The organism is Aeromonas sp. QDB39 (genome assembly GCF_027707585.1).
Taxonomy (GTDB): Bacteria; Pseudomonadota; Gammaproteobacteria; order Enterobacterales; family Aeromonadaceae; genus Aeromonas; species Aeromonas hydrophila.
The window spans coordinates 1-56,928 of sequence record NZ_JAPCIV010000028.1 but is presented as its reverse complement, the minus strand read 5'-3'; the positions used below and the strand labels follow the sequence as shown (position 1 = coordinate 56,928).

The window sequence follows — 56,928 nt, the reverse complement described above, 5'->3', positions numbered from 1 at the left end:
GGTGCAGGGTCGGTGCACGGTTCAGCAGCACCGGGTGTTCGCGGATCACTTCGTCCAGGATGTCCCAAACGACAGCTTCTTCGCGCTCCACCATCTTCTTGGCGGCCTTGATGGTGGTCGCCAGACCGCGGGATTCCAGCTTGCCATAGATGAACGGCTTGAACAGCTCCAGCGCCATCTTCTTCGGCAGACCGCACTGATGCAGACGCAGCGTCGGACCTACGGTGATAACGGAACGACCGGAGTAGTCGACACGCTTACCGAGCAGGTTCTGACGGAAACGACCTTGCTTACCCTTGATCATGTCGGCCAAGGATTTCAGCGGGCGCTTGTTGGAGCCGGTGATGGCACGGCCACGACGGCCGTTGTCCAGCAGGGCATCGACGGACTCTTGCAGCATGCGCTTTTCGTTGCGCACGATGATGTCCGGAGCAGCCAGGTCCAGCAGGCGCTTCAAGCGGTTGTTACGGTTGATCACGCGACGGTACAGATCGTTCAGATCGGAGGTCGCGAAACGGCCGCCGTCCAGCGGTACCAGCGGACGCAGGTCCGGCGGCAGCACGGGCAGCACTGTCATGATCATCCACTCCGGCTTGTTGCCGGACTGCAGGAAGGCTTCCATCAGCTTCAGGCGCTTGGTGGTCTTCTTGCGCTTGGTCTCGGAGTTGGTCTGATCCAGCTCTTCGCGCATGGTGCGCACTTCGCCTTCCAGATCGATGGCGCGCAGCAATGCCAGGATTGCTTCGGCACCCATCTTGGCGTCGAATTCGTCGCCCCACTCTTCCAGTGCGTCCAGGTACTGCTCTTCGGACAGCATTTGGCTGCGCTCGAGGTTGGTCATGCCGGGTTCGATCACTACATAGGATTCGAAATACAGCACGCGCTCGATGTCACGCAGGGTCATGTCCAGCAGCAGACCGATACGGGACGGCAGGGACTTCAGGAACCAGATGTGGGCAGTCGGGCTGGCCAGCTCGATGTGGCCCATACGCTCACGACGGACCTTGGTCTGGGTCACTTCTACGCCGCACTTCTCACAGATCACACCACGGTGTTTCAGGCGCTTGTACTTGCCGCACAGACACTCGTAGTCCTTCACCGGTCCGAAGATACGGGCGCAGAACAGACCATCACGTTCCGGCTTGAAAGTCCGGTAGTTGATGGTCTCAGGCTTTTTGACCTCACCGAATGACCAGGAGCGGATCATGTCAGGAGAGGCCAGACCGATCTTGATACTGTCAAACTCTTCGGTCTTGGTCTGAGCCTTCAAAAACTTGAGTAAGTCTTTCACGTGTTTCCCCTGTCAGGAGTCTAACCTCGGCGCCCCTACTGCCGAAACAGCGGGGCGCCCACGTCAATTCTCGAACAATAAGAGCGAGCTCTTACTCTTCGTCCAGCTCGATGTTGATACCCAGAGAGCGGATTTCCTTCAGCAATACGTTGAAGGATTCGGGCATGCCCGGCTCCATACGGTGGTCGCCATCCACGATGTTCTTGTACATCTTGGTACGGCCGTTCACATCGTCAGACTTGACGGTCAGCATCTCCTGCAGGGTATATGCCGCACCGTAAGCCTCCAGGGCCCACACTTCCATCTCACCGAAACGCTGACCACCGAACTGTGCCTTACCACCCAGCGGCTGCTGGGTAACCAGGCTGTAAGAACCGGTAGAACGCGCGTGCATCTTGTCGTCTACCAGGTGGTTCAGCTTCAGCATGTACATGTAACCCACGGTGACCTTACGCTCGAAGGCGTTACCGGTACGACCGTCGAACAGGGCGATCTGACCGGATTCCGGCAGGTCGGCCAGCTTCAGCAGGGCCTTGATTTCACGCTCTTTGGCGCCATCAAAGACCGGCGTAGCGACCGGCAGACCCTTGCGCAGGTTACCGACCAGGGTACGTACGTCGTCGTCGGACAGCTCGGCCACGTTCACTTGCTGGGTGTCTTTCTCGCCCAGGTCATAGACCTGTTGCAGGAAGTCACGCATCTCGTGCAGTTCGCGCTGTTCCTTGACCATGCGGTCGATCTTCTCGCCGATACCCTTGGCCGCGAGGCCCAAGTGCACTTCGAGGATCTGACCGATGTTCATACGGGACGGTACGCCCAACGGGTTCAGAACGATGTCGACCGGACGGCCGTACTCGTCATGGGGCATATCCTCGACCGGACAGATCTTGGAGATAACACCCTTGTTACCGTGACGACCCGCCATCTTGTCACCCGGCTGGATGCGACGCTTGACGGCCAGATAGACCTTGACGATCTTCAGTACGCCCGGCGCCAGGTCATCGCCCTGGATGATCTTGCGACGCTTGTTCTCGAATTTCTTGTCGAACTCAGCCTTCAGCTCAACGTGCTGTTCAGCGATCTGTTCCAGCTCGATTTGCTTGGCTTCATCTTCGATGGCCAGTTCAAACCACTTGGAGCGATCGAGCTTGTTCAGACGGTCTTCGCTGTAGCCGGCGGCCAGCAGCAGGTTGCGGGAGCGGCCGAAAATGCCGTCTTCCAGGATCTTGAACTCTTCGGTCAAGTCCTTCTTCGCTTCCTTCAGCTGCATCTCTTCGATTTCTTTGGCGCGCTTGTCTTTTTCCACGCCATCGCGGGTAAAGACCTGCACGTCAACCACGGTACCGTAAACACCGTTCGGCACACGCAGGGAAGAGTCCTTCACGTCGGACGCCTTCTCACCGAAGATGGCGCGCAGCAGCTTCTCTTCCGGCGTCAGCTGGGTTTCACCTTTCGGCGTTACCTTACCGACCAGAATGTCGCCGCCCTTCACTTCGGCACCCACGTAGACGATACCGGACTCGTCCAGCTTGGACAGAGCGGCTTCACCCACGTTCGGGATGTCAGCAGTGATCTCTTCCGGACCCAGCTTGGTGTCACGGGAGATACAGGCCAGTTCCTGGATGTGAATGGTGGTCAGGCGATCTTCCTGAACAACACGCTCGTTCACCAGGATCGAGTCTTCGAAGTTGTAACCGTTCCACGGCATGAACGCGACGCGCAGGTTCTGACCCAGCGCCAGTTCACCCAGGTCGGTGGACGGGCCGTCAGCCAGCACGTCGCCCGCCATCACCGGCTCGCCCAACATCACGCACGGACGCTGGTTGATACAGGTGTTCTGGTTGGAACGGGTGTATTTGGTCAGGCTGTAGATGTCGATGCCGGCTTCGCCAGGCAGCAGCTCATCTTCGTTGACCTTGATAACGATACGGGAGGCATCGACGTAGTCGATCATGCCGCCACGCTTGGCCACTACGGTAACACCGGAGTCAACGGCCACAGCGCGTTCCATACCGGTACCAACCAGCGGCTTGTCGGCGCGCAGAGTCGGTACAGCCTGACGTTGCATGTTTGAACCCATCAATGCGCGGTTCGCGTCATCGTGTTCCAGGAACGGGATCAGGGCCGCTGCCACAGATACGATCTGCTGCGGGCTCACGTCCATATACTGGATCTGGTCGGCGTTCATAAAGGTGGATTCACCTTTGTGACGGCACGGGATCAATTCATCTTTCAGACGGCCATCTTCGGTGGTCGCGGCGTTAGCCTGTGCGATCACGTACTTGCCTTCTTCAATAGCAGACAGATAGTCCACTTCGTCGGTGATCACACCGTCAATGACCTTGCGGTACGGGGTCTCAAGGAAACCGTACTCGTTGGTACGAGAGTACACGGACAGCGAGTTGATCAGACCGATGTTCGGACCTTCAGGCGTTTCGATGGGGCACAGACGACCGTAGTGGGTCGGGTGTACGTCTCGAACTTCAAAGCCGGCACGCTCACGAGTCAAACCGCCCGGGCCCAGCGCGGAAATACGACGCTTGTGGGTCACTTCGGACAGCGGGTTGTTCTGGTCCATGAACTGGGACAGTTGGCTGGAACCAAAGAACTCTTTGACTGCGGCGGAGATCGGCTTGGCGTTGATCAGATCCTGCGGCATCAGGGTGTCCAGGTCGCCCAGGGAGAGACGCTCCTTGACCGCACGCTCGACACGCACCAGACCGACGCGGAACTGGTTTTCAGCCATTTCACCGACAGAACGGATACGACGGTTACCCAGGTGGTCGATATCATCCACCTCGTCATTGCCGTTACGGATGTCGATCAGGCGCTTCATCACATCGACGATGTCGTCTTTGGTCAAAGTACCCACGCCGGTCTCGTCTTCACGGGCCAGACGGCGGTTGAACTTCATCCGACCTACGGTAGACAGGTCGTAACGCTCGGAAGAGAAGAACAGGTTCTCGAACAGCTGTTCTGCGGCTTCGCGAGTCGGCGGCTCACCCGGACGCATCATGCGATAGATTTCGACCAGTGCTTCCAGGCGGCTGGAGCTGGAGTCGATACGCAGGGTCTCGGACATGTAGGCACCGTGATCCAGTTCATTGGTGAACAGAACCTCGAAGTGCTTGAAGCCGGCTTGGGAGAGGTTGGCTACCGCTTCCAGGCTCAGCGCCTGGTTGGCAGTCACTACCATCTCGCCAGTTTGCGGATGTGCGTAGTCCTTGGCAGCAACCTTGCCAACAACATACTCAACCGGTACCTCAATCTGGGTAACGGAATCTTTTTCCAACTGACGGATGTGACGCGCAGTCACTCGACGACCGGTCTCAACCACCACGGCGCCATTGGCCACGATGTCAAAGGTCGCAGTTTCACCACGCAGGCGCTCCGGCACCAGATCCATCATCAACTTGCCATCTTTGACTTCGAAACCGATGGTTTCGAAGAAGGTGGCCAGAATCTGTTCGGAACTGAAATCCAGGGCACGCAGAATAATGGATGCCGGCAGTTTACGACGACGGTCGATACGGACAAACAGGTTGTCTTTCGCATCGAACTCGAAGTCCAGCCAGGAGCCACGGTAGGGAATAACGCGCGCGTTATACAGCACCTTACCGGATGAATGTGTTTTGCCTTTATCGTGGTCGAAGAAGACGCCCGGGCTACGATGCAGCTGGGAGACGATTACCCGCTCGGTACCGTTGATAACAAAGGTGCCGTTCTCGGTCATGAGCGGAATTTCGCCCATGTATACTTCTTGTTCCTTGATGTCTTTGACGGTGCCGGCAGCTGCTTCACGGTCGTACAGAACCATACGAAGCTTGACACGCAGCGGCGCGGAGTAGGTCACTCCACGGATCTGGCATTCTTTTACGTCAAATACCGGCTCACCCAGGCGATAGCTGACATACTGAAGCTCAGCACTACCGGAGTAACTGGTGATCGGGAAAACGCTACGGAAAGCGGCCTCTAGGCCATATTCACCTTCCGGGTCAGCCTCGATGAACTGCTTGAAGGAGTCCAGCTGAATGGACAACAGATAAGGCGTGTCCAGTACCTGGTCTCGCTTACCGAAGTCCTTACGAATGCGTTTTTTTTCGGTATAAGAGTAAACCATAGGGTTCCTCAGCTCGCTGATAAGTGACCCACTCTGTCCCACGGGACAGCTCTGTCTCAACACCGTTTTGTGTTGGCCCGGACGAATGAAAACAGTCCGGATTGCTGGTGCACCGAGAGTCGTAAACGGTGTGAAATGCTCTCAGTCTACAGCGCAAAAAGGCTGGTGAACAAAAATTCACCAGCCCTAGCCTGTTTTATCAGGCTAATCTACATAAATGCAGATTATTTGATCTCAACAGAAGCACCGGCAGCTTCCAGCTCTTTCTTCAGAGCTTCAGCTTCGTCTTTGGAGACGGCTTCTTTCAGGTTAGCCGGAGCAGCTTCTACCAGGTCTTTGGCTTCTTTCAGGCCCAGACCGGTGGCGCCACGAACGGCTTTGATGACAGCAACTTTGTTGGCACCGGCAGCAGTCAGAACTACGTCGAACTCGGTCTTCTCTTCTACTGCTTCAGCGGCCGGACCGGCAGCAACAGCAACAGCGGCAGAAACACCGAACTTCTCTTCCATAGCTTCGATCAGCTCAACAACTTCCATTACGGACATGGAAGCAACGGCTTCGATAATTTGGTCTTTAGTGATAGACATGACAAAAATTCCTGATGTTGAATAAACTCAAACAGCCTAAATAGGCGAGAATCAAGCAGCAGCTTGCTTCTGATCACGCACAGCAGCGATGGTACGAACCAGCTTGCCAGCAGAGGCTTCCTTCATGGTAGCCATCAACTTCGCAATTGCTTCGTCGTAGGTCGGCAGCGTGGCCAGACGATCAATTTGTGCTGCGGCGATAAACTCACCGTTAAAAGCGCCAGCCTTGATTTCGAACTTTTGGTTCGCTTTGGCAAACTCTTTGAACAGACGAGCGGCAGCGCCCGGGTGTTCGTTAGAGAAAGCAATCAAGGTAGGACCAGACAATACGTCGTTCAGGCAACCGAATTCGGTACCTTCAACTGCGCGACGCAGCAGGGTGTTACGCACAACGCGCATGTACACACCGGCTTCACGAGCAGATTTACGCAGGCTGGTCATCTTCTCTACAGTCACGCCGCGAGAATCGGCTACAACTGCAGAAAGAGCGCCTTTGGCAGCTTCGTTGACTTCAGCAACAATTGCCTTTTTGTCTTCGAGTCCCAATGCCATTGGCTTAACTCCTGGATTGAATCCGGGTCTAGTTTGACCCAGTACTGACACATCCCCCCTACCTTTACAACAGAGGGGAACGATGCGGTAGCAGGATTCCAGAAGAGAAAGAAATCTTTCTCGCTGGGTTTCCGGTACCGTCTACGCAGGAAGGATTAAGGCCTTGCAGCCACCTGCGGTCTTGGACGGAGGTCGAAACCCCCAACCAATCAAGGCGCAAAATTATAGATTAAATTTTGCGCCTTGTAAAATCCATCAATTAGGCCTGAGCTTCCAGAGAAGCTTGGTCTACGGCAACACCGGCACCCATGGTGGTGGAGATGCTGACTTTCTTGATGAATACACCCTTGGCGGAAGACGGCTTGGCCTTTTTCAGGGCAACCAGCAGAGCTTCCAAGTTTTCTTTCAGCTGAACTTCGTTGAAAGAAACCTTGCCCAGAGTGGTGTGAATGATACCGTTCTTGTCATTACGGTAACGAACCTGACCAGCCTTGGCGTTCTTGACGGCTTCGGCAACGTTAGGAGTTACAGTACCAACTTTCGGGTTCGGCATCAGACCGCGCGGACCCAGGATTTGACCCAGCTGACCAACAACGCGCATGGCATCCGGGGATGCGATAACTACGTCGAAGTTCATCTCGCCTTTCTTGACCAGATCGGCCAGCTCGTCCATACCAACCAGTTCAGCACCGGCAGCTTTGGCAGCTTCGGCGTTGGCACCTTGGGTGAATACGGCTACGCGTACTTCACGACCGGTACCGTGCGGCAGTACAGTTGCACCACGTACGTTTTGGTCGGATTTACGAGCATCGATACCCAGGTTAACGGCAACGTCAACGCTTTCAACGAACTTGGCAGTAGCCAGTTCTTTCAGCAGGGCAATGGCTTCGTTGATGGAGTACTCTTTGGTACCGTCAACTTTTTCGCGAATAACGCGCATACGCTTGGAAAGTTTTGCCATTGTCTTAATCCTCCACTACCAGGCCCATGGAACGAGCGGAGCCGGCGATGCAACGTACTTTTGCATCCAGATCGGCACCGGTCATATCCGGCTCTTTGGTCTTGGCGATTTCTTGCAGCTGAGCCACAGTCACCTTACCAACCTTGTCTTTGTTCGGCTTGGCAGAACCAGACTGGATACCAGCAGCTTTCTTCAGCAGGAAGGAAGCGGGCGGAGTCTTGGTTTCGAAGGTGAAGGAACGGTCACTGTAAACGGTGATCACGACCGGAGTCGGTGAGCCTTTTTCCAGCTTTTCTGTACGGGCGTTGAACGCCTTACAGAATTCCATGATGTTCACACCGTGCTGACCCAGAGCAGGACCAACGGGAGGGCTGGGGTTAGCACTGCCAGCCTTAACTTGCAGCTTGATATAAGCTGTGACTTTCTTAGCCATTACAAAAATACCTCAGAAATGGGTTCTAACGCCTCGGAGACATGCTCCTGCAAACGGCTCCCCAACTAATAAAGGGGCAGCGAATTATAATGACATTCGCAGCCCCTGACAACCGTTAACGAACAGAGTTTAATCAGCCCTTTTCGACCTGACCAAAATCCAGCTCTACCGGCGTAGAACGACCGAAGATCAAAACGGAGACCTTCACGCGGCTCTTTTCGTAGTCCACCTCTTCAACGGTACCGTTGAAGTCGGCGAACGGACCATCGGCAACCCGCACCATTTCACCCGGTTCAAACAGGGTTTTCGGACGCGGCTTGTCGTGGGCATCTTGCAGACGATTGAGGATGGCATCCGCTTCTTTATCAGAGATAGGAGCAGGACGATCAGAGGTGCCACCAATGAAGCCCATGACGCGCGGTACGTTGCGTACCAGGTGCCATGTGGTCTCATCCATGATCATCTGAACCAGGACGTAGCCCGGGAAAAACTTGCGCTCACTCTTGCGCTTCTGGCCAGCGCGCATCTCGACCACTTCTTCGGTCGGGACCAGCACTTCACCGAACATGTCTTCCATGCCATGCATCTTGATATGTTCACGCAGGGATTTGGCAACACGGCCTTCATAGCCGGAAAACGCCTGCACCACATACCATCTCATACGTTGTTCACGTTGTTCAGTCATGGCTTATCCTTACACACCGGTAATCAGGTTGACCAACCAGACCAAGGCACCGTCCAGAATGAACAGCAACAGCCCCATCACGGCAGTCACCGCCAGCACAATCAGGGTTGTCTGAATGGCTTCCTGGCGGGTCGGCCATACGACCTTGCGGACTTCCAGGCGAGACTCACGGGCAAATGCCAGTGTCGCCTTTCCCTTGGTGGTTTGCAGGGCTACTGCACCGGCAGCAGCAATGACAACGACCACACCCAGGGCGCGGACGGCAGCGACGACATCGTTGAGCAGGTAATTACCCACTACAGCGGCCGCCAGGATAATGAAAACCAGGCCCCAAAGCAGGGTATCCTTGCTTCCGCCCTGGCTCTCAGAACTAACACTCATACAACCCACCTGTATCTGACGTAACCAAAGACACAAAAGCCCCGTACGAGACGAGGTATATGGCAGGGGCGGCAGGACTCGAACCCGCAACCATCGGTTTTGGAGACCGCTGTTCTACCAATTCGAACTACGCCCCTGCATAAGAAAGCCCCTATTATAGGGGCTTTGCTTTATTTATGTAAGCCAAAGATTAAGCGATAACTTTAGCTACAACACCAGCACCTACGGTACGGCCACCTTCACGGATGGCGAAACGCAGGCCGTCGTCCATCGCGATCGGCGCAATCAGGGTAACAACCATCTTGATGTTGTCGCCCGGCATTACCATCTCTACGCCTTCCGGCAGTTCGATGGTACCGGTCACGTCGGTTGTACGGAAGTAGAACTGCGGACGGTAGCCTTTGAAGAACGGGGTATGACGACCACCTTCTTCTTTGGACAGTACGTACACTTCAGATTCAAACTTGGTGTGCGGCTTGATGGTGCCCGGCTTGGCCAGTACCTGACCACGCTCTACGTCTTCACGCTTCACGCCACGCAGCAGTGCACCGATGTTCTCGCCTGCACGACCTTCGTCCAGCAGTTTGCGGAACATTTCAACGCCGGTACAGGTGGTCTTGGTGGTATCTTTGATACCCACGATTTCCACTTCTTCACCAACTTTGACGATACCGCGCTCTACACGACCGGTTACTACGGTACCACGGCCAGCGATGGAGAATACGTCTTCGATAGGCATCAGGAACGGCAGGTCGATGGCACGCTCCGGCTCCGGAATGTAGGTGTCCAGGTGGCCAGCCAGTTCCAGGATCTTCTCTTCCCACTGAGCTTCGCCTTCCAGCGCTTTCAGTGCGGAACCACGGACTACCGGCAGGTCATCACCCGGGAAGTCGTACTCGGACAGCAGTTCGCGAACTTCCATCTCGACCAGTTCCAGCAGCTCTTCGTCATCTACCATGTCACACTTGTTCATGAACACGATGATGTACGGAACGCCTACCTGACGACCCAGCAGGATGTGCTCACGAGTCTGCGGCATCGGGCCGTCAGTCGCTGCTACTACCAGGATCGCGCCGTCCATCTGGGCAGCACCGGTGATCATGTTTTTAACGTAGTCGGCGTGACCCGGGCAGTCTACGTGTGCGTAGTGGCGGGTAGCGGTGTCGTATTCTACGTGGGAGGTGTTGATGGTGATACCACGCTCACGCTCTTCCGGTGCCTTGTCGATCTGGTCGAAGGCGAAAGCCTTACCACCGAAGTGCTTGGCCAGCACGTTGGTGATAGCGGCAGTCAGGGTGGTTTTACCGTGGTCAACGTGGCCGATGGTACCCACGTTAACGTGCGGTTTATTACGCTCAAATTTTTCTTTAGACATGATCGTCCCTCTAAACTAACGCTGAGTACGCGGTGGCAAGCTAACCACAGAACAGTTTATATGATGGATTTGAATCTGGTGGGGAAGAGAGGCTGGTGCTGACAGGCAGGTTCGATTGCCGAACTCACCCTAAGGTGTGGCTCTGCTATCGCCTGAGCCGTATCAGCATCTTGGAGCGGGCAGCGGGAATCGAACCCGCATCATCAGCTTGGAAGGCTGAGGTAATAGCCATTATACGATGCCCGCATTTCTCTAACCCAAAGAACTCAAACCGCAGAGAAATATGGTGGAGGGAGAAGGATTCGAACCTTCGAAGGCAGAGCCGTCAGATTTACAGTCTGATCCCTTTGGCCGCTCGGGAACCCCTCCAGTTGCATAAATGCCACAACGGTAATTCTGCTTGCACCCGTTGTTTTATCGCTTTTGCCGAGCAAATAGACGACAGACATCTAAGCGTCGCGCATTTTATGGTAAGCATTTTGGGGATGCAACCATTGCGCCTTGCAAAATGTGCATTATTGCCGGGAACCAGGCAAAAAAGGACTCACTCTCCGCTCGAAACCGTCGCTTCTCTTGTCGCTCCCCACCCCTTGGTGTATGGTCGCCCTGCCCAAGAAACAGTGATGACACCATGACGACAGAGCATAACCCCTATCTGCAATTCACCCGCGAACAATGGGCGTTATTGCGCGACTCGGTCCCTTTGACCCTGACCGAGCACGATCTGCAGACCCTGCGCGGGATCAATGAAAAGGTGTCATTGCAGGAGGTGGAAGAGATCTACCTGCCCCTCTCCCGCCTGCTCAACCTCTACGTCAAGGCCAAGCAGCGCCGCAGCCGGGTACTGGAACAGTTTCTCGGTCAGTCCCGCGGCAAGGGTACCTACATCATCAGCATCGCCGGCAGCGTGGCGGGGGGCAAGAGCACCACGGCGCGCATCATGCAGGCATTGCTGGAGCGCTGGCCGGAACACCCGCGGGTGGAGCTGGTCACCACCGACGGCTTTCTCTATCCCAACAAGGTGCTGGAAGAGCGCGGCTTGATGCGCCGCAAGGGCTTCCCGGAATCCTACGACATCCGTCATCTGGTGGAATTTGTCGCCAACATCCGCGCCGGCCACGAAAAGGTCGAAGCGCCTGTCTACTCCCACCTTATCTACGACATCATCCCTGACGAGAAGAAGGTGGTGGAGCAGCCGGACATCCTGATCCTCGAAGGGCTCAATGTACTGCAGAGCGGCATGGATTACCCGCAGGAGCCTCACCGGGTCTTCGTCTCCGATTTCGTCGACTTCTCCATCTATGTGGATGCCGAGGCCGAACTGCTACGCACCTGGTATATCGAGCGCTTCCTCAAGTTTCGCAGCGGTGCCTTCTCGGATCCGGACTCCTATTTCCACCACTACGCCAAACTGGCGGAGAGCGAAGCGACCAAGATCGCCAACAACATCTGGCAAGATATCAACTATCTGAATTTGAAAGAGAACATACTGCCGACCCGGGAACGGGCCAACCTGATCCTGACCAAGGGCAACGAGCACGCCATCGAGCAGATCAAACTGCGCAAGTAGCGGCTACCAACACGAATCACAATGAAGAGGGGGCCCGCAGGCCCCCTCTTCTATTCATGACGATCGCCACTGCCTTCAGTCGCCCCGGCGCAGGGAGATCTCGCCGCCCAGGTAGAACTTGATCCCCTCTGCGGTCTCCAGCCGCAGGGCGCCGCGATCATCGATGCCGCGCGCCACGCCGCGGATCTCCTGCTCGCCCATCAGCAGCCGCACCGGCCGGCCGGCGAAGTGATCGAGCCGGTTCCAGTCCGCCACGAAACTGGCGAGACCACTCTGTTCGAAGGTGAGCATGGCCTGCTGCAGGTGATCGAGCACCCGGCCGGCCAGCAGATTGCGGTCTACCAGTTCCGGCTGGATGTGGCGCAGTTCGGACCAGGCCTGATCGATCCGCTCTCCCTCCCGGCTCGGCATCGCCAGATTGAGGCCGACCCCGATCACCAGATGGCAGCTGGCTCCGGCACTGCCGCTCATCTCCACCAGAATGCCCGCCAGTTTGCGGCCCTGATAGTAGAGGTCATTCGGCCATTTCAGCTCCACCCCCGGATAACCGAGGGATTCCAGCGCCTGCACCACGGCCACGCCGACCGCCAGACTCAGTCCCATGGCAGCGGCCATACCCTGCTCGAGCCGCCAGTACATGCTGAGGATCAGCTGGCACCCGAAGGGGGAGACCCAGGGCTTGCCGCGCCGGCCACGACCGGCGGTCTGGCACTCGGCCAGACAGCTCTCGCCGGAGCTCAGCTGGTTGACCCGCTCCAGCAGGTACTGGTTGGTGGAGTCGATGACCGGAAAGCAGTGTACCGGCGCCATGGGTGCCAACGCCTGCAACTGCGCCTCGTCATAGAGCGCCATCGGCACCGCCAGCCGATAACCCTTGCCGGTCAGGCTGAACAAGTCCAGCCCCAGCTCCTTGAGCGCGGCCATGTGCTTGCTGACCGCCGCCCGGCTGATGCCGAGCTGCTCACCCAGCTGTTCACCGGAGTGAAACTGGCCGTCGCTGAGCAGGGTGATCAGGGTCTGTCTGATGGGGGTCAGGGTCATGAGAGCACCTCGTCGAGCCAAGTTTCACCGCTGCGCCCCATGAAACGCACCTCGTGTTCCAGCAGCACGCCGAACTTCTGCTCCACGCTGTCGCGTACGTGAGCCGCCAGGGCGATCAGCTCCATGGCGCTGGCACCGCCCAGGTTGACCAGCACCAGGGCCTGCTCCTGATGCACGGCAGCGCGGCCGATGGCAAACCCCTTGAGGCCGCACTGATCGATGAGCCAGCCCGCGGCCAGCTTGGCCTGCCCGTCAGCGGTCGGGTAACAGGGCATGTGAGGATATTGCTGCTTGAGCCGGTCGGCCTGCGCCGCCGTCACCACGGGGTTCTTGAAGAAGCTGCCGGCATTGCCGAGCACGGCCGGATCCGGCAGCTTGGCCATGCGGGTGGCGCAGACGGTATCGAAGATGGCCTGCGCCGTGGGCTGCTCACCGAGCGCGGCCAGTGGGCCATAACCCGCCACCGGCTGCCAGGCCTTGGCGAGGCGCAGCCCGACGGCGGTGATGAAGTGGCTGTCCTGACAGGCGTGCTTGAAGATGCTGTCGCGATAGCCAAATCCGCAGGCGGCCGCCTCGATGCGCTCCAGCTGGCCGCTCTGCCAGTTGAACGCCTCCACATAGGCGCAGACGCTGGCCAGCTCGACCCCGTAGGCGCCGATATTCTGCACCGGGGCGGCCCCGACCGTGCCCGGGATCAGCGCCAGGTTCTCGAGCCCGAACCAGCCCTGCTGCAGGCTATGGCACACCAGCTCATGCCAGTTCTCGCCGGCCGCCACGTGCAGCAACCAGTGATCCCCCTCGTCGTGCAGCGTTATCCCCTTGAGCCGGTTGAGCACTACGACACCGGCGAAGTCATCGCAAAACAGCACGTTGCTGCCACCGCCCAGCACCAGCCGCGGCTGGCCGGCCAGCTCGGGGTTGGCTACCAGTTGCAGCAGATCGTCGATCCGTTCCACTTCGGCCAGCCAGCGGCAGCGGGCATCGAGGGCGAGGGTGTTGAGCGTCAACAAGGAGGCGTAAGGGGTGAGTTTCATCTGCGTGTCCCGACAATGGCAAGCGGGCAGTCTACCTTATATTGCCGCCGGACGAAAAATCCGCCCCCCTTTTCGGACTCATGCCGCAGGAGTAGAGTATCCGGCTCCGACGCTTGAGGAAGTACTCATGAACAACCAATTTGCCGTGATCGGCCTGGGACTGTTTGGCAGCGCCCTGTGTGAAGAGCTGCAACGGCAGGATGCCGAGGTGCTGGCGATAGACATCGACGAGAGCAAGACCCGTCAGATAGCCACCCTCTGCAACCACGTGATCGTCGCCGATGCCACCGACGAGGCCACGGTGGCCGAGCTGGGGCTGGCCGACTTCGACATCGTCTTCGTTGCCATCGGTGACAACCTCGAGACCAGCATCCTCACCACCCTCGTCCTCAAGGAAGCCGGCGTGAAGAAGGTGTGGGTCAAGGCGCGCGACAAGTTCCACGCCAAGATCCTGCAGAAGGTGGGGGCCGACAAGGTGATCAACCCGGAGTGGGACATGGGCCGCCGGGTCGCCCAGAGCATGCTGGACAACCGGCTGTTCGACTATCTGGAGCTGGGCCACGACATGGTGCTGACCGAGTTCGTCATCGGTTTGCCGCAAAATGGCCGCACCCTCGCCGATCTGCATCTGCTGCAACAGACCGAACTGCAACTGCTGGCCATCAAGCGCGGCCAGGTGCTGCACAACGTGCTGACCGGCAAGATGGAGCTGCAACTGGGTGACATCCTGATCCTGGCGGGCAACAAGCACGCCATCGACCACTGGCTGGAAACCCTATGACCCGCTGGCGTAGCAACTACGCCTTCGCCCTGCACCGGGACGACGAGTCGCGCTGGAGCGAAGCCAAGCTGATCCTCGGCAGCTTCCTGATCATCCTGCTGGTCGGCACCCTGTTTCTGGTGCAGCCCTCCAGCCACAACGGCGAAGTGAGCTTCATCAACGCCCTGTTCACCGCAACCTCGGCCATCAGCGTGACCGGGCTCGGAGTGGTGGATACCGGCACCGCCTTCACCCTGCAGGGGCAGATCTTTCTGTTGATGCTGATGGAGATTGGCGGCCTCGGCCAGATGACCATGACCCTGCTGCTGATCGCCATGTTCAGCAAGCGGGTCGGTCTGCGCCAGCAGGTGCTGGCCAAGGAGGCACTGGGTCAGGAGGGGTCGGTCAACATCATCCAGCTGGTGAAGCGGATCGTGCTGTTCGCCTTCATCGCCCAGCTCATCGGCACCGGCCTGATGGCCATCCGCTGGGTACCCGAGCTCGGCTGGGAGCGCGGCCTCTACGTCAGCTTCTTCCACGCGGTCTCGGCCTTCAACAACGCCGGCTTCTCGCTGTTCGCCAACAATCTCATCGACTATAGAGACGACCCCATCATCAGCCTGACCATAGCCGCGCTGATCATTCTGGGGGGGATCGGCTTCACCGTCATCGTCGACCTGGTACGCAACCGCCGCTGGCGCAAGCTCAAGCTGCACAGCAAGCTGATGCTGATCATGACACCGGCCCTGCTGCTGCTGGGTACCCTGATGTTCTGGCTGCTGGAGCACAACAACCCGGGCACCCTCGGCAAGGCCTCCTTCGGCGGTCAGTGGCTGGCGGCCTTTTTCCAGTCCACCAGCGCCCGTACCGCCGGCTTCAACTCCATCGACATCGGCCAGATGGTGCCCGCCTCCCTGCTGTTCATGATGATGCTGATGTTTGTCGGGGCCGGCGCCACCTCCACCGGTGGTGGTATCAAGGTGACCACCTTCGCGGTAGTGCTGCTGGCGACCAAGGCGTTTCTGACCAAGCGCCCCCATGTCACCGCCTTCGGCCGCACCCTGTCACCCCAGATAGTGACCCGATCGCTGGCCATCATCATCGTCAGCACCATGGTGCTGATGCTGGCCATGTTCCTGCTGATGCTCACCGAGCAGCAATCCTTCGACAAGATCATGTTCGAGACCATTTCGGCGTTTGCCACCGTGGGGCTCTCCACCGGCATCACCGCCGGTCTGAGTGAACCGGGCAAGCTGATCCTGGTGCTGGTGATGATCTGCGGCCGTCTCGGTCCTCTGACCCTGGCCTTCATGCTGGCCCGCCCGAGCGAGACCCGCATCAAGTATCCGGAAGAAGCCGTCTACACCGGCTGATGACCGTTGGTCGTTACGCCGACAAGCCGACAAAAAGAGAGGGGCCATCATGCCCCTCTCTTTTTTTCTTGCCGACACCCAATGGTCAGGCCGCCTGGCCTTTGGTCGTTCGCTTGCCCGTGCTCCTGCCTGCACTTCTGCCTGAACTCTTGCGAGGCGCAGCGCCACCAGCAGCCGGACTCTTGCGCTTGGTGAAGCGGCGCTTGTCGGCTCCGGGCGCCGCCTTGGGCAGGGCGCTGAAGCCGGCCCCCGAATCCTGTCTGGCGCCGTCGATCAGGCCGTTCAACTGCTCGGTCAGCGGCCCCATGAATTGCTGATAGCTCGTCTGCCGCTCGGCAATCCGGCCGAGATGCTGCTCCCACAGCGCCGTCATGTCAGGGGTGGTCGCCGTGGCAGGCAGCGCCTGAATGAGAGCCCGCCCGGTCGGAGTCGCCTTGATGCTCTTGCCCTGGCGCACCAGAAAGCGGCGCTTGAACAGCAGATCGATGATGCCCGCCCGGGTCGCCTCGGTGCCGAGGCCGTCAGTCTCGCGCAGGGTCTTGCGGATCTCGGGATCCTGCACGTAGCGGGCGATGCCGGTCATGGCCGCCAGCAGGGTGGCATCGGTGAATGACTTGGGCGGCTGGGTCATCTTCTCCTGCAGCTCCCCCCGCTCGCACAGCAGTTGCTCGCCCTTGCGCAGGGCCGGCAGGGTCCCCGCCTCCTCTTCATCATCTTCCTCCACCCCGAGCAGCGCCTTCCAGCCCGCCTTGAGGATCCGCCGCGCCTTGGCCTGGAACAGGCCGCCGGCGATGCGCAGCAGCACCTTGCTGTCGTTGTACTCGAACGGCGGGTAGAACTGCAGCAGGTACTGACGGGCAATCAGGCCGTAAAGCCTCGCCTCGTCAGCCCCCAGCGTGGCCGGGTTGCCCTGCTTCTCGGTGGGGATGATGGCGTGGTGGGCATCCACCTTGCTGTCGTTCCACGCCTTGCTGCGGATCTTGCCGTCCGCCTCGCTCACCGCCTTGGCCAGCGCCGGCGCCGTGCTGGCGATGGCCTCCCGCACCTGGCCGGCCCGGTTGAAGTGATCGCTCGGCAGATGACGGCTGTCGGATCGCGGGTAGGTAATCAGCTTGTGGCGCTCGTAGAGCCCCTGGCAGATGTCCAGCACCCGCTTGGCGTCCATGCCGAACCGCTTGGCGGCATCGATCTGCAGACTGGAGAGGTTGTAGGGCAGCGGCGCCGCCTGCTTGCGGGCCTGCTCCTCCACCTCTTCCACCAGTGCGGGCTGGCCCTGGATCCGCTCCACCACCTTGGCGGCCAGCGCCCGGTTGAGCACTCGCCCCTCCTCGTCCTGCCAGGGCAGACAGGCCTCGGAGGGCAACCACTTGGCGCTGAAACGCTCGTTACCTTCGGTCTGTAGATGGGCCAGCACCTCAAAGAAGGGCTTGGGCACGAAGGCTTCTATCTCGAGATCCCGCCGTACCACCAGCCCCAGCAGCGGCGTCTGCACCCGGCCGACCGACAGCAGCTCGCTGCAACCCCCCTTGCGGCCAAGCAGGGTATAGGCCCGGGTCATGTTGATGCCGTAGAGCCAGTCGGCCCGGCTGCGGGCCAGCGCCGACACCGCCAGCGGCACGAACTCCTTGTTGTCTCTGAGCTTGTCGAGGGCACGGCGCACCGCCGGCGGGTTGAGATCGCTGATGAGACAACGCAGCACCGGCCTGGTTTTGCCGTAGCCGAGGAAATCGATCACCTCGTCCACCAGCAGCTGCCCCTCCCGGTCCGGGTCACCGGCGTTGACCACGCAGTCGGCCTGTTTGATCAGCCGCTTGATGACGGTGAGCTGGGTCTTGGTCTTCGGCTTGGCCACCAGCTGCCACTGGGCCGGGACGATGGGCAGCGACTCCATGCGCCACTGCTTGTAGGCGGCGTCATAGGCATCGGGCTCGGCCTGCTCCAGCAGATGGCCGATGCACCAGGTCACCACATCCCCCTGTGCGGTTTCGATAAAACCGTCCCCCTTCTTGTGGGGCTTGGGCAGCACGTCGGCAATGGCACGTCCCAAACTGGGCTTCTCGGCGATGAAGAGTCGCATGGCAAACACCTGAATACTGTATATGTGAACAGTATATAACGGGCCCCGGGCAAAGCCCAAGCCCTCCGCAGGCGCGAGGCGACAGGCCCTTGCCGAGGCAGGAGCGATGAGAGGGAGTGGCGGGCGGGTGCACAGCACCGCCGGGTGGTGGATGGCAGGCCCAAGCTGACCATGATTCAAACGAGGACAAAAAAGACGGTAAAATCGCAGGAAGTTAAATTAAATTCAATTAAATGATAAATTACAAAATAATAAATGCATTTAAAATAACAATACAAAATATAAATCATGATAGAGGTCAATCAACTACCTCTCCGTGGATACTACTATATTGGTAATATTTGATCGTAGGAAAACGCCGTCATGCTTGGAAAATTGTTGAGAAAAACCTGGTTCTGGCTACTGCTGCTCGGAGCCCTCCTAGGCGTTGCAGCGCTGGGGGTCACGGTGACCGTCATGCACAAGACCAGCTCCACCGAGTTCTGCGTCTCCTGTCACTCCATGCAGACCCCGCTGGCCGAGTATCAGGGCAGCGTCCACTTCCAGAACGTGAAGGGCATCCGTGCCGAGTGCGCCGACTGCCACATTCCGGGTGATCCCACCTCCTATCTGTGGACCAAGATCCGCGCCGTGAAAGATATCTATCACGAGGCGATCGGCACCCTCGACACGCCTGAGAAATACGAGGCTCACAAGCTGCGCATGGCACAGTCGGTGTGGGACGAGCTGAAGGCCAACGACTCCGCCACCTGCCGCAGCTGCCACAGCTACGCAGCCATGGACATCCTGGCCCAGCGCCCCAACGCCCGTGCCGAGCACCCGGTCGCCATCAAGGAGGGCCAGACCTGCATCGACTGCCACCGCGGCGTCGCCCACATCATGCCCGACATGAGCGGCCTGGCCGCCGCCGGTGCCAGCGAGCTGGCGCAAGCCGCCGCCCAGACCCCGGCCAGCGTCACCACCCGTTACGCCATCGCCACCACCCCGCTCTATCTGGATGCCGGCGCCAAGACCGACGAAGGCACCCTGATGCCCTCCACCCAGGTGGAAGTGCTGGCCAACGACAACGGCCGCGCCCAGGTGCGCATCGACGGCTGGCAGCAGGACGGGGTGAGCGAGGTGTTCTACGCCGCCCCCGGCAAGCGCATCCTGAGCACCCTGCTCGGCGACAAGGCCAAGGCGCAGCTCACCACCGGCAAGAGCGAAACCGACAGCGCCACCAACCTCACCTGGCATCAGGTCAGCCTGACCGCCTGGGTGGATCAGAGCCAGCTCATCGGCGATCAGGGCAAGCTGTGGCAGTACGCCTCCACCCTGATGTCCAACAACTGTACCGGCTGCCACGGCCTCACCGCACTGGATCACTTCAACGCCAACCAGTGGATCGGCGTCATCAAGGGGATGGAATCACGCACCTCCCTGACCCCGGAACAGGCACGCATGTTGACCCAATACGTCCAGAAACATGCCAGTGACATGAACGCGGCGCACTAAGGCTGGCACAGAGGAAATCGTCATGACTTTTTTTACCGATAAGCAAACCAATCTCTCCCGCCGCAGCCTGCTCAAGGGGCTGGGCGCCTGCGCCGCCCTGCCGCTGCTGGCCGGCGTCTTCCCGAAAAGCGCGCTGGCCCAGGCCATCAGCACGGCGCTTGAACAGTTCCCGACCCTGGTGCCCGCCCAGAAAGGCATCCTGACCGGCGCCCACTGGGGGGCTTTCGAGGCCATCGTCGAAGAGGGCCGCATGGTACGGGTCCAGCCGGTGGCCGATGATCCGGCCCCCAACGATCTCATCGACATGGCGCCGTTCCAGGTCCACGCCAAGAACCGCATCAAGTACCCCATGGTGCGCAAGAGCTGGCTGGAACAGGGCCCGGGGGCCAAGCCCGAACTGCGCGGTGCCGACGAGTGGGTGCGAGTGAGCTGGGAGAAGGCCATCGCCCTGGTGGCTGGCGAGATAGGCCGGGTACAGAGCGACTTCGGCCCGCAGGCGATCCACGCCGGTTCCTACGGCTGGAAGAGCGTCGGCATGTTCCACAACAGCCGCACCCTGCTGCACCGCCTGATGAACCTGGCGGGCGGCTTCACCGGTTATGCCGGCGACTACTCCGCCGGTGCCGCCCAGGTGATCATGTCCCACGTGATGGGCTCCATCGAGGTGTATGAGCAGCAGACTGCCTGGCCCAACGTCATCGAGCACGCCGAACTGGTGGTGCTGTGGGGGGTCAACGCCCAGGTCACCCTGAAGAACAGCTGGAACATGCCGGATCACGAGGGTCAGGCCGGTTTCAAGGCGCTCAAGGAGAAGGGCACCCGCATCATCAGCATCGACCCGGTCTACAACGAAACCGCCAAGCTAGCGGGGGCCGAGTGGATTGCGCCGAACGCCTACACCGACGTGGCCATGATGCTGGGGGTAGCCCACACCCTCTACAGCGAGCAGAAGCACGATCAGGCCTTCCTCGACCGCTACACCACCGGCTTCGACAAGTTCCTCGCTTATCTGCTCGGCCAGGAAGACGGCCAGCCGAAGAGCGCCGAGTGGGCGAGCACCATCTGCGGCGTCGATGCCAAGGTGATCCGCCAGCTGGCCCTCGACATGGCGTCCAAGCGCACCATGATCATGGCGGGCTGGGGCATGCAGCGGCAGCAACACGGCGAACAGCCCAACTGGATGCTGGTCACCCTGGCCGCCATGCTGGGCCAGATCGGCCTGCCGGGCGGCGGTTACGGCTTCAGCTACCACTACTCTTCCGGTGGCAGCCCCACCGCCAAGGGCGGCATCCTGGCGGGCATCTCCGCCGGCAATGCGCCAAAGAACGGGCCGGCGCCGATCCCGGTGGCCCGCATCGCAGACTGTCTGGCCAACCCCGGCAAGACCATCGACTTCAACGGCCGCAAGGTGACCTACCCGGACATCAAGCTGGTCTACGTGGCGGGCGGCAACCCCTTCCACCACCACCAGGACACCAACAACCTGGTCAAGGCCTGGCGCAAGCCGCAGACCGTGATCGTGCACGAGCCCTACTGGACCGCCACCGCCAAGCACGCCGACATCGTGCTGCCGGCCACCACCAGCTACGAGCGCAACGATCTGGAGATGGGCGGCGACTACTCCCAGCGCTACGTGTTCCCGATGCACCAGTGCGTGCCGCCCCAGTTCGAGGCGCGCAACGACTTCGACATCTTCCGCGACGTGGCCGCCAAGCTGGGCCTGCAGGAGCAGTACACCGAAGGCAAGGACGAGATGCTGTGGCTCAAGCAGATGTACGACGGCATGGCCGCCCAGGCCCGCGGCGCCCGGGTGGCGCTGCCGCCGTTCAACATGTTCTGGGAGTCCAACAACTACATCCGCTTCCCGGTGCCCGAGGCGAACCGCCAGTGGATCCGTCACGCCGATTTTCGCGAGAACCCGCTGCTCAACCCGCTCGGGACCCCGTCCGGCAAGATCGAGATCTTCTCCAGCACGGTGGCCGGCATGGGTTATGCCGACTGCGCCGGCCATCCCAAGTGGTATGAGCCCAAGGAGTGGATCAAGAGCAAGGAGGCGACCCGCTATCCGCTGTCGCTCAACACCTCCCACCCGACCCAGCGGCTGCACTCCCAGCTCGACAACACCCCGCTGCGGGACAAGTTCGCCGTCGCCGATCGCGAGGCGATCCTGATCCACCCGGACGACGCCAAGGTACGCGGCATCCAGGATGGCGATCTGGTGCGGGCCTTCAACGACCGCGGCCAGATCCTGGTGGGAGCCCTGCTCTCGACCGACATCCGCCCCGGGGTGGTGCGGGTGTGCGAAGGGGCCTGGTTCGATCCGGCCAAACCGGGCGAGGCGGGGAGCCTGTGCAAGAACGGCAACGTCAACTGCCTCACCTTCGACGAGGGCACCTCCAGCCTGGCGCAGGGCAACTGCGGCCACATGGCCCAGCTGCAGATCGAGAAGTACCAGGGCCCGGCCCCGGTCAACACCGCCCACGCGGTGCCGGCCAACGCCTGAGCAGAGGACTGAGCAACAAAAACGGCGCCATCAAGGCGCCGTTTTCTTATCTCGGTTTGTGGTGTGACTCAGAAGTCACCCTCAACCATCTACTCTTCCGGATACTCCACCCGCTTTGCAGCCAGAGCGCGGACAAGGACTCTGAATCAGAAGTCACCTTCCACCATGTACTCTTCCGCACACTCCACCAGCTGAGGCCAGAGTTCTTCCGGCACCCAGGCATCCGGGTCATCTTCATCCCCGTCGTACTGGCTCCAGAAGTAGCGGCGCAGGCCGGAGGCGAAGTCATCGCTCAGCTCGGCCAGCTCGGAGAGCGGCCCCAGCCAGGCGATGCGGCGCAGGCCGGAGGCGAGATCGTTGATGGCGTCCATCAGGCCGCGATCGTCGAAGCTCTGCTCCACCAGCAGGGTGAAGCGCTCACGCGCCCGCTCGGTCTGATCCTCATCCAGCTCGCCCACGTCGGCCAGCAGGTCGACGAAATCTTCCAGCAGGAAGGCAATCAGGCTGTCGCGATCCTCAAACCACTGGATCTGGGCCCCCTTGGTGCCCAGCACGGAGGCATCGAACGAATCGTCGAGGTGACACAGTGCCCATGGATCATCGGTCATGGTTCTCTTCCTCAGGCTAAAACAGGTGCCATATCTTATGCCTAGCTCTCCACTCTTGCCACCTTGGGCAGCGAGAGAGAAGCTGCCAGCCCGCCGAGCTCGGCGCGCCCCATGATGAGGCTGCCGCGGTAGGCTTCCGCCAGATCGGAGACGATGTTGAGACCCAGCCCAGAACCCGGCACCTTCTCGTCGAGGCGCACCCCGCGCAGCACCGCCTTGGCGATCTGATCCTCGCTCATGCCGGGGCCGTCATCCTCGATGCGCAGGGTGATCCAGCCCCCCAGCTCGGCGCTGGAGATGCGCAGCCGGCCGGCCGACCACTTGAAGGCATTTTCCAGCAGGTTGCCCACCATCTCGTCGAAGTCCTGCTCCTCCACCCCGACCGCCAGGGTGGCCGGCACCTGCAGGTCCACTTCCCGGCCCGGATAGAGGCGGGAGAAGGCGCGGCAGATGTACTCCACCCGCGCCCGCACCGGGGTCGACACCCCAAGGATCTTGGCGGCACCGGTCACTCGCGCCTTGCCGAGGTGGTAGTCGATGTGGCGCTGGATCTGATCGAGCTGCTCGCCGAGGGCGGCCTGATCCTCCGGCGGCAGCTGGGCCACCTGGTTGCGCATGATGCTGAGCGGCGTCTTGAGGGCGTGGGCCAGGTTGCCGGTGTGGGAGCGGGCCCGCTGCAGCAGCTCGCCATAGTGGTGCAGCAGCCGGTTGATGTCCTCCACCAGCGGCTGGATCTCCAGCGGATAGCGCAGCCTGAACCCCTCCTGATGTCCCTGATGGACCCGGCTCAATTCGCGGCGCAACAGGTGCAGCGGCCGCAGGCCGTAGACGATCTGGAACATGAAGCCGAGCACCAGCCCGGTCGCGGCAAAGCCGAGGCCGAGGAACAGGCTGATGCGGGTCTTCTTCAGGGTCTGAGTCAGGGCGCTGCTGTCCTTGGCCATCACCAGGGTGAACACCCGATCCGAACCGGGCAGCAGCACGGTGCGGGTCATGATCAACAGCGGCTCCTTGTTGGGCCCCTTGCCGACGAAGAGATCCGGATCGCCGAAGGCCGACTTCAGGCCGTGCACGTCGAGGTGCACATCCCACAGGGAGCGGGAGCGGCTGACCACGCTCTCCCCCAACTCCAGCTGCCAGTAGTAACCGGAGTAGGGCTGGCGAAAGCGGGGGTCGGCCATGGGTTCGGTGACCACCGGCAGACCATCCGGCTGGATCTCGAGGCGGGAGAGCAGATCGTAGAGCTGCAGGCGCAAGCCGTCGGCCTCAGCCTCCTGCCAGTAGTTGCGCATCATGGTCTGCAGGCTGAAGCCGGTGGCGAACAGGAACAGGCCGCACCAGACCATGGCGATGACCACCAACCGCCCCCGCAGGGTACGCACCAGCCTCATTCAGCCGCTCCGGTACAAGAGGGCATCAAGAGCCGGCTCATTCGTTGATCCGGTAGCCGAGACCGCGCACCGTCTCGATGAGATCGGAGTGGGTCTTCTTGCGGATCCGGCCGATGAACACTTCCACCGTGTTGGAGTCGCGGTCGAAATCCTGGGCGTAGATGTGGTCGATCAGCTCGCTGCGCGACACCACCTTGCCCCTGTGCTGCATCAGATAACCGAGCACCCGGAACTCGTGGGCGGTCAGCTTGATGGGGGTGCCTTCGTACCACACCTGGGACGCCGCCATGTCGAGCCGCACCCCGCCGATCTCCAGGATCGAGCTGGCGTTGCCCGCCGCCCGCCGCACCAGGGCATGGACCCGGGCCACCAGCTCGGCCACCTGGAACGGCTTGGTGAGGTAGTCGTCGGCCCCGGCGTTGAGCCCCTCGATCTTCTCGTGCAGCTGGCCACGGGCGGTCAGCACCAGTACCGGGGTGTCGATCCCCTTGCTGCGCCACTCCTTCAGCACGCTCAGGCCGTCGCGGCCCGGCAGACCGAGATCCAGAATGATGGCATCGTAGGGCTCGGTCTCGCCGAGAAAACCGGCCTCGTTGCCGTCGTGGCAGAGGTCGGTCACGAAACCGGACAGGCGCAGCTGCTCCGCCAGCTGGCCCGCCAGGGTCTTCTCATCTTCAACTATCAGAATTCGCATAAATGGGTATCCAAAGCAGGGTTGTGCCGGTACCGGCGGCGGTTGGGGAACGAACCGGATGGCGGTGCGTTCGCGGACTCACTCCATCACTCCTCTTCCGGGGGCGGACGCGGTTCGAACAGCCGCTCCAGATGATGACCCTTGAGCCACACCATCTCCAGGTTGTCGGCCCGATAGCCCACCTTGATGACGCTGTTCTCGCTGTCGATCAGCTTGAGTTCGTACAGCCAGATGCCGTCCTCCTCCCCCAGATCGACCCGCAGCACCCGTACCGGCAGGCGGGAAGCCACCTCCATCACCTCATGAAAGGGGCGCACCCGTCCCTCGCTGACCGCCTGCTGCAGCAAGGCCTCGTTCGGCGTGGCCGCCTGTGCCAGTGCCGGCAGCAGCAACCCAAGCAGAGACAGGGCTCTATTCATGGATGATTCATCTCCCAAAACCTAACATAATGCCGTTTATAGTCTGCCAGCCATGAATCCGGAATGAATATGATCCGACGCAGTTTCCTGCTGATCCTTTGCCTCTTCTCCACCCTCGGCTGGGCGGCCGAGAGCCGTCTCGACATGGCCGGGCTGGTCAAACTGCTGGTGGCCCAAGGGTATCACGACATTCGGGAAGTGGAGCTGGAAGGGGACAAATTCGAGGTGGAAACCCTGGATGCCCAGGGACAACGGGTACGACTCCAGGTGGACGCCCATACGGGTGACATCAAAAAAGAGGCCGACTAGGCCTCTTTTTTATTGCGGGTTGTCGGGACGGCGCACAGCCGGCCTCATGCCTCCCTCAGTTTCTGCGGCCGAAGCCGGCGCCAGGGACGCAGCAGCTTGTCGCGGCGCGGCACCAGCAGGGCGCAGGCCAGCAGCAGATAGATTAGCGGCTCCTGCCAGCCGCTCTTGAGCGACCACCAGTAGTGCACCGGCACCAGCAGGGCCACCGCGTAGATCCAGTTGTGCAGCTTCTGCCAGGCCGGCCCCATGCGCCGCAGCAGGGCCGGGATCGAGGTGAGGCTGAGCGCCAGCAGCAACAGCAGCGCCACCATCCCCACCACTATATAGCTGCGTTTGACCAGCTCGCCGCCAATCAGCCCCCAGTCGAACTGCAGATCCAGCCCCAGCCAGACCATGAAATGCAGACCGGCCCACGCGGCGCACCAGAGCCCGAGCGGGCGGCGCAGCTTGATGAGCTGCCCCTGCCGCCAGCGTTTGGCCAGCGGCGACACCAGCAGGGTGAGCAGCAGCAGGTTGAGCGCCCCCTTGCCCAGATAGTGGGTCAGCCCCTGCACCGGATCCCCTCCCAGCAGGCCGCCGGGCACGGCCACCAGCAGCCAGAGCAGAAACCCCAGCGAGGCGAGGTGTACCAGCGCCCGCAGCAGGGTGATGTGACGCGCCGTCAGTCGCAGAGTCATGGTGTCAGCTCCTCTCGTCTCAATACCACTTGCGCAGATCCATGCCCTGATAGAGGGACGCCACCTCATCGGCATAGCCATTGAATGGCAGGGTCGGCTGACGCTTGGCCCCGAAGATGCCCCCCTCACCGATGAAGCGCTCGCTGGCCTGACTCCAGCGCGGGTGATCCACCGCCGGATTGACGTTGGCGTAGAAGCCGTATTCGTTGGGGGCCAGCAGGTTCCAGGTGGTGGGCGGCATCTCCTCCACCAGCCGGATGGCGACGATGCTCTTGATGCTCTTGAAGCCGTACTTCCAAGGCACCACCAGCCGGATCGGCGCACCGTTCTGGGCCGGCAGCGCCTTGCCGTAGAGCCCCATCGCCAGGAAGGAGAGCGGGTGCATCGCCTCGTCGATGCGCAGCCCCTCGACATAGGGGTAGTCGATGCCGCCACCGAGGGAGCGCGACGCCTGTCCCGGCAGTTGCTCCGGATCATAGAGAGTCTCGAACGCCACGAACTTGGCGCGGCTGGTAGGCTCGGCCCGGTGGATCAGATCCGCCAGCGCGATGCCGCTCCAGGGCAGCACCATGGACCAGGCCTCCACGCAGCGCAGCCGGTAGATGCGCTCCTCCAGCGTGCTCTTGTTGATGAGATCCCACACGTCCAGGGTAAACGGCTTGGCCACCTCCCCTTCCACCTTCAGGGTCCAGGGCTCGGGCTTGAGGTAGTGGCCGTTGCGGGCCGGATCCCCCTTGTCGGTGCCGAGCTCGTAGAAGTTGTTGTGGGTGGTGGCCTTCTCCTCCGGCGTGAGGATCACCCCCTCCGGCCGGGTAGCGGCGTGGATGTTGAGCGCCCGGGTAGCGACCGGCGCCGGCTTGTCGCCAGAGAAGAGATCGAGCACTCCGGCCTGGGTCGGAAACGCCAGGGTGGCGGCGCCGAGCCCCAGCCCTTTCAGGATCAGACGGCGATCCTGATAGACGGCTTCCGGCGTGACATCCTGTTCGGTGAGGTGGTGGGCAGAGCGGCGCTTGAGCAACATGGAAAAACTCCCGGGGCGATGAGGGTAACAATCATAAGACCCGCCCCGGCCGAGTTTTATTTCACGGAAAATTACATGAATTGATAGAGGGGCAGTGCCTTGGCCATGGTTCCGACCAGAAACAGCACTACGAACACCAGCAGGGGAACGATCACATTTGGCACCATCAGACTCACTCCATGAGCAGGACAGGGCCTCTAACTATGGAGCAGGGGCCAGCGCCTCACCATGAAATATTTTCGCGAGCGCAAGCGTATTCCTGAGTTGAAATGAGTGATGGAGATCACACACAATCCCGCCCCTGCTTGCCGCCCCTCTTGTGCGGGGTAGGCTCCCTTTTTTCCGAATTTCACTACTGAAGAGTCACGCCATGAGCCCATTGATCGCCATCGCCATCACGACCGGGATCCTCTCCGCCGTCTGGGGCTGGGTCGCCGTTACCCTCGGCCTCATCTCCTGGGTCGGCTTCCTCGGCTGCACCAGCTATTTTGCCTCCAGCGGCGGCTACAAGGCGCTGCTGCAGACCCTGCTGTGCAATGCCAGCGGCATGCTGTGGGCCCTGCTGCTGATCCATGGCGACGCCTGGTGGGGCGCCGGCGTGGCGGGCTACCTGATGACCGGGGTGGTGGCCACCCTGATGTGCGTGCAGGCCAAGCAGCAGTGGCTCGGCTACATTCCCGGCACCTTCGCCGGTTGCTGCGCCACCTTCGGTGCGGCGGGGGAGTGGCGGCTGATCCTGCCGTCGCTGGTAATTGGTGCGCTGTTTGGCTACCTGATGAAGGCGAGCGGCCTCTGGCTCTCCCATAAAACCCAGAAAACCCAGGCCACCGCGGGCGTCACCGACCCGGCCTGATCCTGGCGATGTGACCGATCCGGTCTGAAACCAGAGGGGCGGTCCGTCATCGACGGGCCGCCCCTCTGTCATTTATCCCTTCGACTTGAAGTTCGCGGCTTCGATGCCGTGCCGATTCAACAGCTTGTAGAAATCGGTGCGGTTTCTGCCCGCCATGTTGGCCGCCAGGGTCACATTGCCCTCGGTGGTGCGCAGCAGCCGGATCAGATACTCCTTTTCGAACTCGGCCCGCGCCTCGTTGAAGGAGGGGATGCCGCCACTCAGGGCAGACTCCACCATGGCGGCACCGATCACCGGACTGCAGCAGAGGCTGGCCAGCTGCTCCACCACGCTGCAGAGCTGGCGCACGTTGCCGGGCCAACCCGCCGCCGCCAGCAGGGCCAGCGCCTCCGGCGAGAAGCCGAGGGCAGCGCAGTCGCCGTGGCGGCTGCGATAATCATCCAGCGCCTGCCTGGCCAGCAGCGGAATGTCTTCACTGCGGGCGCTCAAGGGGGGCAAGGTGATGTTGGCCACGTTGAGCCGATAGAAGAGATCTTCCCGAAAGCGCCCCTCCTCCATCGCCGCCACCAGGTCCTGATGGCTGGAGCTGATGACCCGCACCTCGGGCGTGCCCTGGCCGTACTCCTGCAACACCTGCAGCAGCTTGGCCTGCAGCGATTCCGACAGGTCCCCTATCTCGTCGAGAAACAGGGTCGCTCCCTTGGCCTGTTCAAACAGGCCGGACTGGCCATCCTCACCGAACAGCTGCAGATCCAGCGCCGCCCACGGCAGGGCGGCACAGTTGATGACATGCAGCGGCTTGTCACGCCGGCTGCTGGCCTGGTGCAGCGCCTGGGTCATGACGCCCTTGCCGGAACCGGAAGGGCCCATGATCAGCACGGGCACTTCCATGGCGGCGATGCTGCCAGCCTGGATCAGCAACTGCTCCATCTGCGGGTTGCGGGTCAGGATCAGCGACTGCCAATCCTGTCGCTGCTTTGGGCGCGTCAGGCTCAACGCGTGTTCTATGGTGGCGAACAGCTCATCCTTGTCGATGGGCTTGGTGAGAAAACTGAACACCCCGGAGCGGGTGGCCTGAATGGCATCGGGAATGGTGCCATGGGCGGTCATGATGATGACCGGCAGCCCCAGCCACTGGGACTGGATCCGCTCGAACAGCGCCAGCCCGTCCATGCCGGCCATGCGCAGATCGCTCAGCACCAGATCGGCCCGTTGCTGGCGCAGCCGGTCCAGCGCCCCTTCGGCGCTGTCGGCGGTATCCACCTCATAGCCCTGGCTGCGCAGGCGCATGCTCATCAGCTTGAGCAGGCTGGCATCGTCATCGACCAGCAGGATGCGACTCATTTCAGCGCCTCGCCATTGCCGTTCAGCTTGCGCTGATTGAGTTGATCATCGATGGCGGAGAGTTGCTCGATCTGGCGGCGCAGACGCTGCACCTCCTGACTCTGATCGTCGCGCCGGCTGTCGCGGGCCAGCAGCTCCTCGCCGAGGGCGATCCAGCTGCGCAAGAAGGCCTGGGCATCCAGCCCGAGCTCCGGCAGCAGGCTCTTGAGCTTGTCCAGACCGGCCCGCCGGCTGGCCACCGACTCGGAGGGGTGGGTGTTGACCATGGCCAGACTGACCCGGCTCTCGATATCGGTCGCCCCCTTGAGACGCTGGCGCTCCTGGGCCCGCTGCTGGGCATGGCTGGCCAGCAGCCAGTCCGAGTATTGCAGGCGCACCTGCATCTCCTTGTTGGCAAACTCCATCCGTTTGGCGAGGGCGAGATCCGGCGACGCCGCCGGGTCACGCGCTGGCAGCAGGGAACAGCCTGTGAGCAGGCTCATCATCAATACCGGAACAACACATTGTTTCATCTTGGGCTTCACTTCAACGTCAACCGGAAACAGACATCCGCCTGTTCATCTTCAACCAATACCAACTCGCCGCCAAGGCTCATCGCCGATTCCCGGGCGATGGAGAGCCCCATGCCTGAGCCTTTCAGCAGCCCCTGGCGCACAATACTGCCCTGCTCGAAGGGCTCGAAGATCCGCTCCCGCTCAGCCAGCGGAATCGCGGGCCCTTCGTTGGCCACCTCCAGCCAGCTGCCGTTGCCATCCTGCCCAGCGCGGATCCAGATCTGCCCGCCGCTGGCGCCGTAGCTGACCGCATTGGAGAACAGATTATCGAGGATCAGCCGCAAGCGATATGGCTCGGCCTGCAGGGTGATCGGATCGGTCGGCAAGTGTACACTGATTTGTTTGGATTCCAGCGCCAGCCGGTACTCTGCAGACAATTCTGACAGCAGGGGCGCCAGCGCCACCGGGGTCAGGGTGAACACCTCCTGCTGGCTGAGCCGGTTGAAGTCGAGCAGCCGTTCGATCAGGGTCTGCAGCCGGCGGCTGTTCTCCTCCAGCATCTGGCAAATCTCCTGCTGATCCGGGGTGAGCGGCCCTACAAGCTGCTCGGAGAGCAGATCCGCCCCTTCCCGCAGCACCGCCAGCGGGGTCTTCAGCTCGTGGGAAACGTGGCGCAGGAACTGGTATTTCTGCTGCTCCAGCTCCTTCAATTTATCGTGCAACCAGACGATCCGCTCCCCCAGCAATACCAGTTCGGCCGGCCCGTCCACCGGGCGTTTGTCCGGTTCCACGCCGGCCCCCAGACTCAAGATCCGCGACTCAATCTGACGCACCGGGTGGATGATCAGATAGGTAAACAGCAGCACCAGCAGCAGGCTGAGCACCGCCACGAAACCGCTGACCCACCAGATCTCCGTCATCAGGGCGGCGATGGTCGCCCGCACCCGGCTGACATGCTCGTCTACCTGGCTGCGGGTGATAATCTCAAGCTGCTGATTAACCTGATTAAATTCATCAAATTTGGGGCTGTTTGACTCGGCCTTGGCGCGGGCGAGATCCTGCAGGCTGTCGAGCCAGGCGAGCGCCTGCTCGAGACCCGTGTAAGCCTCGGCATCCGGGATGGAACTCTGGTGAGCGGCCAGCAGGCTGCGATAACTCGCCAGCTGCTGCTGATAACTGGCCAGGATGCGCTCATCTCCCAGCACCGCATAGCGACGAAGAGTACGTTCAAGATCAATGGCTTGGGTGGTCAGCAGCGTCGCTCGACGGGTGTCGCGCACTGCCCGTTCCAGCTCGTCGCTGGTCAACTGGCTGAGGTGTTCGAGGGACTGGCTGTCGTGCCAGATCATGCCGCCCAAAGGCATCAACACCAGAACAAACCCCATCAATACCACTTGCAGCAGGGAGCGTGGGCGTACCTTGGTCATCTTGGACTATCTCAATTCAGCAGGGGTGGGTCAGCATATCTGCACTCCCCCAAAAAGCAAAACCGGCCAGAGGGCCGGTTCATGCTGCAGCTTGGGCATTACGCCAGACCGACGGATGCCACACAGATAGTCAGGATCATGGCCAATGCGCCAGATGCGGTCAGCAGTGCCCATTTCAGTTCCACGCTCATGCAAACCTCCTTTCTTGCCAAGATGATAGAGCCTGATCACAACAGACAAACCGATGTTAATGCATAGTTAACCCGATAACCGTGAGCTGTGTATGAATTTCAGATGAGCCCCATCCAAGGACCGGTGACATGTTCTATCTGTGTAGCATTGGATCGAATCTTGACCCCCATCAGCACGTCAGTCAGGCGGTCGGCGAGCTGCTCGTGCACTTTGGCCGCCTGCAGCTGAGCTCGGTGATCCAGACCAAGCCGGTCGGGATGCACTCCAGCCATGATTTCCTCAACTGCCTGTTCGTCGCCGAGAGCGAGCTGGCTCCGCACCAGCTCAAGGCACACTTCGTCGCCATGGAGCTGGCCCACGGCCGGGATCGCAGCGATCCGCGCTGCAAGGTGCTGGACCGGCCGCTGGACATCGACATCCTGGCCAGCAGCCAGAGCGATGACTTCTCCACCGCCCGGGTCGATGCCTATCTCGACGAGCTGCTGGCGGAGCTCTATGGCCGTGGCCAGGTGCATGATCGCAAGGTGACCCTGCCGCTGCATACCCGCTTGATGGCAGGCAAGGTGATCGAGGAGCGCCAGGTCGGTCTCGCCCCCATCGCCCTGCAACAGGAGATAGCGACCCCCGCCGCACTCCTGCGCTGACCCTAGATGACGGCCAGACCGCGGCCGCCATCCACCCGGATGCTGGCCCCGGTCATGTAGTCGTTCTGCATCAACAGCTGAACCGCCTGCCAGATGGGCGCCAGCCCCCCTTCCCGCGCCAGCGGCGTCTTCGCCAGCACCTGCTGGCGCCACGCATCGCCATGCTCGTCGAGAAACAGAATGGGGCCCGGCTCTATGGTATTGACCCGGACGGCGGGTGCCAGCTCGCGGGCAAAGCTCATGGCCAGCGAGTGGGCCCCCGCCTTGGTGGCCACATAGCTGGCGAACTGGGGTGCCGGCGCGTGGATGTAGATGTCGGTGATGTGAATGATGCCGGCATTGGCGTTGCGCGCCAGCTGGGGCGCCAGCGCCCGGTTCAGCTGGAAGGGGGCCGCCATGTGCACCCGGTAGAACTGATCAAACTGGGCCAGCTGCGCCGCCGGATCCGCCGCCTGCGGCTCAAACGCCGAGGCGTTGTGGATCACCAGCGCCAGATCCTGATGGACCGCCAGCGCCTCGATCAGCTTGCCGACCTCCTCCTCGCGCGCGAAATCCGCCTGCACCAGCTCGACCCCCAGCGCCCGCAGCCGCGCCAGCTCGGGTCGTTCGCTGCGATAGCTGCCCGTCACCTGCCAACCCGCCGCCACCAGCTGTTCGCACAGATAGAAACCAAGCCGGCGGCCACACCCCGTCACCAATGCACGCATACCCTCTCCTTGATTGTCCGGCCGGGGGATACCTATCGATCCCCACGGCACAAGCCATTGGCCGTGGCCGCCACCCGGCGGGCATAGTGGCGCCATTACCACCTTAACGGAGCCACTTCCATGTTACAGATCCGCGATCACATGAGCCGTTCGACCCACTCCCTCACCCCGCAGCTCGGCCTGGCCGAGGCGCTGGATCGGCTGCATGACTCAGGCCTCAGCGGCCTGCCGGTGCTGGACCCGCAGCAGCGGTTGATCGGTTTTCTCTCCGAGCAGGATTGCATCCCGAGCCTGCTCACCGGCAGCTATCACTGCGATACCCGCACCCGGGTCGAGGATCTGATGAGCCGGACACCGCTCTCGGTCAGCCCGGATGACAGCATACTGGATCTGGCCCGCCAGATGACCGAGGCCAGACCCAAGGTCTATCCGGTGCTGGAGGGGAACCGGGTCGTCGGCATCATCAGCCGCCGGCAGGTCATGCAGGCCCTCAACACCCAGATGAAGGGCTGCCTGCCCACCTAGATCTGGTAGCGCCCCTTGTCGCCGATATCGAAGTGCAGCGGCATGCGCCACTTGGCCAAGGAGAGCAGGCAGAGCAGCAACCCGCACACCAGCGCCACCAGGGCGGCGGCCCAGCCGATGCCGGCCAGCTCCAGCAGCCACAACAGGGGCAGCAACAGAGGGACCGCCCTGATCCCCGGAATGGCGAAGCAGAACTGCTCCTTGAAGGCCAGCCCCGCCAGGGTGGCCAACGCCGCTCCCAGCACCAGCACATCCGGCGCCCCGCTCGCACTGAGCAGCAGGGCGCCCCAGCCCAGCCCCTGCAGCACAAAGCGAATGCGCTTGTCATAGACATGCAAGCATAACCCGCATACCCCGCTGGCCACGGCCAGCGCCACCAGCCAGCTCGCCGGCGCCAAAAAATCCTGCCCGAGCAGCAGACTTGCCCCTCGACACAGCAGCAGCAAGGCTGCCAGACTCAAGCCAAGGCGATAGAGGCAGACCGACACTCTGTCGATGCCGTCCAGCTCGCTTTCTATTTCAGGGTTTGCCATCGGCGGTCGCCTCTGTTGCAGGTAGGGGCCAATATACTTGAATTATGCCCGCGAGCGATTCCCTATTCCGTGCAGGAGATGTGGTTTGCGAAGATTCATTCTGCTCTGCCTGTTGTTCCCCCTCTGGCTGCAGGCCAAAGAGTTGATCATCGGTGGCACCCTGGAGCCGCCGCTGAAGTTTCTGGATGCGCAGGGCGTTCCCCATGGTCTGGACGTGGACGTGGTCAGCACCATCTTCGGCAAGCTGCGCATTCCCATCCGCATCGAGCTGACCGACTCCGGCGCCCGGCTGACCCGCAACGCCGAAACCGGGGTCTACGACCTGGTGATGACCCACTCCTACAAGCCGGAGCGGGAGCGCTATCTGCTCTACCCCCAGCAGGCCCACCTGCGCCACAGCTGGCACTTTTTCGTGCGCAAGGCCGACCTGCTGAAGATCCGCTACGACACGCTGGCGGACCTCAAACCCTGGCGCATCGGCATCACCAAGGATTTCTCCTATACCCCGGAGCTGACCGCCGCCCTCGCCGACCCGGCCTATCACTTCCAGGAGATCCCCATCAACCAGCTGCAACTGCGCAAGCTGATCGCCGGGCGCATCGACGTGGTGCCCATGCCGCTGGTCACCGCCTTCGCCCAGATCAAGGAGGAGGGGCTGGAGGGCAAGCTCGATTACCTGCCCAAGCCGCTCAAGGCCAGCCCTTACTACACCGTCTGGACCAAGGCCAGGGCCGATGCCACCACCCCGGCCCTGATGGCGGCCTACGACGCCGAGCTGCTGCGCATGAAGCGCGACGGCCGGCTCAAGGCCATCTACGACCAGTACGGCATCCCCTATATCGAGCCCTGATCCCGACCGTCAGGGCTGCACGCCTCGCAAGATCGGCTATGCAGTGAGATCAGGGTTTCGCCTGTGACATGGATCTCCTGCGTCCCTCAGTCCTTAAGGTTTCACATCCCGCAAGATCGGGTTTTGCAGCGAGATTAACGTCTCGGTGGACTGGATCTCGTCGATGGTCTGGATCTTGTGGATCAGCACCGTCTGCAACTCGTCGATGGAGCGGGTCATCACCTTCATGAAGATGCTGTAGTGGCCGGTGGTGTAGTAGGCCTCCACCACCTCGTCCAGCGCCTGCAGCTTGGCCAGCGCCGAGGGGTAATCCTTGGCGCTCTTCAGATTGATGCCGATGAAGCAGCAAACGTCGTAGCCCAGCTTCTTGGGGTTCACCTGCACCCGCGTTCCCTCGATGATGCCCGCCTGCTTCATCTTCTCCACCCGCACATGGATGGTGCCCGGGCTGACCAGCAGTTGTTTGGCAAGCTCGGCATAGGGAATGCGCGCATTCTCCATCAGGGCGGTGAGGATGGCCTGATCGAGATTATCGATCCGATAATTTTCCGGCACTTTTTTGCACTCCCTTTGATGATTCATCATTAATTACCGGTGCATTTTGAAGAAAAAAATACACAAAGCCTATTTCTATTATCGAATATTGAATTTAGTTGGCAATCTGTTGAAGAATCCTCACATCCAACGGGTTCAAGACAGGTATTCAGCATGAAACAGCACTACATTCGCAGCCAGCAACAGATCAGCTTCGTCAAAGAGATGTTCTCCCGCCAACTCGCCCAACAACTGGGCCTGATGGAGGTGCAAGCCCCCATCCTGAGCCGGGTCGGTGATGGCACTCAAGACAACCTCTCTGGCCACGAGAATGCAGTGCAGGTCAAGGTGAAGACCCTGCCGGAGCACAGCTACGAAGTGGTCCATTCACTGGCCAAATGGAAGCGCCAGACCCTGGGTCGCTTCGGTTTCGGCCCGGGCGAAGGCATCTACACCCACATGAAGGCACTGCGTCCGGACGAGGATCGCCTCACCCCCATCCACTCCGTCTACGTGGATCAGTGGGACTGGGAGAAAGTGATGCCGAGTGAGCGCCGTGACCTGGCCTACCTGCAGGAGACCGTGCGCGGCATCTGGGCCGCCATCAAGGCCACCGAGCGCGCGGTCTGCGCCGAGCACGAGCTGACCCCCTTCCTGCCGGCCGAGATCCAGTTCCTGCACAGCGAAGAGCTGCTGACCCGCTACCCGGACCTCGATGCCAAGGGGCGTGAGCGTGCCATCGCCAAGGAGCTGGGTGCCGTGTTCCTGATCGGTATCGGCGGTGCCCTCTCCCACGGCGAGCGCCACGACGTGCGTGCCCCGGACTACGACGACTGGAGCAGCCACAGCGAGCTGGGTCTGGCCGGTCTGAACGGTGACATCCTGGTGTGGAACCCGGTGCTGCAAGACAGTTTCGAGATCTCCTCCATGGGGATCCGGGTCGACGCCGAGGCGCTGCGTCGCCAGCTGGCCATCACTGGCGATGAGGATCGCCTGCAGTACGACTGGCACCAGGATCTGCTGGCCGCACGGATGCCGCAGACCATCGGCGGCGGCATCGGCCAATCCCGTCTGGCCATGCTGCTGCTGCAAAAAGAGCACATAGGTCAGGTCCAGGTCGGCGTCTGGCCGGCCGAGATGAAAGCCGCCGTGCAAGGCATGTTGTAACGAATGAAAGCCATGCCGGCGCGATTGCCGCCGGTATGGCAACAGGCAGGTGGCCGTCGGGGTTGAGCGAGCGCATCCCCGGCAGGCTGTAAGAAGCGAGGCCAGCAGTGGCCGCGCTTCGCAATCGGGGGCTTGCCCCTGCGACCCGCTCAACCCACGTCAGGTCGCTTCACTACATTCCTCCCGGCAATCTTCGGATTGCCGTTTTTTTTACGCCGAAAAACTGTGCTCAAAACCCGCCCCGATCTGGTGCTGGCGCGGCAACCCCGCCTTTCTGCTGCCGGTGCAGTGGCACGCAAACAACCGCTCCACCGCCTCTTCCTGCAGATAGGCACCGAGCGCCACCGCCCGCTCTGGGCCGGAAAACTTCAGGTGCAGGCCGCCGATGACGGCGTGGATCCGCTCGTCGCCACACACCTCCTTGGCCCACTCGATGATGTTCTCGACCCCGGCGTGACCGCAGCCGATAAAGACGATGAGCCCCTGCTCGCTCTTGTAGGCCAGCGCCGAGTCGTCGCTGATGAGGTCTTTCTCCACCCGCCCACCCCGCACTATGTAGCCGAGCAGCGAAGGCGCTGCCCGGTCGCGCCGCACAATGCTGCCGAGGAATACCAGACGATCCGAGAGCCACACCGGCTCGGACGAGCAGTGGGGAAGCAAGCCTCTGGCCGGCAGCGACTCCCGAGCCAGCGCCCCCGACAGGCGATAGAGGTTGCGCCGCCAGAAGGGCAGCGACAGGAAGTAGCCCCGCTCGCAGAACACGTCCGGACAGGCGATGAGCGGGATGGGTCTTGGATAGGCGGGCAGCGAGCCGACCCCGCCCACATGGTCGTAATGACCGTGAGAGAGCACCACATGGGTGAGAGAGGCGAGATCGATCCCCATCACGGCGGCGTTGTGGCGCAGCGCCCGGCCACGGCCGCTGTCAAACAGCACCCTGAGGCCGTCACACTCCAGCAGCAGTGCCAACCCTCGCTCGGGCAGACAGCCTGGCAGATGAACGTCGTCATCCACCAGCACGGAAAACTTCAGCATCTCGCTCCCTCTGAAAACAAAACGCAGGCACGAGGCCTGCGTTTTTCATCGACACACCCGTTACTGGCTCATGGTGAGGCCATTGCTGTCGGCCCCCAGCACCAGCTTTTTGCCCGGCACAATACGGCCGGAGAGCAGCGCTTGCGCCAGCGGGTTCTCCACCTTGTGCTGGATCGCCCGCTTGAGGGGACGCGCCCCGTAGACGGGATCGAACCCGGCGTGCACCAGCTTCTCGAGCAGCGCCTCGCTCACTTCCACCTCGTAACCCTGGGCCTCGAGACGACCCATCAGGCTCTTGAGCTGGATGCGGGCGATGGACTTGATGTGCTCCTCGCCGAGCGGGTGGAACACCACGGTCTCGTCGATCCGGTTGATGAACTCCGGCCGGAAGCTGCGAGTCAGCACCTCCATCAGCATGCCCTTCATCTCGTCGTAGTCCTTCTCGGAGTGGTGCTCCTGAATGAGATCCGACCCGAGGTTGGAGGTCATGATCACCACCGAGTTGCGAAAATCGACGGTACGGCCCTGACCATCGGTCAGGCGGCCATCGTCCAGCACCTGCAGCAGGATGTTGAACACGTCCGGGTGTGCCTTCTCCACTTCATCCAGCAGGATCACCGAATAGGGGCGACGGCGTACCGCCTCGGTCAGATAACCGCCCTCCTCGTAACCCACGTATCCCGGAGGCGCCCCCACCAGACGGGCCACGCTGTGTTTCTCCATGAACTCCGACATGTCGATCCGCACCATGGCGTCCTGGGTATCGAACAGGAACTCGGCCAGCGCCTTGCACAGCTCGGTCTTGCCCACCCCGGTGGGCCCCAGGAACAAGAAGGAGCCGATGGGGCGGTTCGGATCGGACAGCCCGGCACGGGAGCGGCGAATGGCGTTGGAAACCGCCTCGACCGCCTCTTCCTGACCGATCACCCGGCTGTGCAGCTGATCTTCCATCCGCAGCAGCTTGTCGCGCTCCCCTTCCAGCATGCGGGCCACCGGAATGCCGGTCCAGCGAGCCAAGACGTCGGCAATCTCCACGTCGGTGACCCGGTTGCGCAGCAGGCTGGTCTCCTGCATCTCGGCCTGGGTGGCGAGATCCAGCTGTTTCTCCAGCTCCGGAATGCGGCCGTACTGCAGCTCGGACATGCGACCCAGGTCACCTGCGCGGCGCGCCACGTCGAGATCCTGGCGGGCCTGCTCGAGGGCCGCCTTGATGTGCTGGGTGCCGGCGAGGGCGGCCTTCTCGGCCTTCCACACCTCATCCAGCTCGTTGTATTCGCGATCTTTTTCGCTGATTTCCTGATTGATCAGCTCGAGACGCTTGCGGCTGGCGTCATCGTCCTCCTTCATCAGCGCCTGCTGCTCCAGCTTGAGCTGGATGATGCGCCGCTCGAGCCGGTCGAGGGACTCGGGCTTGGAGTCGATCTGCAGCCGGATGCTGGCCGCCGCCTCGTCGATGAGGTCGATGGCCTTGTCCGGCAGCTGGCGATCCGCGATATAGCGGTGCGACAGCTGGGCCGCCGCCACGATGGCGGGATCAGTGATCTGCACGTGGTGATGCAGTTCATAACGCTCCTTCAGGCCACGCAGGATGGCGATGGTGTCCTCCACGCTCGGCTCCTCCACCAGCACCTTCTGGAAGCGGCGCTCCAGCGCGGCATCCTTCTCGATGTACTGGCGGTACTCATCCAGCGTGGTGGCACCGACACAGTGCAGGTCGCCACGGGCCAGCGCCGGTTTGAGCATGTTGCCCGCATCCATGGCACCTTCACCCTTGCCGGCGCCGACCATGGTGTGCAGCTCGTCGATGAAGAGGATGACGTTGCCCTCCTCCTTGGCCAGATCGTTGAGCACGGCCTTGAGCCGCTCCTCGAACTCGCCACGATACTTGGCACCGGCCACCAGCGCCCCCATGTCGAGCGACAGCACCCGCTTGTTCTTGAGCCCCTCCGGCACCTCGCCATTGATGATGCGCTGGGCCAGCCCTTCGACGATGGCGGTCTTGCCGACGCCGGGGGCACCGATCAGCACCGGGTTGTTCTTGGTACGGCGTTGCAGCACCTGGATGGTGCGGCGGATCTCGTCATCACGGCCGATCACCGGGTCGAGTTTGCCGATCTCGGCCCGCTCGGTCAGATCGATGGTGTATTTCTCCAGCGCCTGGCGATTCTCCTCGGCGTTGGCATCTTCCACCTTCTTGCCGCCACGCACCTTGTCGATGGCCGCTTCGAGCTTCTCTTTGGTCAGCCCCTGAGCGCGCAGCAGCTCGCCCAGCGTGCCCTTCTCGTCGAGGGCAGCCAGCACGAACAGCTCGGATGAGATGAACTGATCCTTGCGCTGCTGAGCCAGCTTGTCGCAGACGTTGAGCAGCCGGCCGAGGCCGTTGGAGAGCTGCACGTCCCCTTCCACGCCGCTGACGCGCGGCAGGCGATCCAGCTCCTCGCCGAGGCGCGAGCGCAGAGAATTGATGTCCATCCCGGTCAGGGTGAGCAGCGGACGGATGGAGCCGCCATCCTGATTGACCAGGGCGGTCATCAGGTGAACGGGTTCGATGAATTGGTGGTCACGACCCAGTGCCAAAGACTGGGCATCGGAAATAGCAATCTGGAATTTGCTGGTCAGGCGATCGAGGCGCATTGCACTCCCCCTTCAAACAGGCAGACGCCGCTTGCGCGGCAAACAACATAACTTTCTGAAATGAAAGATGAGGCCCGTACGGACTATTTCAAGGGGCAGGGCTGGTTATTTTTTCTGCAAAGCGGGAAGCAGGCAGGATCCCCGCCCTTGCCAGATGCAGGGCGGGGAGCGTCGTCAGGGCGCCAGCCAGATTATCGAAGCCATGCGACCGGTCTGGCCGTTGCGACGATAAGAGTAGAACTGCTCACTGTCGCTGAAGGTGCAGTATTCGCCGCCATATACGGCGGTGATGCCGGCGCGAGCGAGGCGCAGCAAGGCCAGCTGATAGATATCCGCCAGCCATTTCCCTTCGCTGGGCGAAGGGACGAACGCAGCCGCCGCCTCGGCCTGCTCGGCCATAAAGGCCTCGCGCACCTCGCCACCCACTTCAAACGCAGTGGGGCCGATGGCCGGACCCAGCCAGGCCAGGATCTCGTCCGGCTCGCAGCCCATGGCGGCGATGCTCGCCTCCAGTACGCCACCCAGCAGCCCGCGCCAACCGGCGTGAGCGGCGGCCACTACGGTGCCGGCCCGATTGCAGAACAGCACCGGCAGACAGTCGGCGGTCATCACGATGCAGGCCTGACCCGCCTCACGTGCACAGGCGGCATCCGCATCCGGCGCACAGTCATAGTCGCGGCTGACGGGATGCACCGCAGTGCCGTGCACCTGATTGAGCCAGTTGAGAGTGCCCGGGATCCCAGCCGCCTGCTGCAGCCGGGTCCGGTTGGCCTCGACCCGTGCCGGCTCGTCCCCCACGTGGGCCCCCAGGTTGAGGCCGGCAAAAACCCCCTCGCTGATACCGCCGTCACGGGTGGTCGACAGGGCGCGGACCTTGGCCGGTGCCGGCCAGTCGGGTGCGATCCATTTCATCTGTGGCTCCTTTCCTTCATATAAAATGGGGCCCCTTGGCTGCAACCAGTCAAGGGGCCCCATATCAGGTCATGCAGGGCGGGTTACGGCAGGAATCGTCGCAGAGCCGCCCTCTTCATCAGTTCCAGACCAGATCGTCTGGATTGGCCAGGGTGATCTTGGTATGCAGCACTTCCATCAGCTCATCAATTCCAGACTAAATCGTCCGGATTGGCCAGGGTATCGGCTCGCAGCACTTCCATCAGGTCCAGCATGTCTTGCGGTGTGGGGGAGTGCCATTCCATCACTTCACCCGTGATGGGGTGCGCCAGCCTCAGCATGGTGGCATGCAGTGCCTGACGATGGAAGCCACGCAGGGCCTCGGTCAGCTCGGGGGTGGCGTTGCGCAGCAGACGCAGACGGCCACCGTAAGCAGGATCCCCCACCAGCGGGTGCTTGATGTGGGCCATGTGGACGCGGATCTGGTGGGTACGACCGGTTTCCAGTCGCAGTCGCAGACGGGTGTGCCCACGGAACTTCTCGTGCACCCGGTAGTGGGTGACGGACTCGCGCCCATTCGGCACCACGGCCATGTGGGTGCGCTGGGTCGGGTGACGGCCGATGGGGGCATCGACGGTGCCACCTGCGGTCATGTGACCGATGGCGATGGCTTCGTACTCACGGGTGATCTGGCGCGCCTGCAGCGCTTCCACCAGATGGGTCTGGGCCGGAATGGTCTTGGCGACCACCATCAGACCCGTGGTGTCTTTATCCAGACGATGCACTATACCGGCGCGAGGCACCTCGGCGATGGTGGGGTAGCGGTGCAACAGGGCGTTGAGAATGGTGCCATCCGGCGTGCCGGCACCCGGGTGAACCACCAGACCGGCCGGCTTGTCGATCACCAGAATGTGTTCATCTTCATAGACGATGTTGAGCTCGATGTTCTGGGCATCCCAACGGGTATCATCCGCCAGCTCGACATCCACATGTACCTTCTGCCCGGCCAGCACTTTCTCGCGCGGGGTATTGGCAACCTGACCATCCAGGGTCACTCTGTCCTGTAAAATCCACTCCTTGATGCGGGTGCGGGAGTAGTCTGGAAACAATTCGGCCAGGGCCTGGTCGAGTCTCTGCCCGAATTGGTGATCCTGGAATTCGCCTGTCAGTTCAATATGCTGGCTCATGTATGGTCTCTTGAGCGGGGGGTATCAATTCGAAATAATCCGGGTATTCTAGCTTTTCTTTTAGCCAAGCATAACGGATACTTTGCCAATTTCGTGGAAATGGACCGGATGTTGTTGATGGGAAAGAAGTCTCACCTGCTGATGTCGCTCGCCTTGGTCGCTACCTTGATCACAGGCTGTTCCAGCACCAAACCCAAGGTACCGGACGAACCGCCGGAGACCCTGTACCAGAAAGCACGCCTCAAGCTGGATGCCGGTAACTACCTGAATGCTATCGAGTTACTGGAAGCTTTGGACTCACGCTATCCTTTCGGCGCCTACTCCAACCAGGTTCAGCTCGACCTCATTTACGCCTACTACAAGCAGGATGATACTGCCCAGGCGATCGCCAATATCGACCGTTTTATCCGCCTCAATCCGGCGCATAAAAATATCGACTACGTATTCTATATGCGCGGTCTGACCAACATGGCCGGCGATTACAACTTCTTCCAGGACTTCCTGGGCATCAATCGGGACGACAAAGACCCCTCCTATGCCCGTCAGGCCTTCCAGGACTTCAAGACCCTGTTGCAGAACTATCCCAACAGCGTCTATGCCGCCGACGCCCGTGCCCGCATGATCGGTCTGAAGAACCGGCTTGCCCGTTACGACCTGAGCGTGGCCGAGTACTACGTGAAGCGCGATGCGCTGATCGCCGCCGCCAACCGCGCCAAGCTGATCGTCGAGACCTATCCCGACACGGCCGAAACCGAGAAAGCGCTGGAGATCATGGTTGAATCCTACGACAGCCTGAAGATGCCGACCCTGGCCCAGCATGCCCGCGAAGTGCTGGCCAAGAACTACCCGGACAATCGTCTCGGCCGCGGCTGACGCGCAGCAACGCAATGAAAAACCGGAGCCCCTGGCTCCGGTTTTTTTATGGGCGCCGTTCATGAACGACATACCCCTTTACCACCCCCGTGCCGGCGGCATGGGGAAAGACGGCGCACATCAGTCACGCCTTCATGCCGTGCGTTACTTGGCGACGTTGCCCGCCACGTTGAGCACATCCCAGGTGCGGGAGAAGGGCGGCGCGTAGGCAAAGTCCAGCATGCCGAGCTGCTCGGTGGTCACCCCCATGGTGATGGCCACCGCCAACGCGTCGATGCGGTGTACCGCCCCCTTGCGACCGAGGATCTGGCCGCCCAGCAGCCGCTTGCTGCCTGCCTCATAGACCAGCTTGACGTGAATGTCGGACTGACCCGGGCAGTAGTTGGTGTGGCACTTGTCCTTGATCACCACGGTGCGATAGTCGATCCCCATCACCTTGGCTTCCTGCTCGGAAAGACCGGTACGGCCCGCCTCCAGCCCCAGCACCTTGAGCGCGGCAGAACCCAGAGTGCCCGGGAATGCCTGCTCGGCACCGGCCAGGTTCTCACCCACCATGCGGCCCAACTTGTTGGCGATGGTGGCGAGCGGCACATAGACCTGCTGCTGCTTGACGCTGTGCCAGACGCTGGCACAGTCGCCGGCCGACCAGACGTTGGTCAGCGAGCTGCGCCCCTGCCGGTCCACCTTGATGGCGCCGTTGCCGAGCCGCTCGATGCCGGTATCGGCCAGGAACTCGGTATTGGGTTTGACCCCGGTGCAGACCACCACGATGTCGGCCTCGTACTCGCCATGGCTGGTACGCACGCCGGTCACCCGGCCCTCTCCCAGCAGCGCTTCAACTCGCTCGCCAAGATGAAGAGAGACTCCCTGCTCACGCAGCTCGGTCTCGATATGCTGGGTGATCTCCTCGTCAAACGCCTCTGGAATGACCCGGTCCGCCAGCTCGATCAGGCGCACTTCTTTGCCCTGATGCACCAGCGCCTCCACCACTTCCAGCCCAATAAAGCCGGAACCGATCACCACGGCGCGACGACTGTTCTTGTCTTGTACCGCCGCCTTCAGCGCCAGCCCGTCGGCCATCCGGCGCAGGCCGAATACCCCCTCCTGCTGCAGGCCGGGGATGGGGGGCATCACTTCGCGGGCGCCGGTGGCGATCATCAGCCGATCGTAACGATCGGTGAAGGTGTCGCCCTTGTGCTCCACTGTCAGCGTCTGCGCGGCAGCATCCAGGCCCAGCACCCGGTGGCCGGTCTTGACCTCGATCCCCTTGGCGGCGAACTGCTCCGGGGTGAACTCGGCCATGTAGCCGGGCTCCTGAAACTCGTCGCCAACGAAGTAGGGCAGACCACAGGCGCCGAAGGAGATCACCTCGGATGCCTCATACACCACGATCTCGGCCTCTTTGGCCAACCGGCGCGCCTTGGCCGCCGCACTCATGCCGGCGGCTTCGCCACCGATGATCACGATTCTCATACTCGCTCCTTTCCATGCAACGGGGAGGGCATGCCCTCCCCGCTCTCTTCATTGGTTGCTCGCCGGGGCAGAGTCGACTCCCCCGGACAGACGGATCAGATGGTGGACTCTTCGCCGTCCAGACACACCTCATGCTCATTGTTGAACACCGCCATGTCGGTCTCCCCCAGCAGACGGCTGGTGACGGTACCGGCGGTGATGGAGCCGGAGACGTTCAGCGCAGTACGACCCATGTCGATCAGCGGCTCGATGGAGATCAGCAGACCGGCCAGCGCCACCGGGAAGTCCAGCGCGGAGAGCACGATCAAGGCGGCGAAGGTGGCACCGCCGCCAATGCCGGCTACCCCGAAGGAGCTGACGGTGATGATGGCGATCAGGGTCATGATGAAGCCCGGATCCATGGGGTTGACCCCCACGGTAGGCGCAATCATGACCGCCAGCATGGCCGGATAGATGCCGGCGCAGCCGTTCTGGCCGATGGTGGAACCGAACGAGGCGGCGAAGTTGGCGATCCCCTCAGGAATGCCGAGCGCCTTGGTCTGGGTCTGCACGTTCATCGGGATCGAACCCGCACTGGTCCGGGAGGTGAAGGCAAAGGCCAGCACCGGCATGATCTTCTTGAGGAAGCGGGCCGGGTTGATGCCCACCAGCGCCACCAGCAGCAGGTGCACGGCGAACATGATGGCGATGGCGCCGTAGGAGGCCAGTACGAAGTTGAGCAGATTGAGGATGTCGGCGTAGTTGGAGCCGGACACCACCTTGGTCATCAGCGCCAGTACACCGTAGGGGGTGAGGCGCAGCACCAGGGTCACCATCCGCATCACGATGACGTGGGCGACCTGCATGAAGTGACCGAAGCTCGCGAAGATCTCCGGCTTCTTGCGGGCGATACCGGTGGCTGACAAACCGATGAAGATGGAGAAGATCACCACGGCGATGGTGGAAGTCTTGCGCGCGCCCGTCATGTCGAGGAAGGGGTTGGCCGGGATGAACTCCAGCACCATCTTGGCAAAGGACATGCTCTCGACACTGCCGAGGGTGGTCTGCAGGGCCGCGCCACGGGCGGTCTCGGCAGCGCCAGCGGTGAGCCCCTCGGCAGTCAGGCCGAACAGGTTGGACATCAGGATGCCCGCCCCGGCGGCAATCATGGTGGTGAAGATCAGCACGCCTATGGTCATGGCGCTGATCTTGCCGAGTGCGGTGCCGCCGTTGAGCTTGAGGATGGCCCCGATGATGGAGACCATGATGAGCGGCGTGATGATCATCTGCAGCAGCTTCACGTAGCCGCTGCCGACGATATCCAGGTAGTCGCCGGTCTGTACCAGCACGTCGGAACCGGCGCCGTAGAGCAGCTGCAGGGCGGCGCCAAACAGGATGCCCAGCCCCAGCCCCGAGAAGACCCGGCGGGTGAAGCTGACGTGGGTTTGCTGCAACCGATAGAGAAACAGCAGCAACATGACCAGGATGGCCAGATTACCTATAACGCTAAGAGTCATGACGATATTCCCCAAATGATCGGGCCGGGCCCGAGGTGTACGAGCGAGTGCCCAGTGCGCACTCTCCCCTGAAACGTGCCGCATCGTGGCGGCCCGCCCCCCGGTGTCGCCGGGGTGGCGTCAACAGGCAGAAAAACGGAGGGTGGCCTGCGCCACCCTCTTGCATCACTCGGCCTTGCCTTGTTGCTTGGCCCGCATGATGTTGATGATCTCGATATCGGTATCCAGCATCCCCTGTTTGGAGAGGCGACCCAGGTTGGCGATGGTCTGATCCACATCGTCGGAGACGATGCCTTCGCTCTGGGGCACATGCAGGTTGTTGATGGCCATCAGCGACGATTTGACTGCCGCAGAGGTGGAGGTAGAGACCTTCATGGAACAGGCGCTGCCCGCGCCGTCGCAGATGATACCGGAAACGTCGCCGATCATGTTGTTGATGCAGTGACTAATTTGCTCGAACTGGCCGCCCAGCAGCCAGGTGATGGCGGCCCCCGCCCCCATGGCAGCGGTGCTGGCGGCACAGAGGGCCGACAGCTTGTTCTGGTAGGTCTTGATGTAGATGGCCACCAGGTGGCTCATCACCAGCGCCCGGGTCAGCTGCTCGTCGCTCGCCTGGAGGAAGCGGGCAGCCGCCACCACCGGCATGGTGGCGGCAATGCCCTGGTTGCCGGAGCCCGAATTGGACATGGCGGGCAGCATGGCGCCATCCATCCGCGCATCGGAGGCGGCAGACGACAAACGCATGGCCAGGGTCATCAGATCATCGGAGAGCAGCTTGCGCTCCACCTGCTCGGTGAGGATCTTGCCGATGCGCAGGCCATAGCCCTGCAGCCCTTCATCCGCCAGCGCCTGGTTCATGGTGGCCGCCGCGCGGATAAAGTCGATCTCCGCCAGCGGCACCTGCAGGGCGAACTCGACAATCTCGCGCAGGGTCATGGTTGGCTTGCTGGAAGGCGCAGCCTGGATCTGCACGCCGGGGGCGCTGTCTTGCGCCATCAGCACCTCGCCGTCACGCTCCATCAGGATGATGCGAGTATGGTCGGTACAGATCACCACCCGGGCGCTGTGCCCCTCCACCTGTGCCAGCACCTCGGCGTAGAGCACGTCCGGCACGTCCTTCACATCCACCTTGATGGCGGGCAACAAGCTTTTGGCCTCTTCCACTTGGGCCGGGGTCAGGGCTTTGAGCACCTCCAGCCCGGCATCCGGGTTACCGCCGGTGATGCCGACGGCGGCCGCCACCGGCAGACCTATCATGCCGGTGCCCGGCACGCCGACCCCCATGCCGTTCTTGAACAGGTTGCCGCTGACCCAGACGCTGACGCGGGTCGGCACCTGCCCCAGCAGCTTGCGGCAGTTGGCCGCCGCCAGCGCCACCGACATGGGTTCGGTGCAGCCAAGGGCCGGCACCACTTCACGCTTGAGCAGGGTAATAAAGTCGGTCCATTGTGCTTTCATTGCGATGTGTCTCATGTTCACGGTGCCCGATGCGGGCTTGTCATTGTGCTGTCCACCGCGCAGTGGCGGAGCGACATATAACCAGTATGGCGGGAGATGCCGGGTCGGCTGCAGCCGGTCGAGGGCCGAGCCGATGATCGGGGCCGCCTGAGTCGTTGGGCCATCCGATCAACTTGTGGTAACTCTAAAGCAATGGGACTCAAATAAATTTGAGCCGCTTCGCTTTTTGCGCAGGCATTATGCCCAACTGGCGGTGAAGTGCCACAAAATGTGAACAAGCGCACGACAGGTCGCTGCCGACCTGGTTCAGCCGGCAGCAGGAGGCGTCAGAGCCCGTAACGGGTCAGCAGGGATTGATATTCGGGGGTCTGTTTGAACGCCTTGAGGGCGAGGGAGAACTGATAGGCCAGCCGTTCATTGCCGGGCCTGTGAGTGAAGGCGAGGAAATTGCGGTTGCTCTCACTCACCAATTTTTCGCTGTGGCCGACCTGCTCCTGCAGCCCCTGCCCCTTGAGCAGGTAACGGCCCACCATCTGGTTCATCACGACGGCATCGAGCCGTCCCGCCATCATCAGGTGCAACTGCTTGATCATGTTGCTCTCTCCGGTCATGGCCACCCGGGTAAACAGGGACGAGGTGAGGAACTCCTCGCCATAGGCGTAGTCGGCCTGGGTACCGATACGCAGCCCCTTGAGGCTGGTCAGCCCCTGGAAGTCGACGGGCCTGGCGAACGGGAAGAAGAGCACCTCCCCGCTCTGGGAGAGGGGTTCATCAGGATAGTGCAACCACTCCAGCCGGCGCTCCTCGAAGAAGGCATCGACGATGGCATCACCGCGCTGGAACCTGGCCTCCTGCAGCACCCGCTTCCAGGGCAGCACCTTGACCGTGGTCCGGTAACCCATCCGCTTGAGCACGGTGCGGGCCAGCTCCAGATCGGCACCGCCCAGGCTGCCGTCATCGAGCCGCATCACATAGGGCGGCCACAGCTCGGTCAGCAGGGTCAGGGTTGGTGGCTCGCTTGCCTGTGCCGCCCACCCCCACCAGAGGCAAAGCAGGATCCATCCTTTACGCCACACCATGCAGTGATCTCCTCTATGTATTGGCTGAGGATATACCAAAAAGTGAGTAATAAAAAAGGAGGCCGAAGCCTCCTTTTTGCTGTCCTCTCCGGCGCTTACAGCGCTTTCAGGATAGCCTCGACACTGGCCTTGGCATCGCCAAACAGCATCTGTGTGTTCTCCTTGAAGAACAGCGGGTTCTGGACACCGGCGTAACCAGTGTTCATGGAGCGCTTGAAGCCGATGACGTTCTGCGCCTTCCACACTTCCAGCACCGGCATGCCGGCGATGGGGCTGCCCGGATCTTCCATGGCGGCCGGGTTGACGGTATCGTTGGCACCGATCACCAATACGGTGTCGGTATCGCTGAAGTCTTCGTTGATCTCGTCCATTTCCAGCACGATGTCATACGGGACTTTCGCTTCCGCCAGCAGCACGTTCATGTGGCCTGGCAGACGACCTGCCACCGGGTGGATACCGAAGCGCACCTTGACGCCGCGATCACGCAGCTTCTGGGTGATTTCAGCCACCGGGTACTGAGCCTGCGCCACCGCCATGCCGTAGCCCGGGGTGATGATGACGGAGCTGGAGTTCTTCAGCAGGTCAGCCACATCTTCAGCGCTGGTTTCGCGGTATTCGCCCATCTCCTGGTCGGCCGTGGAGGCCACGCCGTCGGAACCGAAGCCACCGGCGATCACCGAGATGAAGGAGCGGTTCATCGCCTTGCACATGATGTAAGAGAGGATCGCACCGGAGGAACCCACCAGCGCACCCACCACGATCAGCAGGTCATTGGAGAGCATGAAGCCCGCCGCCGCCGCCGCCCAACCTGAGTAGGAGTTCAGCATGGAGACCACCACCGGCATGTCGGCGCCACCGATGGAGGCAACCAGGTGCCAGCCGAAAGCGAAGGCGATCAGGGTCATTACCAGCAGGGCGAAGGTAGAACCGCCCGCGTTGACGAAGTAGACCATCAGCGCCAGCGAGGCAACCACGGCCAGCAGGTTCAGCTTGTGGCGGTGCGGCAGCATCAGCGGCTTGGAGGAGATGAGGCCACGCAGCTTGCCAAACGCCACCACGGAACCGGTGAAGGTTACCGCACCGATGAAGACGCCGAGGAAGATCTCGACCAGGTGGATATTCAGCATGGCGCCGGAGAGGTGCTCGACCTGGGCTATGCTTGCCGCCTGCTCGAACGCCGCCCGGGCGGCTGCCAGAGTCGCATCCAGGTTGGAACCGACGGACACGACCACTTCAGCAGGTGCGGAGGGGTGCAGATCGATGAAGCTGTTGAAGCCCACCAGCACGGCCGCCATACCCACGAAGCTGTGCAGCACGGCCACCAGCTCGGGCATCTCGGTCATCTCGACCTTGAGCGCCAGACGCACGCCGATGGCACCGCCGATCACCATGGCCAGAATGATCCAGTGCACGCCACTGGTTTCCGGGTTGAACACGGTCGCGAGCAGGGCGATAGCCATCCCCGCAATACCAAACAGGTTGCCATGCTTGGCCGTCTCTTGCTTCGACAGTCCCGCGAGACTGAGGATGAAGAGCACGGCGGCAACGATATAGGATGCTGTTACCAGTCCTTGAGACACGTTAAACCCCCTTAATCCTTACGGAACATCTTCAGCATGCGCTGAGTGACGGTGAAGCCACCGAAGATGTTGATACTGGCAATCAGCACGGCGACGAAGGCCAATACGGTGACCAGGGTCGACCCTTGCCCAATCTGCAGCAGGGCACCGACCACGATAATGCCGGAGATGGCATTGGTGACCGACATCAGCGGCGTGTGCAGGGCGTGCGAAACGTTCCACACCACGTAGTAACCGACCACGCAGGCCAGGATGAATACGGTGAAGTGGGAGAGGAACGCCGCAGGCGCCACGGCAGCAACCCAACCGAAGGCAGCGATGCCGAGGGCACCGAACACGAACTTCTTGTTGGAGGGCTTGGCCGCTTCCTTCTTGGCAGCCGGTTTGGCGGCAGCCGGTTTTTGCGGGGCGGCAGAGACCGAGATGGCGGGCGGCGGGAAGGTCACTTCACCGGCCTGGATCACCGTCATGTTGCGCTGCACCACGTCTTCGAAGTTGATGGCAACGTTGCCGTCCTTCTCCTTGCACATCAGCTTCATCAGGTTGACCAGGTTGGTACCGTAGAGCTGGGAGGATTGGGCAGGCAGGCGGCCCGGCAGATCGGTGTAACCGATCACCTTGACGCCGTTGCCGGTGACATGCAGTTCACCCGGCACAGTGTATTCGCAGTTGCCGCCAGCCTGGGCAGCCATGTCCACGATCACCGAGCCCGGCTTCATGCTGTCCACCATCTCTTTGGTGATCAGCTTGGGTGCCGGCTTGCCCGGGATCAAGGCGGTGGTGATGATGATGTCCACTTCCTTGGCTTGCTGGGCAAACAGCGCCATCTCAGCCGCGATGAACTCCTCGCTCATCACCTTGGCGTAACCGTCGGAGGAGGAACCATCCTCGCCACCGAAGTCCAGCTTGAGGAACTCGCCACCCATGGACTCGATCTGCTCGGCCACTTCCAGACGGGTATCGAACGCACGCACGATGGCACCGAGGGAACCGGCAGTACCGATGGCGGCCAGACCGGCTACGCCGGCACCGATCACCAGTACCTTGGCGGGCGGCACCTTGCCGGCTGCGGTGATTTGGCCGGTGAAGAAGCGACCAAACTGGTGCGCGGCTTCCACCACGGCGCGATAACCACCGATGTTGGCCATGGAGGAGAGGGCATCGAGGGACTGGGCACGGGAAATCCGCGGCACCATGTCCATCGCCATCACATTGATGTTGCGCGCGGACAGCTTCTTGACCAGCTCAGGGTTCTGGGCAGGCCAGATGAAGCTCACCAGGGTGGCACCATCTTTAATTTGTGCGATCTCGGCATCGGTCGGCGCATTGACCTTGAAGATGAGGTCGGCTTGCCAGACGCTCGGCACCACGTTGGCACCGGCAGCCTCGAAGGCGGCATCATCGAAGCTGGCCAGCAGGCCGGCACCTGCCTCGATGGCGACCTCGAAGCCGAGCTTTTTCAGCTGCTCAACGGTGGCCGGGGTCGCTGCGACCCGGGTCTCACCGGCGAGACTCTCTCTCGGTATTCCAATCTGCATGACTATTCCCTGATGGTTAATAAACAATCGCTGCCCAGTGTCGCATTTCTGGCGAAACAAGACATGACCAAAGTGCAGGTCACGGGCCCTTTGTTATGAAAATCAGTAGGCTTTACCTCAACCTCCTGTCATGGCCAGGCCCCCGCTTTTCAGGCGCGAAGGTGATTAGTATCAAATTTTGGAGTTTTATTACAACCGCAGTCCCGGCGGGGCGCGTACAGAATTCAGCCCGTCCCGGACCATGATTTAAAAAAACAAACCAAATTAGCGACTTATACCAGTAAAAAGCGCTGGAAAAAGTGATCCAACCAGTCAAAAAAAATGTTTTACCGGCCCTCTATCTTAGCGCTTTTTGTTCTTACGAAATCCGCACGGATCACAGATATCGGGCCGAAAACGAAAAAAGTAACTGTTTTGTAACAGACAAGGGGCCGGCTACCCGCCAAATGAGCGGATCCGGCCCCTGCTATTTAATCGTTTCGATGGTGACGGGCCAGTGCGCCCCGTTTACCAGGCCGCCTCATAAATATGCTGGCTCTGCACCAGGTCGATATCGCCGTGCTCGCCGATGGCGGTCATGCCGTGTTCTGCCAGCTTGCCGAGCAGGGTATCAATTCCTGCGTCCGCCACGCCGTAATCCCGCAGCCGGGTCTTGACCCCCATCCGCTCGAAGAAGTCGCGGGTGGCGGCGATGGCGCCATCGATGCGCTCCGCTTCACTGCCGCTGCGCAGATCCCACACTCGCTCGGCGTATTGCAGCAGTTTGGCGTGTTTCTGCTGGCGCTTGGCCTGCAGCAGGGCCGGCAGCACCACTGCCAGGGTCTGGGCGTGGTCGAGGCCGTGCAGGGCGGTGATCTCGTGGCCCAGCATGTGGGTCGCCCAGTCCTGCGGTACGCCGGCCCCGATCAGGCCGTTCAGCGCCAGGGTGGCGCTCCACATGATGTTGGCGCGCACCTCGTAGTTTTCCGGTTCCACCAGCGCCTTGGGGCCCTCTTCCAGCAGGGTCAGCAGCAAGCCTTCGGCGAAGCGATCCTGCACCTTGGCGTTGACCGGATAGGTGAGGTACTGCTCCAGGATGTGGATGAAGGCATCCACCACCCCGTTGGCCACCTGACGGGCCGGTAGGGTGTAGGTGAGCACCGGATCGAGCACGGCGAAGCGCGGCATCACGAACGGTGAGAAGAAGTGCACCTTGTCGCCGCTGCTGCGCCGAGTCACCACGGCGCCCATGTTCATCTCGGAGCCGGTGGCTGGCAGGGTCAGCACGGCGCCGAGCGGGATGGCGGAGCGCACTTCGTTGCCCACGGTCTCGAGGATGTGCCAGGGATCCCGGGCCGGATCATAGTGGGCGGCCGCGGCGATGAACTTGGTGCCGTCGAGCACGGAGCCGCCGCCGACGGCCAGCAGGAAGTCGACCCGCTCGGCGCGGGCCAGCTCGACCGCTCCCATCAGGGTTTCATAGGTGGGGTTGGGCTCGATGCCACCGAATTCAAACAGGGTCATGCCGGCCAGCTCGCTGCGGATCTGGGCCAGCAGACCGCTGCGCACCACGCTGCCACCACCGTAGGTGATGAGGATGCGGGCATCGCGCGGCAGCTGTTCACGCAGCTGGGCGACCTGGCCCTTGCCGAACAGGATCTTGGTCGGGGTATGCAGGGTAAAGTTGTTCATCGACATTGCCTTTGTGAGTATCTGGCGGCCTGGCCGCAAAAATGTGATTGCATTTTTCTCCAGACAACCAATACCATCAAGGCAACATCCTGCTTTATTTTTGCCTATTTCTACAAAGCAGCCAAAACAGAATCCAAGAGTATCCCATGCAGACCCGCTACACCGATCTCGCCGCCAAGCTGGCCCGCCACGTCACCGCCCCCGGCATCACCCCCTCGCCGGTGGATCAGGTGAGCCTCATCTACACCACCGAATACCACGGCCGCACCCCGGTGCTCTATCAGCCGCGGATGATAGTGATCCTGCAGGGGCACAAGGTGGGCTATCTGGCGGACCAGGTGTTTCGCTACGACCCCAACCACTACCTGCTGATGACCCTGCCGCTGCCCTGCGAGTGCGAGTGCTTCGCCTCCCCCGAGCAACCCCTCATCGGCTTCTCCCTCGAGATCAATCTGGTGACCCTGCAGGAGTTGCTGCTGGAGCTGGGGGATGCCCTGCCCGCCCCTGCCCCGCAAAAGAGCGGCGTGCACTCGGTGCCCCTGTCGGAGGCCATGTTCTGCGCCGCCGAGCGGCTGATCGATCTGATGGACAAACCCCACCACGCCCGGGTGCTGGGACCGCAGACGGTGCGGGAGATGCTGTTCTACGCCCTGCACGAGGGGGGCGGCCCGGCGCTGCAGGCGCTCGCCAATCGCCACAACCATGTGGGCCAGATTGCCCGGGTGCTGCGTATGATAGAGTCGCGTTACGCCGACAACCTGACCATGGAGGAGCTGGCGCGGGAGGTGAATATGAGCGTCTCCGCCTTCCACCACCACTTCAAGGCGGTCACCGCCACCTCGCCGCTGCAGTACATCAAGTCGTTTCGCCTCCACAAGGCGCGGATGATGATGCTGCACGACGGCATCAAGGCGGGCACCGCGGCGACCAGGGTCGGCTACGAGAGCAACTCCCAGTTCAGCCGGGAGTACAAGCGCTTCTTCGGCAGCACGCCGACGGATCAGGCTTCCCGCTTTCGGGAAGGTCAGCTGCGCATCATAGAGGGATAACCAGAGAGGAATTGTTCATGCGTGCACTGCTTTGCCTGCTCACTGCTTGCCTGCTGACGGCCTGTACCGGCCTCGCCGACGGCATCCGCCCCGTTACCGGCTTCCAGCTCGACCGCTACCTCGGCACCTGGTACGAGATTGCCCGCCTCGACCACAGCTTCGAGCGGGGGCTGGAGCAGGTGAGCGCCACCTACAGCCTGCGCGACGACGGCGGGGTCAAGGTGCTCAACCGCGGCAAGCAGAGCGATGGCAGCTGGCGTGAAGCCGAGGGCAAGGCCTACTTCGTCGACAAACCGGACGAAGCACGGCTCAAGGTGAGCTTCTTCGGCCCCTTCTACGGCGGCTACAACGTCATCGAACTGGATCCCGATTACCAGCTCTCGCTGGTGACCAGCTACAACCACGACTATCTCTGGATCCTCGCTCGCTCACCCAATCCGCCCAAGGCCAACGTGGATGCGCTGGTCGCCAAGGCTAAATCGCTGGGTTTTACCACCGATCAGCTGATCTGGGTCAAGCAGACCCATTGAGCCTGTCGCAAAACAAGAAAGGGCAGCCCGCGGGCTGCCCTTTTGCATGGATGTTCGCCGGATGATCAGAGCCGGAAGCGGCCGATCTCCTGCTCCAGTCGCTCGGTCAGCCCCTTCAGCTCGGCCGCCTGCGCCGCCTCCTGATTGGCCTGCTCGGCCAGCTCCTGAGAGACGTGGCGGATATTCTCGGTGTTGCGGCTGATCTCGCTGGTGACCGAGGTCTGCTCTTCGGCCGCCGCCGCAATCTGGGTCGCCATGTCGCTGATGGCGCCGATCGCCTCGTTGATCTGCCCCAGGCTCAGGTTGGCGGACTCCGCATCCTCCACGCTGGTACCCGCCAGCTGGCGGCTGGCCTCCATGCCGCTCACCGCCCGGCGGGTGGTCTGCTGCAGGGTCTCGATCATCTGCTGGATCTCGTCGGTGGAGTCGTGGGTGCGGCGCGACAGCACCCGCACCTCGTCCGCCACTACCGCAAAACCGCGGCCCTGCTCGCCGGCCCGAGCGGCCTCGATGGCGGCGTTGAGCGCCAGCAGGTTGGTCTGCTCGGCGATACCGCTGATGGTGGCCAGAATGCCGCTGATCTTCTGGGCGTGGGCATCCAGCTCCACAATGATCTGGCTGGCGTCGGCCACTTCGTCCGCCAGCCCTGTGATGCTGCGCTGGCTCTGGCCGACCTGCGACTGACCGGCCACCGCCAGCTTGACCGCATCGCCCGAGGTGGTGGCGGCAAACTCGGCGTTGCCGGCGATCTCCTGGGTGGCGGAGGCCATCTCGGTTACCGCAGTCGCCACCATCACGATCTCGTCTTGCTGCTGGCGCACCCGCTGGCTGCGGGACTGGGCGCCGGCTGCCTGGGAGCGGGACTGGGCCGCCAGCTCGACGGTGACGTCCCGCAGCCGGCTGACAATGCCGTGCAGCCGCGCCACGAACTGATTGAAGCTCTCCGCCAGCTGACCTACCTCATCCTTGCTGCGAGTGTTGATGTGCACCGTGAGGTCCCCCTCGCCGTGAGCGATGTCGTGCAGCGCACCAGCCACCCGGCCCAGATCGGCAAACAGATACTTGAACATGGCGGTGAGCAGGGCGCTGAACACCAGCATCAGCACCAGAGTCAGCCCCACCAACTGCCACAGCAGGGTGGCAAGCGGCGCCTCCAGCACGTCGCGATACATCACCATGGCCAGCAGCCAGTCGGTGCCCGCCACCGGCTGCACCGCCAGCAGCACGTCACGCCCGTCCAGGGTGGCGGCGTGCAACTCGTTGTTCTCACGGCCCCACTGCTGGAAGGTGGCCGCCGACAGGTCGGGGGAGAGCTCACCAATCTGCTTGAGCGCCAGCTCCTTGTTGGGGTGGCCGACGATGAGACCGCTGCTGTCGAGCAGCATGGCGTACCCCTCGCCCTGCACCTGCATCGCCAGCACCTCGTCGATCAGCTTGTCGAGCGCCAGGTTGGCCCCCACGGCGCCGACCAGTTCGCCCTGATGCAGCACCGGCTCGGAGAGGGTGACCACCAGCTTCTGCATGGTGACGCTGACATAGGGAGCGGTGACGATGAGCTGCCCCGCCTTCACCGCGTCCTGATACCAGGGCCGCTCGCGCGGGTCATAGTTGCCGGTGTTGAGGGAGGGGTCCTGGCGGATCATCACCCCCTGGGTCGAACCAAAGTAGGTGAGGCCGAAGCCGCCCGAGGTGTAGGCCTGCTTCAGGTGCGGCACCAGCTCGGCCTGCGGGTGGATTTGACCCCATAGATCCAGACACTTTTTCCCGCTTAGGGTTGTGATACCCGACTGCGCAGAAATTCCCGTGGT

At 61.7% G+C, this 56,928-nt stretch carries 51 protein-coding genes and 3 tRNA genes (1 of these 54 only partly in view); 14 read left to right on the top strand and 40 right to left on the bottom strand.

The window, feature by feature from the left end; all coding sequences use genetic code 11:
• From rpoC to PG899_RS16760, 12 genes are all read right to left on the bottom strand, one after another.
• Window positions 1-1,291, bottom strand: partial view of a DNA-directed RNA polymerase subunit beta' gene (rpoC, locus tag PG899_RS16815; protein WP_011707700.1) — the 5' end (the start) only. Its footprint begins 3,014 nt before the window's first position; the window shows 1,291 of its 4,305 coding nt (coding positions 1-1,291); the start codon lies at window positions 1,289-1,291; its stop codon lies beyond the left edge, outside the window.
• 91 nt (window positions 1,292-1,382) lie between these two features.
• Window positions 1,383-5,411 carry a DNA-directed RNA polymerase subunit beta gene (rpoB, locus tag PG899_RS16810; RefSeq protein WP_010635847.1) on the bottom strand — a complete coding sequence of 1,343 codons (4,029 nt, stop codon included), beginning with the start codon at window positions 5,409-5,411 and terminating at the stop codon, window positions 1,383-1,385.
• Window positions 5,412-5,635: 224 nt separating this feature from the next.
• Window positions 5,636-5,998 (bottom strand): 50S ribosomal protein L7/L12, encoded by a 363-nt coding sequence (gene rplL / locus PG899_RS16805; protein WP_005341840.1) that lies wholly within the window; start codon window positions 5,996-5,998, stop codon window positions 5,636-5,638.
• Between the two features lie 51 nt (window positions 5,999-6,049).
• A complete protein-coding gene (gene rplJ / locus PG899_RS16800) occupies window positions 6,050-6,550 on the bottom strand; it encodes a 50S ribosomal protein L10 (protein WP_016352265.1) in 501 nt (166 codons plus the stop codon).
• 259 nt (window positions 6,551-6,809) lie between these two features.
• Window positions 6,810-7,511: a 50S ribosomal protein L1 gene (gene rplA, locus PG899_RS16795; RefSeq protein WP_016352266.1), complete on the bottom strand. Its 702-nt coding sequence runs from the start codon at window positions 7,509-7,511 to the stop codon at window positions 6,810-6,812.
• 4 nt (window positions 7,512-7,515) lie between these two features.
• Window positions 7,516-7,944 carry a 50S ribosomal protein L11 gene (gene rplK / locus PG899_RS16790; protein WP_016352267.1) on the bottom strand — a complete coding sequence of 143 codons (429 nt, stop codon included), beginning with the start codon at window positions 7,942-7,944 and terminating at the stop codon, window positions 7,516-7,518.
• A gap of 133 nt (window positions 7,945-8,077) precedes the next feature.
• Window positions 8,078-8,629 carry a transcription termination/antitermination protein NusG gene (gene nusG, locus PG899_RS16785; RefSeq protein WP_005306318.1) on the bottom strand — a complete coding sequence of 184 codons (552 nt, stop codon included), beginning with the start codon at window positions 8,627-8,629 and terminating at the stop codon, window positions 8,078-8,080.
• A 9-nt stretch (window positions 8,630-8,638) separates the two neighbouring features.
• Entirely contained in the window at window positions 8,639-9,010 is a 372-nt protein-coding gene (gene secE, locus PG899_RS16780; protein WP_011707705.1) for a preprotein translocase subunit SecE, read from the bottom strand.
• Window positions 9,011-9,070: 60 nt separating this feature from the next.
• Window positions 9,071-9,147 (bottom strand) — tRNA-Trp (locus PG899_RS16775).
• 53 nt (window positions 9,148-9,200) lie between these two features.
• Window positions 9,201-10,385 carry an elongation factor Tu gene (gene tuf, locus PG899_RS16770; protein WP_011707694.1) on the bottom strand — a complete coding sequence of 395 codons (1,185 nt, stop codon included), beginning with the start codon at window positions 10,383-10,385 and terminating at the stop codon, window positions 9,201-9,203.
• 171 nt (window positions 10,386-10,556) lie between these two features.
• Window positions 10,557-10,631 (bottom strand) — tRNA-Gly (locus PG899_RS16765).
• 38 nt (window positions 10,632-10,669) lie between these two features.
• Window positions 10,670-10,754, bottom strand: a tRNA-Tyr gene (locus tag PG899_RS16760).
• A 262-nt stretch (window positions 10,755-11,016) separates the two neighbouring features.
• On the opposite strand from PG899_RS16760, the gene coaA reads away from it, so the two are divergent.
• Complete coding sequence (gene coaA, locus PG899_RS16755) at window positions 11,017-11,955, top strand: type I pantothenate kinase (RefSeq protein WP_011707706.1); 939 nt, start codon at window positions 11,017-11,019, stop codon at window positions 11,953-11,955.
• Window positions 11,956-12,030: 75 nt separating this feature from the next.
• Here coaA and birA read toward each other — a convergent pair whose 3' ends face one another.
• Window positions 12,031-12,996 carry a bifunctional biotin--[acetyl-CoA-carboxylase] ligase/biotin operon repressor BirA gene (gene birA / locus PG899_RS16750; protein ID WP_024945204.1) on the bottom strand — a complete coding sequence of 322 codons (966 nt, stop codon included), beginning with the start codon at window positions 12,994-12,996 and terminating at the stop codon, window positions 12,031-12,033.
• Complete coding sequence (murB, locus tag PG899_RS16745) at window positions 12,993-14,030, bottom strand: UDP-N-acetylmuramate dehydrogenase (protein WP_190283834.1); 1,038 nt, start codon at window positions 14,028-14,030, stop codon at window positions 12,993-12,995. The genes birA and murB overlap by 4 nt, the downstream gene beginning before the upstream one ends.
• A 127-nt stretch (window positions 14,031-14,157) precedes the next feature.
• Between murB and PG899_RS16740 the strand changes: the two genes are divergently transcribed.
• Complete coding sequence (locus tag PG899_RS16740) at window positions 14,158-14,811, top strand: potassium channel family protein (protein WP_011707709.1); 654 nt, start codon at window positions 14,158-14,160, stop codon at window positions 14,809-14,811.
• Window positions 14,808-16,163 (top strand): TrkH family potassium uptake protein, encoded by a 1,356-nt coding sequence (locus PG899_RS16735; RefSeq protein ID WP_077095685.1) that lies wholly within the window; start codon window positions 14,808-14,810, stop codon window positions 16,161-16,163. The genes PG899_RS16740 and PG899_RS16735 overlap by 4 nt, the downstream gene beginning before the upstream one ends.
• Before the next feature lie 85 nt (window positions 16,164-16,248).
• Here PG899_RS16735 and PG899_RS16730 read toward each other — a convergent pair whose 3' ends face one another.
• A complete protein-coding gene (locus PG899_RS16730; protein ID WP_077095686.1) occupies window positions 16,249-18,240 on the bottom strand; it encodes a DNA topoisomerase III in 1,992 nt (663 codons plus the stop codon).
• A gap of 363 nt (window positions 18,241-18,603) precedes the next feature.
• Between PG899_RS16730 and PG899_RS16725 the strand changes: the two genes are divergently transcribed.
• Both PG899_RS16725 and torA read left to right on the top strand, forming a co-directional pair.
• On the top strand, window positions 18,604-19,734 hold the full coding sequence (locus PG899_RS16725) for a NapC/NirT family cytochrome c (RefSeq protein ID WP_039212972.1): 1,131 nt from the start codon (window positions 18,604-18,606) through the stop codon (window positions 19,732-19,734).
• A 22-nt stretch (window positions 19,735-19,756) separates the two neighbouring features.
• On the top strand, window positions 19,757-22,237 hold the full coding sequence (gene torA / locus PG899_RS16720; protein ID WP_077095687.1) for a trimethylamine-N-oxide reductase TorA: 2,481 nt from the start codon (window positions 19,757-19,759) through the stop codon (window positions 22,235-22,237).
• Window positions 22,238-22,383: 146 nt separating this feature from the next.
• Here the strand turns inward: torA and PG899_RS16715 are convergent, their stop codons facing one another.
• The 4 genes from PG899_RS16715 to PG899_RS16700 all read right to left on the bottom strand — a co-directional run bounded on the left by PG899_RS16715 (window position 22,384) and on the right by PG899_RS16700 (window position 25,349).
• On the bottom strand, window positions 22,384-22,845 hold the full coding sequence (locus PG899_RS16715; protein ID WP_010635837.1) for a hypothetical protein: 462 nt from the start codon (window positions 22,843-22,845) through the stop codon (window positions 22,384-22,386).
• Window positions 22,846-22,886: 41 nt separating this feature from the next.
• A complete protein-coding gene (locus tag PG899_RS16710; RefSeq protein WP_005306363.1) occupies window positions 22,887-24,236 on the bottom strand; it encodes a sensor histidine kinase in 1,350 nt (449 codons plus the stop codon).
• A gap of 37 nt (window positions 24,237-24,273) precedes the next feature.
• On the bottom strand, window positions 24,274-24,930 hold the full coding sequence (locus PG899_RS16705; protein ID WP_011707717.1) for a response regulator transcription factor: 657 nt from the start codon (window positions 24,928-24,930) through the stop codon (window positions 24,274-24,276).
• A gap of 86 nt (window positions 24,931-25,016) precedes the next feature.
• Window positions 25,017-25,349 (bottom strand): PepSY domain-containing protein, encoded by a 333-nt coding sequence (locus tag PG899_RS16700; protein WP_011707718.1) that lies wholly within the window; start codon window positions 25,347-25,349, stop codon window positions 25,017-25,019.
• Between the two features lie 63 nt (window positions 25,350-25,412).
• On the opposite strand from PG899_RS16700, the gene PG899_RS16695 reads away from it, so the two are divergent.
• On the top strand, window positions 25,413-25,658 hold the full coding sequence (locus PG899_RS16695; RefSeq protein WP_077095688.1) for a PepSY domain-containing protein: 246 nt from the start codon (window positions 25,413-25,415) through the stop codon (window positions 25,656-25,658).
• A gap of 44 nt (window positions 25,659-25,702) precedes the next feature.
• Here PG899_RS16695 and msrQ read toward each other — a convergent pair whose 3' ends face one another.
• Both msrQ and msrP read right to left on the bottom strand, forming a co-directional pair.
• Window positions 25,703-26,335 carry a protein-methionine-sulfoxide reductase heme-binding subunit MsrQ gene (msrQ, locus tag PG899_RS16690; RefSeq protein ID WP_041216789.1) on the bottom strand — a complete coding sequence of 211 codons (633 nt, stop codon included), beginning with the start codon at window positions 26,333-26,335 and terminating at the stop codon, window positions 25,703-25,705.
• Window positions 26,336-26,354: 19 nt separating this feature from the next.
• Window positions 26,355-27,356: a protein-methionine-sulfoxide reductase catalytic subunit MsrP gene (gene msrP / locus PG899_RS16685; RefSeq protein WP_077095689.1), complete on the bottom strand. Its 1,002-nt coding sequence runs from the start codon at window positions 27,354-27,356 to the stop codon at window positions 26,355-26,357.
• 370 nt (window positions 27,357-27,726) lie between these two features.
• On the opposite strand from msrP, the gene PG899_RS16680 reads away from it, so the two are divergent.
• Window positions 27,727-28,209, top strand: a complete 483-nt coding sequence (locus PG899_RS16680; RefSeq protein WP_011707721.1) for a DUF1097 domain-containing protein — start codon at window positions 27,727-27,729, stop codon at window positions 28,207-28,209.
• Between the two features lie 72 nt (window positions 28,210-28,281).
• Here the strand turns inward: PG899_RS16680 and PG899_RS16675 are convergent, their stop codons facing one another.
• The 4 genes from PG899_RS16675 to cydH form a co-directional block, all read right to left on the bottom strand.
• Complete coding sequence (locus PG899_RS16675) at window positions 28,282-29,553, bottom strand: sigma 54-interacting transcriptional regulator (protein ID WP_270697511.1); 1,272 nt, start codon at window positions 29,551-29,553, stop codon at window positions 28,282-28,284.
• Window positions 29,550-30,065: a hypothetical protein gene (locus PG899_RS16670; RefSeq protein WP_011707723.1), complete on the bottom strand. Its 516-nt coding sequence runs from the start codon at window positions 30,063-30,065 to the stop codon at window positions 29,550-29,552. Before PG899_RS16670 ends, PG899_RS16675 begins: the two co-directional genes overlap by 4 nt.
• An 8-nt stretch (window positions 30,066-30,073) precedes the next feature.
• The gene (locus tag PG899_RS16665) at window positions 30,074-31,474 is read right to left on the bottom strand and encodes a sensor histidine kinase (RefSeq protein ID WP_011707724.1); all 1,401 of its coding nucleotides are present in this window, start codon (window positions 31,472-31,474) and stop codon (window positions 30,074-30,076) included.
• 98 nt (window positions 31,475-31,572) lie between these two features.
• Window positions 31,573-31,665, bottom strand: coding sequence for a cytochrome bd-I oxidase subunit CydH (cydH, locus tag PG899_RS16660; protein WP_143238958.1), 93 nt, complete (start codon window positions 31,663-31,665; stop codon window positions 31,573-31,575).
• A gap of 129 nt (window positions 31,666-31,794) precedes the next feature.
• On the opposite strand from cydH, the gene PG899_RS16655 reads away from it, so the two are divergent.
• Window positions 31,795-32,310 carry a 2-amino-4-hydroxy-6-hydroxymethyldihydropteridine diphosphokinase gene (locus PG899_RS16655; RefSeq protein ID WP_045788838.1) on the top strand — a complete coding sequence of 172 codons (516 nt, stop codon included), beginning with the start codon at window positions 31,795-31,797 and terminating at the stop codon, window positions 32,308-32,310.
• A 2-nt stretch (window positions 32,311-32,312) separates the two neighbouring features.
• Here PG899_RS16655 and PG899_RS16650 read toward each other — a convergent pair whose 3' ends face one another.
• Window positions 32,313-33,017, bottom strand: a complete 705-nt coding sequence (locus PG899_RS16650) for an SDR family oxidoreductase (protein WP_043164177.1) — start codon at window positions 33,015-33,017, stop codon at window positions 32,313-32,315.
• A 120-nt stretch (window positions 33,018-33,137) separates the two neighbouring features.
• Between PG899_RS16650 and PG899_RS16645 the strand changes: the two genes are divergently transcribed.
• Window positions 33,138-33,542, top strand: a complete 405-nt coding sequence (locus tag PG899_RS16645; RefSeq protein WP_029304913.1) for a CBS domain-containing protein — start codon at window positions 33,138-33,140, stop codon at window positions 33,540-33,542.
• On the opposite strand, the gene PG899_RS16640 is transcribed toward PG899_RS16645, so the two are convergent.
• Window positions 33,539-34,075: a DUF2301 domain-containing membrane protein gene (locus PG899_RS16640; protein WP_041216795.1), complete on the bottom strand. Its 537-nt coding sequence runs from the start codon at window positions 34,073-34,075 to the stop codon at window positions 33,539-33,541. The two genes, PG899_RS16645 and PG899_RS16640, sit on opposite strands and share 4 nt — an antisense overlap.
• Before the next feature lie 85 nt (window positions 34,076-34,160).
• On the opposite strand from PG899_RS16640, the gene PG899_RS16635 reads away from it, so the two are divergent.
• Window positions 34,161-34,925, top strand: a complete 765-nt coding sequence (locus tag PG899_RS16635; protein ID WP_060390782.1) for a substrate-binding periplasmic protein — start codon at window positions 34,161-34,163, stop codon at window positions 34,923-34,925.
• Between the two features lie 93 nt (window positions 34,926-35,018).
• On the opposite strand, the gene asnC is transcribed toward PG899_RS16635, so the two are convergent.
• A complete protein-coding gene (asnC, locus tag PG899_RS16630) occupies window positions 35,019-35,480 on the bottom strand; it encodes a transcriptional regulator AsnC (protein WP_011707730.1) in 462 nt (153 codons plus the stop codon).
• A gap of 153 nt (window positions 35,481-35,633) precedes the next feature.
• On the opposite strand from asnC, the gene asnA reads away from it, so the two are divergent.
• Entirely contained in the window at window positions 35,634-36,626 is a 993-nt protein-coding gene (gene asnA, locus PG899_RS16625) for an aspartate--ammonia ligase (protein ID WP_016352287.1), read from the top strand.
• 210 nt (window positions 36,627-36,836) lie between these two features.
• Here the strand turns inward: asnA and PG899_RS16620 are convergent, their stop codons facing one another.
• The 4 genes from PG899_RS16620 to rluD form a co-directional block, all read right to left on the bottom strand.
• The gene (locus PG899_RS16620; protein WP_113995703.1) at window positions 36,837-37,661 is read right to left on the bottom strand and encodes an MBL fold metallo-hydrolase; all 825 of its coding nucleotides are present in this window, start codon (window positions 37,659-37,661) and stop codon (window positions 36,837-36,839) included.
• Window positions 37,662-37,721: 60 nt separating this feature from the next.
• Window positions 37,722-40,295, bottom strand: a complete 2,574-nt coding sequence (clpB, locus tag PG899_RS16615; RefSeq protein ID WP_113995702.1) for an ATP-dependent chaperone ClpB — start codon at window positions 40,293-40,295, stop codon at window positions 37,722-37,724.
• Between the two features lie 174 nt (window positions 40,296-40,469).
• Window positions 40,470-41,207 (bottom strand): peptidoglycan editing factor PgeF, encoded by a 738-nt coding sequence (pgeF, locus tag PG899_RS16610; protein ID WP_113995701.1) that lies wholly within the window; start codon window positions 41,205-41,207, stop codon window positions 40,470-40,472.
• A 185-nt stretch (window positions 41,208-41,392) separates the two neighbouring features.
• Window positions 41,393-42,373 (bottom strand): 23S rRNA pseudouridine(1911/1915/1917) synthase RluD, encoded by a 981-nt coding sequence (rluD, locus tag PG899_RS16605; protein WP_113995700.1) that lies wholly within the window; start codon window positions 42,371-42,373, stop codon window positions 41,393-41,395.
• A 117-nt stretch (window positions 42,374-42,490) separates the two neighbouring features.
• Here rluD and PG899_RS16600 point away from each other — a divergent pair, with 117 nt between their 5' ends.
• Complete coding sequence (locus PG899_RS16600) at window positions 42,491-43,246, top strand: outer membrane protein assembly factor BamD (protein WP_029302292.1); 756 nt, start codon at window positions 42,491-42,493, stop codon at window positions 43,244-43,246.
• Between the two features lie 144 nt (window positions 43,247-43,390).
• On the opposite strand, the gene PG899_RS16595 is transcribed toward PG899_RS16600, so the two are convergent.
• The 7 genes from PG899_RS16595 to yqhD all read right to left on the bottom strand — a co-directional run bounded on the left by PG899_RS16595 (window position 43,391) and on the right by yqhD (window position 53,541).
• On the bottom strand, window positions 43,391-44,719 hold the full coding sequence (locus tag PG899_RS16595) for a CoA-disulfide reductase (protein WP_113995699.1): 1,329 nt from the start codon (window positions 44,717-44,719) through the stop codon (window positions 43,391-43,393).
• Window positions 44,720-44,814: 95 nt separating this feature from the next.
• Complete coding sequence (locus PG899_RS16590) at window positions 44,815-46,215, bottom strand: L-cystine transporter (protein WP_113995698.1); 1,401 nt, start codon at window positions 46,213-46,215, stop codon at window positions 44,815-44,817.
• A gap of 165 nt (window positions 46,216-46,380) precedes the next feature.
• Window positions 46,381-47,688, bottom strand: a complete 1,308-nt coding sequence (locus PG899_RS16585; protein ID WP_162498778.1) for an L-cysteine desulfidase family protein — start codon at window positions 47,686-47,688, stop codon at window positions 46,381-46,383.
• 311 nt (window positions 47,689-47,999) lie between these two features.
• Window positions 48,000-48,752 (bottom strand): substrate-binding periplasmic protein, encoded by a 753-nt coding sequence (locus PG899_RS16580; RefSeq protein ID WP_041216801.1) that lies wholly within the window; start codon window positions 48,750-48,752, stop codon window positions 48,000-48,002.
• A gap of 95 nt (window positions 48,753-48,847) precedes the next feature.
• Window positions 48,848-50,332 carry a Re/Si-specific NAD(P)(+) transhydrogenase subunit beta gene (gene pntB, locus PG899_RS16575; protein ID WP_041216802.1) on the bottom strand — a complete coding sequence of 495 codons (1,485 nt, stop codon included), beginning with the start codon at window positions 50,330-50,332 and terminating at the stop codon, window positions 48,848-48,850.
• A gap of 11 nt (window positions 50,333-50,343) precedes the next feature.
• Window positions 50,344-51,870, bottom strand: a complete 1,527-nt coding sequence (gene pntA, locus PG899_RS16570) for a Re/Si-specific NAD(P)(+) transhydrogenase subunit alpha (RefSeq protein ID WP_113995696.1) — start codon at window positions 51,868-51,870, stop codon at window positions 50,344-50,346.
• A 507-nt stretch (window positions 51,871-52,377) separates the two neighbouring features.
• Window positions 52,378-53,541, bottom strand: a complete 1,164-nt coding sequence (gene yqhD / locus PG899_RS16565; RefSeq protein ID WP_026080327.1) for an alcohol dehydrogenase — start codon at window positions 53,539-53,541, stop codon at window positions 52,378-52,380.
• Between the two features lie 146 nt (window positions 53,542-53,687).
• Between yqhD and PG899_RS16560 the strand changes: the two genes are divergently transcribed.
• Together PG899_RS16560 and PG899_RS16555 are read left to right on the top strand one after the other, a co-directional pair.
• Complete coding sequence (locus PG899_RS16560; protein ID WP_010635812.1) at window positions 53,688-54,590, top strand: AraC family transcriptional regulator; 903 nt, start codon at window positions 53,688-53,690, stop codon at window positions 54,588-54,590.
• Between the two features lie 17 nt (window positions 54,591-54,607).
• Complete coding sequence (locus PG899_RS16555; RefSeq protein ID WP_113995695.1) at window positions 54,608-55,120, top strand: lipocalin family protein; 513 nt, start codon at window positions 54,608-54,610, stop codon at window positions 55,118-55,120.
• 65 nt (window positions 55,121-55,185) lie between these two features.
• Here PG899_RS16555 and PG899_RS16550 read toward each other — a convergent pair.
• A partial coding sequence (locus tag PG899_RS16550; RefSeq protein ID WP_270697510.1) for a methyl-accepting chemotaxis protein occupies window positions 55,186-56,928 on the bottom strand: 1,743 nt, incomplete at its 5' end.

Excerpts from the sequence above, each read along its gene's own strand:
- rpoB (WP_010635847.1), bottom strand. The coding sequence starts at position 5,411 with ATGGTTTACTCTTATACCGAAAAAAAACGCATTCGTAAGGACTTCGGT.
- PG899_RS16670 (WP_011707723.1), bottom strand. The coding sequence starts at position 30,065 with ATGAAACAATGTGTTGTTCCGGTATTGATGATGAGCCTGCTCACAGGC.
- clpB (WP_113995702.1), bottom strand. The coding sequence starts at position 40,295 with ATGCGCCTCGATCGCCTGACCAGCAAATTCCAGATTGCTATTTCCGAT.
- torA (WP_077095687.1), top strand. The coding sequence starts at position 19,757 with ATGACTTTTTTTACCGATAAGCAAACCAATCTCTCCCGCCGCAGCCTG.
- msrQ (WP_041216789.1), bottom strand. The coding sequence starts at position 26,335 with ATGACTCTGCGACTGACGGCGCGTCACATCACCCTGCTGCGGGCGCTG.
- cydH (WP_143238958.1), bottom strand. The coding sequence starts at position 31,665 with ATGAGCGTGGAACTGAAATGGGCACTGCTGACCGCATCTGGCGCATTG.
- rplL (WP_005341840.1), bottom strand. The coding sequence starts at position 5,998 with ATGTCTATCACTAAAGACCAAATTATCGAAGCCGTTGCTTCCATGTCC.
- PG899_RS16650 (WP_043164177.1), bottom strand. The coding sequence starts at position 33,017 with ATGCGTGCATTGGTGACGGGGTGTGGCCGCCGGCTTGGTTTCTATCTG.
- PG899_RS16640 (WP_041216795.1), bottom strand. The coding sequence starts at position 34,075 with ATGGCAAACCCTGAAATAGAAAGCGAGCTGGACGGCATCGACAGAGTG.
- pgeF (WP_113995701.1), bottom strand. The coding sequence starts at position 41,207 with ATGAAATGGATCGCACCCGACTGGCCGGCACCGGCCAAGGTCCGCGCC.
- PG899_RS16700 (WP_011707718.1), bottom strand. The coding sequence starts at position 25,349 with ATGAATAGAGCCCTGTCTCTGCTTGGGTTGCTGCTGCCGGCACTGGCA.
- PG899_RS16585 (WP_162498778.1), bottom strand. The coding sequence starts at position 47,688 with ATGAGACACATCGCAATGAAAGCACAATGGACCGACTTTATTACCCTG.
- nusG (WP_005306318.1), bottom strand. The coding sequence starts at position 8,629 with ATGACTGAACAACGTGAACAACGTATGAGATGGTATGTGGTGCAGGCG.
- murB (WP_190283834.1), bottom strand. The coding sequence starts at position 14,030 with ATGAAACTCACCCCTTACGCCTCCTTGTTGACGCTCAACACCCTCGCC.
- rplK (WP_016352267.1), bottom strand. The coding sequence starts at position 7,944 with ATGGCTAAGAAAGTCACAGCTTATATCAAGCTGCAAGTTAAGGCTGGC.
- coaA (WP_011707706.1), top strand. The coding sequence starts at position 11,017 with ATGACGACAGAGCATAACCCCTATCTGCAATTCACCCGCGAACAATGG.
- PG899_RS16725 (WP_039212972.1), top strand. The coding sequence starts at position 18,604 with ATGCTTGGAAAATTGTTGAGAAAAACCTGGTTCTGGCTACTGCTGCTC.
- PG899_RS16680 (WP_011707721.1), top strand. The coding sequence starts at position 27,727 with ATGAGCCCATTGATCGCCATCGCCATCACGACCGGGATCCTCTCCGCC.
- rluD (WP_113995700.1), bottom strand. The coding sequence starts at position 42,373 with ATGAGCCAGCATATTGAACTGACAGGCGAATTCCAGGATCACCAATTC.
- PG899_RS16735 (WP_077095685.1), top strand. The coding sequence starts at position 14,808 with ATGACCCGCTGGCGTAGCAACTACGCCTTCGCCCTGCACCGGGACGAC.
- PG899_RS16655 (WP_045788838.1), top strand. The coding sequence starts at position 31,795 with ATGTTCTATCTGTGTAGCATTGGATCGAATCTTGACCCCCATCAGCAC.
- asnA (WP_016352287.1), top strand. The coding sequence starts at position 35,634 with ATGAAACAGCACTACATTCGCAGCCAGCAACAGATCAGCTTCGTCAAA.
- rplA (WP_016352266.1), bottom strand. The coding sequence starts at position 7,511 with ATGGCAAAACTTTCCAAGCGTATGCGCGTTATTCGCGAAAAAGTTGAC.
- rplJ (WP_016352265.1), bottom strand. The coding sequence starts at position 6,550 with ATGGCATTGGGACTCGAAGACAAAAAGGCAATTGTTGCTGAAGTCAAC.
- PG899_RS16715 (WP_010635837.1), bottom strand. The coding sequence starts at position 22,845 with ATGACCGATGATCCATGGGCACTGTGTCACCTCGACGATTCGTTCGAT.
- PG899_RS16555 (WP_113995695.1), top strand. The coding sequence starts at position 54,608 with ATGCGTGCACTGCTTTGCCTGCTCACTGCTTGCCTGCTGACGGCCTGT.
- PG899_RS16560 (WP_010635812.1), top strand. The coding sequence starts at position 53,688 with ATGCAGACCCGCTACACCGATCTCGCCGCCAAGCTGGCCCGCCACGTC.
- PG899_RS16590 (WP_113995698.1), bottom strand. The coding sequence starts at position 46,215 with ATGACTCTTAGCGTTATAGGTAATCTGGCCATCCTGGTCATGTTGCTG.
- msrP (WP_077095689.1), bottom strand. The coding sequence starts at position 27,356 with ATGTTGCTCAAGCGCCGCTCTGCCCACCACCTCACCGAACAGGATGTC.
- secE (WP_011707705.1), bottom strand. The coding sequence starts at position 9,010 with ATGAGTGTTAGTTCTGAGAGCCAGGGCGGAAGCAAGGATACCCTGCTT.
- PG899_RS16705 (WP_011707717.1), bottom strand. The coding sequence starts at position 24,930 with ATGCGAATTCTGATAGTTGAAGATGAGAAGACCCTGGCGGGCCAGCTG.
- PG899_RS16695 (WP_077095688.1), top strand. The coding sequence starts at position 25,413 with ATGAATATGATCCGACGCAGTTTCCTGCTGATCCTTTGCCTCTTCTCC.
- PG899_RS16675 (WP_270697511.1), bottom strand. The coding sequence starts at position 29,553 with ATGAGTCGCATCCTGCTGGTCGATGACGATGCCAGCCTGCTCAAGCTG.
- PG899_RS16645 (WP_029304913.1), top strand. The coding sequence starts at position 33,138 with ATGTTACAGATCCGCGATCACATGAGCCGTTCGACCCACTCCCTCACC.
- pntA (WP_113995696.1), bottom strand. The coding sequence starts at position 51,870 with ATGCAGATTGGAATACCGAGAGAGAGTCTCGCCGGTGAGACCCGGGTC.
- PG899_RS16595 (WP_113995699.1), bottom strand. The coding sequence starts at position 44,719 with ATGAGAATCGTGATCATCGGTGGCGAAGCCGCCGGCATGAGTGCGGCG.
- PG899_RS16620 (WP_113995703.1), bottom strand. The coding sequence starts at position 37,661 with ATGCTGAAGTTTTCCGTGCTGGTGGATGACGACGTTCATCTGCCAGGC.
- PG899_RS16665 (WP_011707724.1), bottom strand. The coding sequence starts at position 31,474 with ATGACCAAGGTACGCCCACGCTCCCTGCTGCAAGTGGTATTGATGGGG.
- PG899_RS16740 (WP_011707709.1), top strand. The coding sequence starts at position 14,158 with ATGAACAACCAATTTGCCGTGATCGGCCTGGGACTGTTTGGCAGCGCC.
- PG899_RS16580 (WP_041216801.1), bottom strand. The coding sequence starts at position 48,752 with ATGGTGTGGCGTAAAGGATGGATCCTGCTTTGCCTCTGGTGGGGGTGG.
- PG899_RS16600 (WP_029302292.1), top strand. The coding sequence starts at position 42,491 with ATGGGAAAGAAGTCTCACCTGCTGATGTCGCTCGCCTTGGTCGCTACC.
- yqhD (WP_026080327.1), bottom strand. The coding sequence starts at position 53,541 with ATGAACAACTTTACCCTGCATACCCCGACCAAGATCCTGTTCGGCAAG.
- PG899_RS16710 (WP_005306363.1), bottom strand. The coding sequence starts at position 24,236 with ATGAGGCTGGTGCGTACCCTGCGGGGGCGGTTGGTGGTCATCGCCATG.
- birA (WP_024945204.1), bottom strand. The coding sequence starts at position 12,996 with ATGACCCTGACCCCCATCAGACAGACCCTGATCACCCTGCTCAGCGAC.
- PG899_RS16730 (WP_077095686.1), bottom strand. The coding sequence starts at position 18,240 with ATGCGACTCTTCATCGCCGAGAAGCCCAGTTTGGGACGTGCCATTGCC.
- tuf (WP_011707694.1), bottom strand. The coding sequence starts at position 10,385 with ATGTCTAAAGAAAAATTTGAGCGTAATAAACCGCACGTTAACGTGGGT.